The organism is Microbispora siamensis (assembly GCF_016863095.1).
GTDB lineage: Bacteria > Actinomycetota > Actinomycetes > Streptosporangiales > Streptosporangiaceae > Microbispora > Microbispora siamensis.
On the sequence record NZ_BOOF01000019.1, the window covers coordinates 1 to 57671 of the forward strand.

The 57671-nt window shown below is 68.8% G+C and carries 50 protein-coding genes (1 of these 50 running past the window's edge); 27 read left to right on the forward strand and 23 right to left on the reverse strand.

Annotation, left to right across the window (positions count from 1 at the left end; genetic code table 11):
- Position 1 precedes the first annotated feature (1 nt).
- Positions 2-343 carry a hypothetical protein gene (locus Msi02_RS18190; RefSeq protein WP_204049469.1) on the reverse strand — a complete coding sequence of 114 codons (342 nt, stop codon included), beginning with the start codon at positions 341-343 and terminating at the stop codon, positions 2-4.
- A gap of 176 nt (positions 344-519) precedes the next feature.
- Here Msi02_RS18190 and Msi02_RS18195 point away from each other — a divergent pair, with 176 nt between their 5' ends.
- The 3 genes from Msi02_RS18195 (at position 520) to Msi02_RS18205 (ending at position 7541) form a co-directional block, all read left to right on the forward strand.
- Positions 520-1419 carry an NsdA family TPR-like regulatory protein gene (locus Msi02_RS18195; protein WP_204049470.1) on the forward strand — a complete coding sequence of 300 codons (900 nt, stop codon included), beginning with the start codon at positions 520-522 and terminating at the stop codon, positions 1417-1419.
- Entirely contained in the window at positions 1416-5867 is a 4452-nt protein-coding gene (locus Msi02_RS18200; protein WP_204049471.1) for an ATP-binding protein, read from the forward strand. Before Msi02_RS18195 ends, Msi02_RS18200 begins: the two co-directional genes overlap by 4 nt.
- Before the next feature lie 1377 nt (positions 5868-7244).
- On the forward strand, positions 7245-7541 hold the full coding sequence (locus Msi02_RS18205; protein ID WP_204049472.1) for a hypothetical protein: 297 nt from the start codon (positions 7245-7247) through the stop codon (positions 7539-7541).
- A 276-nt stretch (positions 7542-7817) separates the two neighbouring features.
- On the opposite strand, the gene Msi02_RS18210 is transcribed toward Msi02_RS18205, so the two are convergent.
- On the reverse strand, positions 7818-8252 hold the full coding sequence (locus tag Msi02_RS18210; protein WP_204049473.1) for a hypothetical protein: 435 nt from the start codon (positions 8250-8252) through the stop codon (positions 7818-7820).
- A 257-nt stretch (positions 8253-8509) separates the two neighbouring features.
- On the opposite strand from Msi02_RS18210, the gene Msi02_RS18215 reads away from it, so the two are divergent.
- Positions 8510-8800, forward strand: a complete 291-nt coding sequence (locus Msi02_RS18215; protein WP_204049474.1) for a DUF6247 family protein — start codon at positions 8510-8512, stop codon at positions 8798-8800.
- Between the two features lie 8 nt (positions 8801-8808).
- A complete protein-coding gene (locus tag Msi02_RS18220; RefSeq protein ID WP_204049475.1) occupies positions 8809-9042 on the forward strand; it encodes a hypothetical protein in 234 nt (77 codons plus the stop codon).
- 709 nt (positions 9043-9751) lie between these two features.
- On the opposite strand, the gene Msi02_RS18225 is transcribed toward Msi02_RS18220, so the two are convergent.
- The 4 genes from Msi02_RS18225 to Msi02_RS18240 all read right to left on the reverse strand — a co-directional run bounded on the left by Msi02_RS18225 (position 9752) and on the right by Msi02_RS18240 (position 12338).
- Positions 9752-10234, reverse strand: a complete 483-nt coding sequence (locus Msi02_RS18225) for a hypothetical protein (RefSeq protein ID WP_204049476.1) — start codon at positions 10232-10234, stop codon at positions 9752-9754.
- Between the two features lie 196 nt (positions 10235-10430).
- On the reverse strand, positions 10431-11051 hold the full coding sequence (locus Msi02_RS18230) for an isochorismatase family protein (RefSeq protein ID WP_204049477.1): 621 nt from the start codon (positions 11049-11051) through the stop codon (positions 10431-10433).
- A gap of 82 nt (positions 11052-11133) precedes the next feature.
- Positions 11134-11544 (reverse strand): Imm10 family immunity protein, encoded by a 411-nt coding sequence (locus Msi02_RS18235; protein WP_204049478.1) that lies wholly within the window; start codon positions 11542-11544, stop codon positions 11134-11136.
- A 407-nt stretch (positions 11545-11951) separates the two neighbouring features.
- Complete coding sequence (locus Msi02_RS18240) at positions 11952-12338, reverse strand: winged helix-turn-helix transcriptional regulator (RefSeq protein WP_204049479.1); 387 nt, start codon at positions 12336-12338, stop codon at positions 11952-11954.
- A gap of 104 nt (positions 12339-12442) precedes the next feature.
- Here Msi02_RS18240 and Msi02_RS18245 point away from each other — a divergent pair, with 104 nt between their 5' ends.
- The 4 genes from Msi02_RS18245 to Msi02_RS18260 all read left to right on the forward strand — a co-directional run bounded on the left by Msi02_RS18245 (position 12443) and on the right by Msi02_RS18260 (position 20570).
- The gene (locus Msi02_RS18245; protein WP_204049480.1) at positions 12443-13066 is read left to right on the forward strand and encodes an NAD(P)-dependent oxidoreductase; all 624 of its coding nucleotides are present in this window, start codon (positions 12443-12445) and stop codon (positions 13064-13066) included.
- 116 nt (positions 13067-13182) lie between these two features.
- Positions 13183-15444: a catalase gene (locus Msi02_RS18250; protein ID WP_204049481.1), complete on the forward strand. Its 2262-nt coding sequence runs from the start codon at positions 13183-13185 to the stop codon at positions 15442-15444.
- Between the two features lie 235 nt (positions 15445-15679).
- Positions 15680-17029, forward strand: coding sequence for an ammonium transporter (locus tag Msi02_RS18255; RefSeq protein ID WP_204049482.1), 1350 nt, complete (start codon positions 15680-15682; stop codon positions 17027-17029).
- Positions 17030-17231: 202 nt separating this feature from the next.
- On the forward strand, positions 17232-20570 hold the full coding sequence (locus tag Msi02_RS18260; RefSeq protein ID WP_204049483.1) for a glycosyl hydrolase family 95 catalytic domain-containing protein: 3339 nt from the start codon (positions 17232-17234) through the stop codon (positions 20568-20570).
- Positions 20571-20660: 90 nt separating this feature from the next.
- On the opposite strand, the gene Msi02_RS18265 is transcribed toward Msi02_RS18260, so the two are convergent.
- Complete coding sequence (locus Msi02_RS18265; protein WP_204049484.1) at positions 20661-21803, reverse strand: ROK family transcriptional regulator; 1143 nt, start codon at positions 21801-21803, stop codon at positions 20661-20663.
- 105 nt (positions 21804-21908) lie between these two features.
- On the opposite strand from Msi02_RS18265, the gene Msi02_RS18270 reads away from it, so the two are divergent.
- From Msi02_RS18270 to Msi02_RS18290, 5 genes are read left to right on the forward strand one after another with little or no spacing between them, the layout of a single operon-like run.
- Positions 21909-23204 (forward strand): ABC transporter substrate-binding protein, encoded by a 1296-nt coding sequence (locus Msi02_RS18270; protein WP_204049485.1) that lies wholly within the window; start codon positions 21909-21911, stop codon positions 23202-23204.
- A gap of 2 nt (positions 23205-23206) precedes the next feature.
- Complete coding sequence (locus Msi02_RS18275) at positions 23207-24154, forward strand: carbohydrate ABC transporter permease (RefSeq protein WP_204049486.1); 948 nt, start codon at positions 23207-23209, stop codon at positions 24152-24154.
- Positions 24151-24996, forward strand: coding sequence for a carbohydrate ABC transporter permease (locus Msi02_RS18280; RefSeq protein ID WP_204049487.1), 846 nt, complete (start codon positions 24151-24153; stop codon positions 24994-24996). The genes Msi02_RS18275 and Msi02_RS18280 overlap by 4 nt, the downstream gene beginning before the upstream one ends.
- A 24-nt stretch (positions 24997-25020) precedes the next feature.
- Positions 25021-26022, forward strand: coding sequence for an SIS domain-containing protein (locus Msi02_RS18285; protein ID WP_204049488.1), 1002 nt, complete (start codon positions 25021-25023; stop codon positions 26020-26022).
- Positions 26019-26906, forward strand: a complete 888-nt coding sequence (locus tag Msi02_RS18290) for an N-acetylglucosamine kinase (protein ID WP_204049489.1) — start codon at positions 26019-26021, stop codon at positions 26904-26906. Before Msi02_RS18285 ends, Msi02_RS18290 begins: the two co-directional genes overlap by 4 nt.
- 58 nt (positions 26907-26964) lie before the next feature.
- Here the strand turns inward: Msi02_RS18290 and Msi02_RS18295 are convergent, their stop codons facing one another.
- From Msi02_RS18295 to Msi02_RS18310, 4 genes are all read right to left on the reverse strand, one after another.
- Positions 26965-28254, reverse strand: a complete 1290-nt coding sequence (locus Msi02_RS18295; protein ID WP_239108489.1) for a cellulose-binding domain-containing protein — start codon at positions 28252-28254, stop codon at positions 26965-26967.
- Between the two features lie 235 nt (positions 28255-28489).
- Positions 28490-29614 (reverse strand): cellulose-binding domain-containing protein, encoded by a 1125-nt coding sequence (locus Msi02_RS18300; protein ID WP_204049491.1) that lies wholly within the window; start codon positions 29612-29614, stop codon positions 28490-28492.
- Positions 29615-30085: 471 nt separating this feature from the next.
- Positions 30086-31339 (reverse strand): MFS transporter, encoded by a 1254-nt coding sequence (locus Msi02_RS18305; RefSeq protein ID WP_204049492.1) that lies wholly within the window; start codon positions 31337-31339, stop codon positions 30086-30088.
- Between the two features lie 6 nt (positions 31340-31345).
- A complete protein-coding gene (locus Msi02_RS18310; protein ID WP_204049493.1) occupies positions 31346-32014 on the reverse strand; it encodes a TetR/AcrR family transcriptional regulator in 669 nt (222 codons plus the stop codon).
- A gap of 16 nt (positions 32015-32030) precedes the next feature.
- Between Msi02_RS18310 and Msi02_RS18315 the strand changes: the two genes are divergently transcribed.
- Positions 32031-32390 carry a hypothetical protein gene (locus tag Msi02_RS18315; RefSeq protein ID WP_204049494.1) on the forward strand — a complete coding sequence of 120 codons (360 nt, stop codon included), beginning with the start codon at positions 32031-32033 and terminating at the stop codon, positions 32388-32390.
- 394 nt (positions 32391-32784) lie between these two features.
- Here Msi02_RS18315 and Msi02_RS18320 read toward each other — a convergent pair whose 3' ends face one another.
- The 7 genes from Msi02_RS18320 to Msi02_RS18345 form a co-directional block, all read right to left on the reverse strand.
- Positions 32785-33216, reverse strand: a complete 432-nt coding sequence (locus tag Msi02_RS18320) for a PIN domain-containing protein (protein WP_204049495.1) — start codon at positions 33214-33216, stop codon at positions 32785-32787.
- Positions 33209-33478, reverse strand: coding sequence for a hypothetical protein (locus tag Msi02_RS18325; protein WP_079314846.1), 270 nt, complete (start codon positions 33476-33478; stop codon positions 33209-33211). The genes Msi02_RS18320 and Msi02_RS18325 overlap by 8 nt, the downstream gene beginning before the upstream one ends.
- A 231-nt stretch (positions 33479-33709) precedes the next feature.
- Positions 33710-33958 (reverse strand): hypothetical protein, encoded by a 249-nt coding sequence (locus tag Msi02_RS44545; protein ID WP_373308280.1) that lies wholly within the window; start codon positions 33956-33958, stop codon positions 33710-33712.
- Positions 33940-34209 carry an IS3 family transposase gene (locus tag Msi02_RS44550; RefSeq protein WP_204049496.1) on the reverse strand — a complete coding sequence of 90 codons (270 nt, stop codon included), beginning with the start codon at positions 34207-34209 and terminating at the stop codon, positions 33940-33942. The genes Msi02_RS44545 and Msi02_RS44550 overlap by 19 nt, the downstream gene beginning before the upstream one ends.
- Before the next feature lie 79 nt (positions 34210-34288).
- Positions 34289-35470 carry a cytochrome P450 gene (locus Msi02_RS18335; protein WP_239108501.1) on the reverse strand — a complete coding sequence of 394 codons (1182 nt, stop codon included), beginning with the start codon at positions 35468-35470 and terminating at the stop codon, positions 34289-34291.
- Positions 35471-35687: 217 nt separating this feature from the next.
- Positions 35688-36776: a M20 family metallopeptidase gene (locus Msi02_RS18340; protein ID WP_204049497.1), complete on the reverse strand. Its 1089-nt coding sequence runs from the start codon at positions 36774-36776 to the stop codon at positions 35688-35690.
- A gap of 18 nt (positions 36777-36794) precedes the next feature.
- Complete coding sequence (locus tag Msi02_RS18345; RefSeq protein ID WP_079314844.1) at positions 36795-37811, reverse strand: LacI family DNA-binding transcriptional regulator; 1017 nt, start codon at positions 37809-37811, stop codon at positions 36795-36797.
- 206 nt (positions 37812-38017) lie between these two features.
- On the opposite strand from Msi02_RS18345, the gene Msi02_RS18350 reads away from it, so the two are divergent.
- From Msi02_RS18350 to Msi02_RS18400, 11 genes are all read left to right on the forward strand, one after another.
- Positions 38018-38998: a substrate-binding domain-containing protein gene (locus Msi02_RS18350; protein ID WP_079314843.1), complete on the forward strand. Its 981-nt coding sequence runs from the start codon at positions 38018-38020 to the stop codon at positions 38996-38998.
- A gap of 17 nt (positions 38999-39015) precedes the next feature.
- Positions 39016-39795 carry an ATP-binding cassette domain-containing protein gene (locus tag Msi02_RS18355; RefSeq protein WP_079314842.1) on the forward strand — a complete coding sequence of 260 codons (780 nt, stop codon included), beginning with the start codon at positions 39016-39018 and terminating at the stop codon, positions 39793-39795.
- Complete coding sequence (locus Msi02_RS18360; protein ID WP_079314841.1) at positions 39792-40793, forward strand: ABC transporter permease; 1002 nt, start codon at positions 39792-39794, stop codon at positions 40791-40793. The genes Msi02_RS18355 and Msi02_RS18360 overlap by 4 nt, the downstream gene beginning before the upstream one ends.
- Positions 40790-41848: a phosphotriesterase family protein gene (locus Msi02_RS18365; protein WP_239108490.1), complete on the forward strand. Its 1059-nt coding sequence runs from the start codon at positions 40790-40792 to the stop codon at positions 41846-41848. The genes Msi02_RS18360 and Msi02_RS18365 overlap by 4 nt, the downstream gene beginning before the upstream one ends.
- A 29-nt stretch (positions 41849-41877) precedes the next feature.
- Positions 41878-42627, forward strand: coding sequence for a glutamine amidotransferase (locus Msi02_RS18370; protein WP_079314840.1), 750 nt, complete (start codon positions 41878-41880; stop codon positions 42625-42627).
- Between the two features lies 1 nt (position 42628).
- Positions 42629-43570 carry a nucleoside hydrolase gene (locus Msi02_RS18375; RefSeq protein WP_204049498.1) on the forward strand — a complete coding sequence of 314 codons (942 nt, stop codon included), beginning with the start codon at positions 42629-42631 and terminating at the stop codon, positions 43568-43570.
- 41 nt (positions 43571-43611) lie between these two features.
- Entirely contained in the window at positions 43612-44553 is a 942-nt protein-coding gene (locus Msi02_RS18380) for a ribokinase (RefSeq protein WP_204049499.1), read from the forward strand.
- A 50-nt stretch (positions 44554-44603) separates the two neighbouring features.
- Positions 44604-44807 carry a hypothetical protein gene (locus Msi02_RS18385; protein WP_204049500.1) on the forward strand — a complete coding sequence of 68 codons (204 nt, stop codon included), beginning with the start codon at positions 44604-44606 and terminating at the stop codon, positions 44805-44807.
- Positions 44808-45032: 225 nt separating this feature from the next.
- Positions 45033-46226: a YncE family protein gene (locus tag Msi02_RS18390; protein WP_204049501.1), complete on the forward strand. Its 1194-nt coding sequence runs from the start codon at positions 45033-45035 to the stop codon at positions 46224-46226.
- Positions 46227-46350: 124 nt separating this feature from the next.
- Positions 46351-46821, forward strand: coding sequence for a lamin tail domain-containing protein (locus tag Msi02_RS18395; protein WP_239108491.1), 471 nt, complete (start codon positions 46351-46353; stop codon positions 46819-46821).
- 318 nt (positions 46822-47139) lie between these two features.
- Positions 47140-47622: a hypothetical protein gene (locus tag Msi02_RS18400; protein ID WP_079314831.1), complete on the forward strand. Its 483-nt coding sequence runs from the start codon at positions 47140-47142 to the stop codon at positions 47620-47622.
- A gap of 180 nt (positions 47623-47802) precedes the next feature.
- On the opposite strand, the gene Msi02_RS18405 is transcribed toward Msi02_RS18400, so the two are convergent.
- From Msi02_RS18405 to Msi02_RS18420, 4 genes are read right to left on the reverse strand one after another with little or no spacing between them, the layout of a single operon-like run.
- Positions 47803-49599, reverse strand: a complete 1797-nt coding sequence (locus Msi02_RS18405; RefSeq protein ID WP_204049503.1) for an alpha-amylase family glycosyl hydrolase — start codon at positions 49597-49599, stop codon at positions 47803-47805.
- 3 nt (positions 49600-49602) lie between these two features.
- Positions 49603-50436, reverse strand: coding sequence for a sugar ABC transporter permease (locus tag Msi02_RS18410; protein WP_204049504.1), 834 nt, complete (start codon positions 50434-50436; stop codon positions 49603-49605).
- On the reverse strand, positions 50436-52067 hold the full coding sequence (locus Msi02_RS18415) for an ABC transporter permease subunit (protein ID WP_204049505.1): 1632 nt from the start codon (positions 52065-52067) through the stop codon (positions 50436-50438). Before Msi02_RS18415 ends, Msi02_RS18410 begins: the two co-directional genes overlap by 1 nt.
- Positions 52064-53335: a sugar ABC transporter substrate-binding protein gene (locus Msi02_RS18420; protein WP_239108492.1), complete on the reverse strand. Its 1272-nt coding sequence runs from the start codon at positions 53333-53335 to the stop codon at positions 52064-52066. Before Msi02_RS18420 ends, Msi02_RS18415 begins: the two co-directional genes overlap by 4 nt.
- Before the next feature lie 167 nt (positions 53336-53502).
- On the opposite strand from Msi02_RS18420, the gene Msi02_RS18425 reads away from it, so the two are divergent.
- Positions 53503-54510: a LacI family DNA-binding transcriptional regulator gene (locus Msi02_RS18425; protein ID WP_204049506.1), complete on the forward strand. Its 1008-nt coding sequence runs from the start codon at positions 53503-53505 to the stop codon at positions 54508-54510.
- A gap of 69 nt (positions 54511-54579) precedes the next feature.
- On the opposite strand, the gene Msi02_RS18430 is transcribed toward Msi02_RS18425, so the two are convergent.
- Positions 54580-57671, reverse strand: partial view of a carbohydrate binding domain-containing protein gene (locus Msi02_RS18430; RefSeq protein WP_204049507.1) — the 3' portion only. 1249 nt of this gene lie beyond the right edge of the window; the window shows 3092 of its 4341 coding nt (coding positions 1250-4341); the start codon falls outside the window, past its right edge — the gene reads right to left on this strand; it ends in the stop codon at positions 54580-54582.

Below are 57671 nucleotides of genomic sequence, written 5' to 3' on the forward strand. Positions count from 1 at the left end.
GTCACGCCAGCCCTCCGCCGATGTGCCGGACGTGACCGTATGCGGCAGGCGTCATTTCGGCTTCACGCATCAGCTCGCGCAGCTCATCGAGGCTCGTCGCGTCGAGGATCAGCGGGTGGGGCACCGGCCAGGTGGCGATGGCATAGAACCGCCGACTCCCCAGACCGTAGGAGATGGCCCAGGCAGGCTCGACCTCGTCGAGACGGGCGGCGGCCAGCCGCTGCTCGGCGTCCCAGTACCGGCGATGAACCTCATCACTTGGGCGTCCCGTCGCTTGTCGTGCACTGGCATGCCGCCCCGCTTCGCTGCCCGGCTGTCCCGGACTGGTCTTAAGGTGAGCCACAGATCGCACCTCCAGTGTGCGGTTCAGGGACCCGTACGGCGGTGAGATCGCCTGCGGGTCCCGCTGTTCTTGGGCGTCGCTTCCATCACATCGCCGCAGACACACCCGCTGACAGTGCGAGTAAGGGAGACTGAAGGAGACATGCGAGCCCCCGAATCTCCCCCGAGGTGCACGCGATGCGCGATCTACCGGGCTGGGCGGCACGACTTCGCGCCGAACGACGGGAACGGCTGTGGACCCAGCGCGACATGGCCCGGCAACTCGCCGAAGCCGCCGACGCCCACAACCGTCTCCCCGAACGGGAATCCCTGATCGGCATGATCAAAGACTGGGAAGCGGGCAGACACCAGCCCAAGGACCCCTACCGCGTCCTGTACAGCAAAGCATTCGGCATCGAGGAGGCCGAGCTGTTCGGCGAGCCGCAGACGCCGGTGGGTCGCTCACCCGCCGAGATCCTCAACGCTCTGCTGCGCCAGCCCGACCCGCTCAGGCCCGCCACCGGCAGCAGGCGCCGACGGCTAGGGCAAAGCACCATCGAGAATCTGACGGCCCGAGTGCACGGCGTGCGCCTGGCCGACGACGTGATCGCCGGAAAGGACCTCATCCGGCCCGCCTTCCGAGAACTGGACGCCGCCGTGCGCGCCTACCGCCAGAGCACCTACACCGAAGCTGTCGGCCGGGCTCTACTGTCGATCATCGGGGAGACCGCCCAGATCGCGGGATGGGTGGCCAGCGACGCGGGAGAGCACCAGAAGGCGGCCCACACCTACCGGCTCGGCATCAGGGCCGCCCACGAAGCCGGAGACCGCACGCTTGAGTCCAACCTCATCGGTTCGCTCGCCTACCAGGTGGCGAACGTAGGCGACCCCCACGAGGCGACAGAGCTCGCGCGGACAGCCGTAGAGGTGGCCGGGCCCTCCGCACGGGACGAGTCCAGTATCTTCAAGATGGCTACTCGCGTTAGGCAGCACTACATTGACATGCGCCCAAACTGGTTCAATAAAAATCGGAGAAGAATTTTTCAAATGCTGATTCACGGCCTATTCCGGTTGGAGATTGGTGAGGAGGTATCGTGAGTCCACGAGCCGGCGGCGAGGCTGACAAGTTTGGCAACCGCTACGAAGGAGCCTGGACGGTACGGCACCTCCTGTTCGTGCTTGCCGGAAAAGCGGAATCAGTCACCGTCGAGGATTTTGGCGACTTGGCACAAGGCGTTGAGTTCACCTATCGTCGCCAAGACGCTATCGAGGTTCATCAGCTAAAGCGCCAGGACAGTAAAGCGAACAGCTGGACGGTAAAGTCTCTCCAGGATAAAGGAATCTGGAAGAATGCCCAGCATCATGTTGACGCCGGTAGAGACTTTCATTTCGTCTCGATCCTGCCTGCCGTAGCGCTGCAAAGCCTCGCGGATCGAGCAAGGCGGTCCGATAGTACCGGGTCGTTCGTGCGTGATTGGCTGACCAACAGGGAACTCCGAGACGCCTTCACCGACCTATGCTCGCCGGGAATCTTTGGATCGCAGGACGTTAGCTGGAAGGTGCTTCGAGGGTTCTGGATCGACTGGCCGAGCGAGCGAGATGTCGTTCAGACGAATGCCACGCTTGCCGAGTTGCAGTTGGAGGGCGCTACAGGCGTCCTGGCGGCTGCTGGACTGGGTGATTTGGTTGCCAACAACCTCGGCGTGCGGCTTGATGCCACCAAGATTGAAGCAGAACTGGGCAAATATGGCCTCCGGCGGACAGAAGTCAGGCGAGTAACTTCTATTGCCAACCAGGCTCGATCGCTCACCGAGAATTGGGCCGCTGGCGTCGAGCGTGAGTTCCTCCAGCCAGCCATTGAGCGCAGCGAGGCTCAACAACTTGCCGATTCGTTGGACGGCACAGACAGTCTGTTACTACTGACGGGCAAAGCGGGCGGCGGTAAGACTGCCGTGTTACACCAAGTACTTCGGACTCTTCAAACGACAGACACCTCCGTTCTCTGCTTCCGGATCGACCGCCTTGATCCTTTTGCCACAACGACCGAGTTGGGCAGCCGGATTGGTCTGGACGTTTCACCCGTCACAGCACTTGCGGCTATAGCAGGCAACCTCCCCTGCGTCCTCGTTGTCGATCAGTTGGATGCCGTGAGTCTCGCGTCGGGACGGACGCCGCGCAGTTTCGACGCTGTCGCAAGTCTGGTCCGAGAGGCATCGGCATTTCCCAACATGAAGGTATTGCTTGCTTGTCGGAAATTCGACGTGGAGAACGACTACCGCATCCGCGAGTTGCTGAACGACAAGCACTGCAAGCGAATCGAGGTCGCAGATCTTTCCGATACGCAGGTGGAGGAAGCGGTCGGAGCAATAGGATTAGACGTCTCGGCCCTCAGCGCACACCAACGAAACCTCCTCCGTTCCCCGCTGAACCTTGTCCTGCTTAGTAGCGTCGCCGACGACGCCGAGGCGCCTTCGTTTCAGACCACAAATCACCTGTTCGACGCTTTCTGGCGACGTAAACTCACCGATTGCGTCCAGAGGCGGGAGTCCGTCCGGTTCAACGAAGTAATTTCAACTCTCGCTGAAGCCATAAGTGCCCGCCAACACCTATCGGTTCCAGCAACGGTACTCGACAACGGGAATCTGTCGGTTGACGCAGATGTGCTCGTGTCGGAGCATGTGCTGGTTCGCGACGGTCAGCAAATCGCATTCTTCCACGAAGCATTTTTTGACTACGCTTTTGCTCGTGGCTGGATTGAGCGCAACCAGACGCTAGTCGAGTTTTTGACCGACGGTGAGCAGGAACTCTTTAGGCGAGCGCAAGTTCGGCAGATCATGAATCTTTTGCGGGACCTTGAGCCCGGCCGGTTTGCGGGTGAGGTCGAAGGTTTGCTACTGAGCCCGGACGTCCGCTACCACATCAAGGACGTTGCCATCGCCCTACTTGGTGGGTTGCCTAATCCGACGACACGCGAATGGGGAATGATCGCGGCCGTACTGGAGGAGCATCCAGCCTTCGAGAACCAACTGTGGCGCACCCTACGCGGAGTCGAGTGGTTCGAACGCCTTGATGCTGAAGGCTTGATTGAGGACTGGCTGGCTGGGGATGACGCGACCGAGCAATCGCGTGCGCTAGACGTGATGGTTGGCGTGGCCAAGCATGACCCTGATCGGCTGGCTCAGATCTTGCAGCCACACACGGATAGGGCGGCGTATCCGAGCTGGCTTCGCTGGGTTGTGCGGTTTGCTAACGTCTATGAGAGTCGGCCAATTTTTGAGCTACTGCTGGAGGCCGTCCGAAGCGGCGCATACGAGAGCGCGGAACATGAGCTATGGTTGTCAACTCATGATCTTGGCAAGCATCAACCGGCGTGGGCTGTCGAGTTGCTGGCCGCATACCTTGTTGATCGTCCAGGGGCTATGTCGCTCGATGCTGACGGAAAGGTAGCCGCGCTTCTCGATCGGGACCACAGCGTCATCAGCCTTGCTCAACAAGGAGCCCATGGAGCGCCGGAGACGTTCTGCGAAACCATTATCCCGTATATGTTGCGGGTGATGGCCGCCACGCCTCTTGAAAGCAAGCATAACCGCCCGTTGCGCGACAGACACTTCTCCTGGCGTTATCCGAACAATACCCCGCATGAACTAGAGGACGCCCTGCTAGACGGTGCTGCATCCGCCATACGACTTCATGTGGAGCATGATCTTACTGCGGCGCGGGCAATACTTGGCATCCTTGCCGCTGACCCTCACGATTCTGCACAGTGGCTCTTGTACCAGGGACTACAGAGTGCGGGTGAGCCACTTGCGCAATGGGCAGCGGATATTATGCTCGAAGGACCCCAACGGTTTATGAGTGGCTACATTGAGAACTCGGTGTGGGCCGCCCGTCAGGTCATCCATGCTACGAGTCGTTTTATCACCGAAGAATCGTTCCAGCAGGTTGAGGCGGCTATTCTCGCCCTGCGGTTCCCGTGGGAGAAGCAGCGACCGGGTTGGTACATGTTCAACCTGCTATCGGCAATGGATGAGGGCCGCCTCTCGGAGGTTGGCCGACGCCGCCTTGGCGAGTTGCGCAGAATGACCGGCATGGAACAGCCGCCAGAGCCGGAGGGAGTGACCGGTGGTTTCGTAGGTCCGCCGATCTCCCGCGATGCGGCCCAGAAGATGAATGACGACCAGTGGTTGGGCGCGATAGCCAAGCACAATGCAGAAAGAACGGACTGGCGAACTTTTACGGGAGGCGCGCAAGAGCAATCTCACGTGCTCAAAGACGAGGCCATAGGAGACCTTGGCCGATTTACACGTCTCGCGCTGCGATTCTCCGAGAGTACAAATCCTGCATACAGCGGAGCCATCCTTCTTGCGCTGGCTGACGCAGACCCACTCGCCGATCCGGCTCCAGTCTTCGACGCTGTCCGGCATATAGCCTCTCTCGGGCAAGCGGCGAACGACCGGTGGCTGGGCTGGGCGCTCCGGAAGTACCTCAAGGTCGTGCCCCAAGATCTCGTAGAGATGGTCGTTGACCGGGCGGTCAATGCGGCCGACCCAGTTGACGGGAGTCTGTCCGTTTCGCGATCCAACCGCGAATTCGCTGGAGGCGAGGATCTCTACACCTCCGGAATGAACTCGGCACGCGGCAGCTCTGCGGAGATACTGGGAGACCTCCTTGTTTACGATGTGGACGGCTCTCGGGCGGCCTTGATTGTGCCTGTTCTCGACCGTATGGCTGCGGACCCGTCCACCGCTGTACGCTCCTGCGTGGCACATGTCCTCCATGTTGCCATGCGTCATGATCGACCAAGAGCTTTGAGGGCGTTCAGTCAACTTGTCGATGCCGACGATATGCTACTGGCAACCCATACGGTCGGTCGGCTAATCGCCTATCTCGGCTACGAGAACCCTGACCTTGCCAAGCCGGTTATCGAACGCATGGTCAGGTCGTCGGTCTTTGAGACGCGAGAGGTTGGCGGGCAGCTGGCGGCGCTCGCGGCAATGCAGTGGGAGATGCCAGACCTGCTTGACTTCGTACTCGCCTCCGATGATCTCGCTCTTCGCAAAGGGGCTGCGGGTGCCTGCGCTCATCGACTCGCAAATACCTCTGACACGGTGGTCGCAAGGCGGGGGCTTGAGCAATTCATGCAGGATGGTCAAGGTGAGGTACGCAAGGCTGCCGCCGAAGTAGCGGGGGCATTGAGGGGACAGCGCCTACGACCGTATAGAGATGCGCTTAGGAGCCTTATCTCGTCGGCTGCGTTTAGTGACGCTCTCGCTCAGCTACTAATCACCCTGGACCGGGCTCCGGATAGGGTCGACGACCTCGTGTTGCAGTGCTCGCGACGCTTCGTTGAAGTCTTTGGCGTTGACTCCGGAGACATTCGTACTGGTGCCGCTGGGGATGCACGGCACGTCGGCGAGCTGTTGATTCGGGCTTATGCTCAGGCGACATCAAGGAATAGCCGATCGGCAGTTCTGGACTTGTTAGACCGGATGCTTGAGATCGGTGCATATGGCATTGCAGATATCGTGCGTGAGTCAGAGCGGTAAGCGTCCGATAGTCGATCTTAGCGCTTATGCTTGACTAATATTCATCTTCATCCATAATAGCCCGCTGAGAACAGGCGTGATCTTGCAGGTTGTACCTGTAGCGCGACTTTCCTGCCCAGTTGGATGCTGTGGTAATGGGGCGCGCGAATCTCGCATCTCCTTCTATTCCGCTATCATTCGCGGGAGAGGACGGGCCATTATGGTTCGGCACAAGAATGACTATGGATGCTGGGAGAACGTGGACCGTCTCCCGGTGCCGGGCTGCGCGTGCCTGAAGTGCTCGAACGCGGCCGACCGGGATGCGCAACGTTCGCAGCGGCGCCGGCGCGGTGACCGTGGCGGTCGAAGCAATTGGACTCCGGCAGGCTCCCAGCCGCCAGACGTCGGCACCGTCGCCGGCACCGATCACGTTGCGTCGTTTAAGACGGGCGGCCCCAGCGGCGATGACACGCTGATCGCCGACGGCGACTACTCCGATGATCCAGAGGGGTTCGATGGCACTTTGGGTAACCGTGGTCACGACCACCACGGTCCGTGGGGCAGTCAGGGTCGGGGCAGGTACACCGGCCCCGGCAGCTGAACCGGACAACCGCGTGGGCCAAGAACTACTCTTGGCCCACGCGGGCAACAAAACAGGAACGCGCGGTGCCGCGTCGTATTCCGCGACGATCCGCAGTTTGTACTCGGCCGAGAAGCGCCGGCGCTTTGGTCGATCAGCCCGAGGCCCCCGGCCTCCAGGTCGTGCTTCGTCATCGTCACAGCCTGCTACACCTAGTCTCGCCCTACTCATACCACACTGAGTCCTTCGCCCTGTGTGTCCCAGTTGAGCTTGGCACGGAGGGATCTGGCAGGAAGGAAGGTTAACTGCCAGCATGGTCTTGTGTCTGAGGACTGTATCCACGAGATGGCAGTGGAGACATGTGGGCTTTGCCGACCCAGGGCCGGTCAGATAGACCTCCATGCCTCGGGGGTGGGCCGCGGAGCCATCTCTCCCTTCGAGGGCGAGATCGTCAGGGTCGAGCACATCGAGGGTGACGCCTACGGGCTCGTGCCTTCAGACGGCGAGGTCTTCTGCGCAGGTTCTGGCCGCGTTCTTCATCACCGCGCTGACTGTTCTTCGTTGGTCGACACGCCTGCCGAACGTCTCATGCGGTACCCCGACCAGGATGGCATGACCTGGTGGAGGCTCACACAGATTCCCTGGCAACAAGGACATGGGATCGCGCGCCGGCAAGAGCGCGCCCGAGAACTTGGCCTCCTGAACGCAGAGGGTAGGCCGGTCAGTTCTACCTGCGACGAGTGCGCCTTACGTCCTCGTGTTGAGCGGACCCGTTAGCTCTGGATCGGAACTCATCGTTGCTCTGGAGGAGGGGAAGCGTGAATGAGACCGAGCGCCGGTTCCACCGGGCGATGGTCGAGATTTATCAGACTGCGAAGAGGGATCTCGGGTACAACGCGACGCGCTTCATCCAGATGGTCTCGGAACGCGGTGGACTCGCCACCGCAAGGCAACTTCTGTGGAGCGACCAGATCTCGGATGGCTTCGAAACCCTCCGGAGCCACGGGCGCCTTGATCTAACCGTGGAGGCACACGTGCTGAAGCTGGAGTTTGCGGAGCTCTTCACGGGCGAGGACAGGCAACGCGCGCGAGACAGGCTAGACCTATTTCAGTGATCAGCGAGGAGAGCTCTGCCACCACCTGACGAGTCAGCGAGAAGTCAGCAAGACGGCTGACGATGGATCGCGCTACACGTCACCCATGAGAACTGCCAGCCGAGGCAGGACTACTTCATGGCAGCCGCTGGCACCCCTGATGAAGGCCGACGAGTATTCACACCGAAGAGGTTACTGGTTCGATCCCAGTATCGCCCACCACGTTCGTGGCGCTTTCGTCTTGCCTGAGTGACTACCGTTCCGGTGACCCGGCATTCCATGGATTGGTCGCGGCGGTCAGTCCATCCAGTGGAACCAGACGTCGAAGATCGAATAGTGCGGCCCGTCGTCGAGGTTCGTGTCGATCTTCAGGTGGGGCAAGGCCGGCCGGCTGAGGAGGTGAGGGCTGACGAGAGTGATGCGGTGCCGATCCAGGACCTGGGAGATCTGTTGGCAGCCTTCCTCCCATCCGGGGATCGGCATGTCGGTGACGGCATCGAGCATTGGCCTGGAGTGGTACCCGCGACCGTCGGGGTGATGGGAGGGCTCGCCGGGCGACAGGATGCGGGCGATCGGGGCGAGGCGGCACAACGCCACTGGCAATCCTTCAGCCGTCGTACAGCCGTCTGGATCGACTCGACGCGCGGATCCGTCTCGCCGGGTCATGAAGACGTCCACAAATGACGCGTAGCCGGAGCCGTAGTGTCCGAACTCCGCGTGCTCAACCACCAATCCGGGACTCGATTGAGATCGGCCACCACCTGACGCAGGTAGCCCTCCACGGCCTCGGCTCCACCCGCCCAGGCGCCCTCGCCGCATGCCGACTCGTCCTGGGAGGCGCGGATCTGCGAGTTGGGATCGAGGAGGAGGGCCTCGACGTCCCCGGGGTGATCGTCCTTGCGCATGCCGACAGTCTGCCGGGACGACGTGAGTCGATCGAAGTGGCGGAACATTCGGGGTGCCCCAGGCTGCGGCGGTAGCCTGATGGCATGACTGCTGAGCCGGTACATCACGCCGAGGACGACCCTGCGGAGATCTTGCGTGTGCTGCCGGAGCGGTGGCATGAGCAGTTTCTCAGCGAGTATCACAGCGCGTTGGATGCGGCCCACGAGGTATGGCGGTTCCAGCAACTTCGTGAGTTGTTGCGTGTGTGGCGGCTACATGCGGCTGCGGTGTCCAATCCGGACTTCGCTCGGGCCGAGCAAGCGGTTCGTGAGAATCGGCGCGATGAGTTCGTTTCGATGGAGGACGCTTTTCCTGGTTGGGCCGACCACCGATGAGCTACCGCGTGAAGCTTCACGTGGCGGCGTTGTCTCAGATGAAGGGTCTTCCAGAGGAGGCGCTCGATGCTCTGATCTTGCGCACGACGGATCTCGTGGAAGAGCCTTGGGATGCGCGCGCCCTCTACAAGGACGAGCCTGAATTCCGCATGAGCACCTTCGGGGATTTTGGCGTCTTGTACTTCAAGGTGGACGAGGCCGAGGAACTCATCACGATCTTTAATGTGACGTGGGCGGGGTAACTCGAGACGTAGAGCCGCGTTGCGTCCGGTGGTCCGCCTGGGTGACGAACTGAGTGACAACGGCCACGGACGCCCGTAGAACCGTACGGACGTCCGTGGCCGGTCAGCCCAGGTCAACGCCCCTTCAATGGCACGTCGGCGATGTGGCCGATCTGCTTCACACCGAAGAGGTCACTGGTTCGATCCCAGTATCGCCCACACGATCAAGGCCCGTCGGAGTCCACCACTCCAACGGGCCTTTTCGCTGTTCAAAGCTTTGGCGCTAGCTCGGGTCCTCCTCGCCTTGGAGATCAACGACGAGCAGCTGTTCGGTTTCTGGGGCAGAAGTCAGCGAAGACCGCCCGAGCCCTGCCGTAGCGGTCGCGCGAGGAGTGCGTGCAACGGTTGAGCGTCGTGTACATCTGCTCGCGCCCCAGGAGGCGTGCCACGTCGCTCACGGGGACACCGCCGGAGACGAGCACGTGGCGTTGGGTGCCGCAGATCGTGGAACCGCAGCCCCTCGGCCGCGCGCTTGGCGACGTGCGCCACGGCCTCTCGGTGGGTCGGGAACTCCTCGCGGTGTAACCATGACCAGGTTGACGTACATCGCGAGGCCAGCCTTGCCCCTCCGTTCCCGGTCCGCCGCCGCTCCGCGGTGGGGCGACGGCGCACGAGGGGATCAGTCAGGGGTCACGTATCATGACCGCCTGCCTCCCGTAGTTCTCGCTGTTCAGGGGCATGTGGTCGGTCGGCCCTCTGGGGAGGGCTGAACGGCCTCCGAGGGCGACCAGAACTGCAACTTGAACAGGGCGAAGCCGATGATGTCCGCGGTGAAATTCTCGTGGCTGAGGAGCTTGCGGTGGACTCTGACCTGCCACTCGTGATCACGGCGGCCGAGATCGAACTCCTCATACTCAGTGGTGTCTCCCTGATAGCCGCTGAGCGCCAAGACCTTCCCGGAGGTCAGGTGAACACTTCCCGACCAGCTCTCATCCCAGTCCGAGGCAGGTGGCTCGCCGTCCCAGAGTTCGTATTCAATGAGAGCGTGCTCACACCGGGTGGCGCTGAGTGCGATTCCGTCGGGGCCCCTGGAGATCCACATGTCCCGGGGGAGGAGGCCGGCGACGCTCCACGGCGCTTCGACGTCTGCAACCCCCTTCAGGTACCGCTCTATCTTCTGAGGATCGAGAAGCCTCTTGATGATCTCTGCCATGGCACTCCCTGGTACGTACGGTTCCATGCGTACCGATCATGACGAACAGGACTGACACATTCAGGCGGCCCAAGAGGCAAGCAGGGCGCTCCCTGCGTCGGTCGTTGGTAGCTCAGGGTCGTCAGCGAACCTGCTCACACGAGAGCACAGCGGAGATCAGCGGATGCCATCGTCGTAGTATCTGACAGCACTGCTCTCACTCCAGTGCTGCCACGACCTCGGCGGTGGTGCTGACCGTGGCGATGCGCGGGAAGATGTAGTCGAAGGCGAACTCGTGGGCGTGTGCGTCGAGTGCGGTGACCGCGTCCTCGGGCAGGATCACCTTGAAGCCGAACTCGTCGGCGAAGCGCGCGGTCTGCTCGACGCCGAAGTTCGTGGCGATCCCGGTGATGATCAGGGTGTCGATGGCATGCTCACGCAATGCCTCCTCCAGCCCGGTGTTGTGAAATGCGCCCCAGGTGCGCTTCACGATCTCCAGGTCACCGAACACCCCTTCCACCAGCTCGCTGCCCGGTGGCTGCTCCGCGATGCCTGGCCGTTCGACCCGCACGGCGACAACGAGACCCCCTGCCTTTCTCACCGCGTCGGCCAGAGCGAGGGAGCGGGCGACCACGTCGGATCCGGCGTGTGGTGCGGTGGGCTGCTCGACGATGCGCGTCATCAGATCGATGAGGAGCAACGCGGTACGGCGAGGATCCAGTCTCTCCATGATCGGCATGGTAGCGATCCCAGATTCGGTCTCGATCCTGTGGATCCGGATGGCGGTTGCCATCGCCTTGGCGGCCAACCGTGGCGTCGACCGGCGATTCTTGATCACGCGTTCGCCCTGTCCTCAGGATGCGGGGATGCGCCGAAATGTGCTTGTCGATGAGAATGCGGGCGGCGGAGCCGGGTCGATCTCACAGGTCGACAAGCACCGGTCTTGCGTCTGCTCTTCCATAGCTGAATATGCTGCGGAGCACCTCACGCATACGGTTCACGTCGGCCTCGGGGACGTCCAACACCGCTTCGATTACCGGGTCGTCCAAACCGAGATCCTGCAGAGCAGCGGGGTCGAGCACAACGCGCAATGTGTCATCGCGAATAGCGACTTCTCGAACGCAACCGTAGGCGGTGCCCTGATCGGCGGTGACCAGGCAGTAGGTGTCCAGGCCGAGATCCACGTCCTGATCGTCAGCCTCTTCGATGCCGCTCATGAAGACCAGAGTGAAGCCGGTGCCATCCTCGAATTCTGCTACTCCGGCGTCGCGGTAATCCTCATCGAGCTCTTCGTCTCCGCCGGCTGCGCGGGCGGTGAATCGGTAGGTCACGCAGGGGTTATATCAGTCGGCTGGCTCACTGATGCCTGATCGCTGATAAGGATGGAAGATCTACGCATAACCGTCTGGATCGAGCAATCGAAGCTCCGGCGCCGGCGCGGCCAGACGGTCACGACGCACGGGGAGATCAGCTCGTTTCGGCGGGAATGCCGCTGACCATTCCGGCCGGGCGGTCGTCGATCACGGCGATGACATTGTGGGAGCCGGGAATCGCCAGGCGGCCCCCTCGCGGTCGCCTCCCTCTGCCACTCCGACAATGTCGAGCCGAACGCCTGCGGCGCCTCGGCAAGCGCGGCGAGCCGCACCTCGCGCCAGATCGGCCAGTCGTCTTCGTTCAGGACACGTAGTTCGATCACTGTCAGACCGTGCCCGACAGGCGGCCACGGCGCCAACCGGTGTCAGCCGGCGCGGTCGAGGCGGGCGGCGTCGTCGTACGCCTCGCGGGCGTCGAGCAGTTCGTCCCAGTGCTCCGCCACCCAGGCGTAGGCGACCGCCAGCGGTTCGAGCAGGCTGCGGCCGAGCGGGGTCAGTTCGTACTCGACATGCGGGGTGGCCTCGGCGTAGACGGTGCGCAGGACCAGACCGTCCCGTTCGAGGGACCGCAGCGACTGGGTGAGGACCTTGGGCGTGACGCGGTTCAGCGGCACGCGTAGCTCGGAGAACCGGCGCGGCCCGTGCTCCAGGCAGTGGATGATGAGCGGCGCCCACTTGTCACCGAATCGGATCGGATTGAGCGAGGACGGACACAGCTCGTCGAACATGTCGGCGGGCAGGGGTTCCCTCATGGCCTCACGATAACCGGTATCCCGGCGGTAACCGCGGCTCCGGATAGCGTCCGGGCATCGGCCGGGCACACGGGCTCCGGCCATCTGGTGAGAGGTGGTTCGCCATGAACATCGTGATCTTCGGAGCGGGTGGCCGGGCCGGGCGGCAGGCGGTCGCGGAGGCGCGCCGGCGTGGTCACCAGGTCACCGCCGTGGTGCGCGACCCCGCAGGCCACGGCGACCTGGGCGACGTGCGGGTGGTGGCGGGCGACGTCACGGACCCGGTGAGCGTCGAGCGCGCGGCCGCCGGGCATGACGCGGCCATCAGCGCCGCCGCGGACCTGTCCGTGTCACCGCACGACTTCTTCACCGCGTCGGCTCGCGCCCTGTCCACCGGCCTGGAGAAGGCGGGCGTACCCCGCCTGGTGGTGGTCGGTCTCGCATCGGTCCTGCCCGGGGCGTCCGGTGCTCCCCTGATGGACGAGCCCGGCTACCCCAACGAGTACCGCGCCTTCTCCCTCGGCCACGCCGCAGGCCTCGAGGAGCTTCGGACCTGCGACCTGGACTGGGCGTACGTGGCGCCAGCGGGCGACTTCGACCATGACGGCAGGCCCGCCGGCCGGTATCTGCTCGCCGATCACGGCGACATGGCCAGCCGGATCACGTACGCGGACTTCGCGATCGCGCTGCTCGACGAGGTCGAGGCACCCCGCCACCACCGCGCCGCCGTCAGCATCCGGGAGGCATGACGCCCGCGGCGCACGACCACCGGGGCGTCCGGCGACGCGGGCGCATGTTTCGGTCTCCTACCTGCGGGTACTGCGGCGCGGACGTGCCCGTACCGCTCCACGGAGGAACTCGCCGAATGGATGCCAGCAAGCCTGCCAAGGCCGTCAAGGACGTCGTGGAGAACGCCGCCGAGAAGGTGGCCGACTTCCTGACGCCGGACGTTCCCGGCTCGCCGGGCAGCGCCCCGGCGACCGTCGAGGAGCCGACGACGCCACGCGACCCGCTGCCGCCGAAGAAGGAACAGGGCGCTCCCGCGACCGTCACGCCAACCGGAGCGGAGACCGGCGCGCCCGCCACGTCCAAGGGCCAGCAGGGCGCCCACCTCACCACCGCGCAGGGGGCGCGGCTGCGCGACACCGACCACTCGCTGAAGGCGGGCGAGCGCGGCCCGACCCTACTGCAGGACCACCACCTGCGCGAGAAGATCACGCACTTCGACCACGAGCGCATCCCCGAGCGCGTCGTCCACGCCCGAGGCGCCGGCGCGCACGGCGTGTTCGAGGCGTACGGCACCGCCTCGGCGGTGACCAGGGCCGGCTTCCTCAAGAAGGGGAAGAAGACCGACGTCTTCGTGCGGTTCTCCACCGTCCTCGGGTCGCGCGGATCGGCCGACACGGTCCGCGACACCCGCGGCTTCGCCACGAAGTTCTACACCGACGAGGGCACCTTCGACCTCGTCGCCAACAACATCCCGGTGTTCTTCATCCAGGACGGCATCAAGTTCCCCGACGTCATCCACGCGGGCAAGCCGCACCCGGACAGGGAGATCCCCCAGGCGCAGAGCGCGCACGACACGTTCTGGGACTTCGTCTCCCTGCACACCGAGGCGCAGCACCACACCATGTGGAACATGTCCGACCGCGGGATCCCGCGTTCCTTCCGGATGATGGAGGGCTTCGGCGTCCACACCTTCCGGCTGGTCAACGAGGCCGGGGAGACGGTGCTGGTCAAGTTCCACTGGAAGCCCAAGCTCGGGGTGCACTCCCTGACCTGGGAAGAGGCGCAGATGCTCGGCGGGATGGACCCGGACTTCCACCGCCGCGACCTGTACGACGCGATCGAGGCCGGCGCCTACCCCGAGTGGGAACTCGGCATCCAGGTGTTCCCCGACACCGCCGACCAGACCTTCGAGGGCATCGACCTGCTCGACCCGACCAAGATCGTGCCCGAGGAGCTCGCGCCGGTGCAGCCCATCGGGAGGATGACGCTCAACCGGACGCCCACGAACTTCTTCGCCGAGGTCGAGCAGGTCGCCTTCCACCCCGGCCACCTGCCGCCGGGCATCGACGTCACCAACGACCCGTTGCTGCAGGCACGGCTGTTCTCCTATCTCGACACGCAGATCACCCGGCTGGGCGGCCCGAACTTCGCGCAGATCCCGGTCAACCGGCCGCACTGCCCGGTCAACGACATGTTCCGGGACGGCTTCCACCAGCACGCCGTGCACGCCGGGGTCGCGCCGTACCGGCCGAACTCCCTGGACGGCGGCAACCCGTTCGTCGCCGGCGACGCCGAGAACGCGTTCGTCGACACACCGGTCGAGGTCGCCCGGGCGAGGAAGGTCCGCGCGAACCCGGTGTCCTTCGACGACCACTTCAGCCAGGCCCGCCTGTTCTGGCTGAGCATGTCACCGGTGGAGAAGGAGCACATCATCCGCGCATACACCTTCGAGCTGGGCAAGTGCTACGAGCAGGCGATCAAGGAGCGTCAGCTCCAGTGCCTGGCGAACATCGACCCGGTCCTCTGCCGGGAGGTCGCCACCGGGCTGGGCCTTCCCGCGCCCGAGCCGGCCCTGCCGCTCGCCGACCCGGCGCCGAGCCCCGCGCTCTCGCAGGTGGGCAAGGAGTGGCCGTCCGACGGCCGCATCGTCGGCATCGTCGTGGACGACGGCGCCGACCTCGACGGCGTACGCGACCTGCGCAGGGCCGTGTTCGCCGCCGGCATGGTGCCGCTGCTGATCGCACCGCACGGCGGCATGCTGGGCGACATGCCCGTGCAGCGGACCTTCGCCACCGCCCGGTCGATCGAGTTCGACGCCCTGCTGGTGGCGGCCGCGCCGGCGCCGGCCCCCGACGCGCTGCCCGCGCGCGACGCAAAGGCGGGCGCCGGCGACACCGCCGCGGTCGACCCGCGGGTGACGCTCATGATCGAGGAGTGCTGGTGGCACGCCAAGGCGATCGGCGCCTGGGGCGCGGGCGCGAAGCTGCTCGCACAGGCCGGAGTCTCCGGCACACCGGGCGTGGTCTCCGGTGACTCCGCGACGGAGGTCTTCACCGCCGTGCAGCGGCTGATGGCCGCCCACCGCGTCTGGGAGCGGTTCCCCACCTCGGTGGCCTGACGGACGCTCCACATCGGACGTCGGAAGGGCCTCCTCCCTCGATCCACGACCGGGGGAGGAGGCCCTGGCGAAACCGACGGTCCGGCAGACGTGGTGAGGGGCCGGTAACGCCCTCGCAATAAGAAACATCGCAGTAACACTCCCGAATACGCCATGAAACGGCCAACGGTGAGTCTCATGGTGCGCCCGTGGCGGAACCTGCCGACGGCCATCCTGAGGAGTGTGAGGCGATGACATGCCGGTGAAGATCGATGGCGGCGCCACCGCCTGGCTCCTGGCCTGCACCGCGCTCGTTCTGCTGATGACGCCGGGCCTGGCCTTCTTCTACGGAGGGATGGTCCGGGCCAAGAGCGTGCTCAACATGATCATGATGAGCTTCGTCTCGATCGCCCTGGTCACCCTCGTCTGGCTGGCCGCCGGTTACAGCCTGGCGTTCGGCCCCGACATCGGCGGACTGATCGGCGGCCTGGCCCACGTGGGGCTGCACGACATCACCACCCGATCGGTCACCGGGCAGGTGCCGACGCTGCTGTTCGCGACGTTCCAGCTCACCTTCGCCGTCATCACCGCGGCACTGATCAGCGGCGCCATCGCCGACCGGGCCCGCTTCTCGGCCTGGATGGTCTTCGTCCCGGTGTGGGCGCTCGTGGTCTACGCGCCCATCGCCCACTGGGTGTGGGGCCCCGGCGGCTGGATCCACGACATGGGCACTCTCGACTACGCGGGCGGCCTGGTCGTGGAGATCACCTCGGGGGCCTCCGGCCTCGCCCTGGCGCTGGTGCTCGGGCCGCGGATCGGGTTCAAGGCCGAGGCCATGCGGCCGCACAACCTGCCCCTGGTGCTGCTCGGCGCCGGGCTGCTGTGGTTCGGCTGGTTCGGGTTCAACGCCGGCTCCGCGCTGGCCGCGGACGGCACCGCCGCCGCCGTCTTCCTCAACACCCTGGCCGCGGGATGCACCGGCCTGCTGGGCTGGCTGCTGGTGGAGCAGCGCCGCGACGGCCACCCCACCACGTTCGGGGTCGCCTCGGGCGTCGTGGCCGGGCTGGTCGCCATCACACCGTCGTGCGGCTCGGTCGACGTGCTGGGCGCCCTGGTGATCGGCCTGGCCGCGGGCATGATCTGCTCGCAGGCGGTCGGCTGGAAGTTCCGGCACGGCTACGACGACTCCCTCGACGTGGTGGGCGTGCATCTGGTCGGGGGCATCGTCGGCACCCTGCTCATCGGGCTGCTGGCGACCCGCGCGCTCACCGGCGCCGACGGTCCGCGAGGTCTGCTGTACGGCGGCGGCCTGGGCCAGCTTGGCAAGCAGGCGATCGCGGTCCCCGTGGTCGCGCTGTACGCCTTCGCGGTCACCTACGGGATCGGCAAGCTGATCCACCGGCTGATGGGTTTCCGCGTGAGCGAGGAGGACGAGGTGACCGGTGTCGATCTGGCGCTGCACGCCGAGACCGCCTACGACCACGGCGTGCTCGACCACGCCGTCCGGCTGAGCGTGTCGACCGCGGTCCGGGACCGCACCCGTGACCACATCGGGGGCCAGACCCGGGACCGCGCCGGTGACCCCACCCATGACCAGGGCCGATGACGTGCGGGGGATCGGCGCCCCGGCCATCGGTGGGTGAGCCGGTCCCCGTGCCGGACCGCGGCATCCCAGGGTGTCCGGCCGGGTGAGATCCGCCTCTTGTGCGAGGCCGCAAAGAGGTGACTCTTGCAGTCAAACGTTTGATCGACAATCATGCTCCCATGACGCTCACTAGTCAAACGATTGACTTCAAGGATGGTGCCTCATGGGCAAGGCGCTGACCACGATGGCGGTCGCGGTCGCCGTGACGGCGGCCGTCGCGGCCGGCCCTCCCGCCCTGGGCGCCGCGCCGGCGGCCTCGACCGCGGATCAGAAGACCACTTCAGCGTGGCGAGACGGGGCGTTCCAGGTGGACACCGCCGCCGTGGTGTCGCGCTCCGACCTGGTGATCGAGGGCCCGGCCTGGCGCGACTACCAGAGCATGCCCCTGGGGAACGGCCATCTCGGTGCGGCGGTGTGGTCGCAGGACGGCTTCACCGCCCAGCTCAACCGCAACGACACGTTCCCGGACCTGAAGTCGGCCGGCCGGCTCGTCGTTCCCGGGCTCTTCGAACTCGCCGCCGCGCCCGACTATCGGGGGCGGTTGAACCTGGCCGACGCCGTGCTCGAGCAGAGCGGGAGGGGCATGACGGCGCGCACGTTCGTCCGCGCCGACCGCGATCAGCTCGTGCTGGAGGTCACCGGCGCCGAGCCCGGAAAGGAGCAGACCGCCGACCTCGACCTCTGGGACGGGCGCAACCCCGCCACCTATGCCGAGGGCGGGATCGGCGCGCTCGCGGAGACCTTCACCGATTCCGCATCCGGTAAGAAGAGCGGAGCCGTGGCCGCCATCACCGCCGACGCTCGTGACGTGAGCGCGGCGGTGGTCGACGCGAACACGGTCCGGCTGACCTTCACGCCACGCGCCGACGGCAGTTATCGCATCGTCGTGGGGGTCCCCTCGTACACCGGCGGCGACGTCGGCGAGGCGGGCCGCCAGGCGGTGGAGGGCGCGACCCGGGACCGGGTCGACGCGGCACACCTGGACTGGTGGCACGGCTTCTGGAAGCAGGCCGCGCCGATGAAGATCACATCCTCGGACGGCACCGGCGAGTACTTCGAGGCTCTTCGCGCCCAGCAGCTCTACACGACGGCGGCCACCCAGCGAGGCGACCTGCCGACGGGCCAGGCGGGCGCCGCCAACATGCTCTACCCCTGGCAGGACACGCCGGTCTCGCCCTCGACCTGGTTCCACTTCAACCTGCGCCAGCAGGTCAACGCCAACTACGGAGCGGGGACCGCCGGCTTCAACGCGCCCTACCTCAACCTCTACACCTCGCATCTGGCGCAGATGAAGGCGTGGACCGAGAGCCACTGGCCGGGCGCCGACGGCGTGTGCGTGCCCGAGCTGCTGCGCTTCGACGGCACACCGGACGGGTGCGTCGGCGGGGCCGCGCCCACGTGGACGAACAGGATCCTCACCGGCGGCCTCGAAGTGGCGCACGACCTGTGGCGCCAGTATCGGTTCACGGGCGACGCCTCCGTCCTGGACCGGGGTTACCCCCTGATGAGCGAGGTCGCGAAGTTCTACCTCTCCCTGCTGAAGGAAGGTGACGACGGGCTCCTGCACCTCGAACACGCCAACTCGTTCGAGACCCAGTGGGACGCCACGGACCCCATGCCCGACCTCGCGGGCATGAAGGTCATGTTCCCGGTCATCGCCGGCCTCGCCGACACCCGCGGGGACTCTGGCCTGGCCGGCCGGCTGCGCGCGGCGGTGCGGAAGCTGCCCGAGTTGCCCACCACCACACGCGACGGCAAGAAGGTCTACGCCTGGTCCGCCACGAACGAGCCGGCGAAGAACACCCAGAACACCGACATGGAGCCGCTCAGTCCCTGGGGACTGGCCGGCCCCGACTCCACCGTCATGCAGGACACCTTCGCGGAGCGCGTCTTCCCGCTCACCCGGGAGTGGGACGAGTCGCCGGTCTGGGCCGCCGACCTCGGTCGCGCCGCCGACATGAAGCGGCTGCTCGTCCAGGGCACCGCGGACCTGCAGAAGTTCCCGAACGGCTTCTCCGGGCACGGCCGCAACGACGACCCCGCCTCGATCCACAACATGTACAGCTCGTGGAACGCGGTGGTGGCCAACGCCCTGCAGGACGCCCTCGTCCAGGCCGGCGACGGGACGGTGCGGATCGCGACCGCGCTGCCGGACGACTGGACCGTCGACGGGACGGTCGTGATCGACGGGGGCCACCGGGTCAGCACCCAGGTGAGCCGGGGCACGCCGACCCTGGTCGGCATCCAGGCCGGATCGACGGACACCCTGAAGATCAAGAACCCCTGGCCGGGGACGCCGGTGCGGTTGGTCGAGGACGGCGGGTCCGGAGGCAGGCCCGTGGTGACTCCCACCCGTGACGCCGTCGTCTCGGCGCGCGTCGAGGCCGGGAAGTCGTACGTGCTGGAGCGGGTCGACCGGCCGCACGGCTCCTTCCGGTTCGAGCAGGTCCAGGGCCGGCAGGCGAGCTCGGTCAAGCGGCTGGGCGTCCAGACGCTCGGTGTCCCGCGGACCACGCCGCAGATCCGCAGCGACGACGTGTCCGTCGTCGCGCCAGAGAAGCTCCACCCGCTCGTGACGGCGAAGGAGGGCGTCGCGGCGTACGTCGACCGCAGCGACCAGATCACGTCGCTTCCCTCCGAGCTCGCCGGATCGACCCTGGTCAGGGGAGCCAACGGCGACGCGTCCCGGAACGCCCCGGCCGACTACCTGACGCTCGACCTGACCAGGCCCGCGCCCGTGTACGTCGCTTTCGACGGGCGGGGCGAGGGCACCTGGTGGCCGTCCTGGCTGCGCGACCAGGGCTTCACGCGGACCGGCATGACCGTCGGCAAGCGCGAGTTCCTGCGCAGGGCCGAGATCGTCGACGGCGGCCGGCTGCGGGTCTCGGGCGGCGGAGCGACCCTCTCGCGTGCCGGGGCGGACTGGGGTGACCAGATCATCGAGGTGAAGGTCCGCCAGATCCAGGTGGGCGCGAGCGTGATGTTCCGGGCTCCGGACCGTAGCAACGGCTACGTGTGGAACATCGGGGGCCCGCTCGGAAGCGCGGGCGGCCTCGGGCAGCTGCGCATGAGCACGGTGGTCAACGGCCGCTCCACGCTCATCGGCTCGGTCGTCCCGATCGAGCCCGCGGCCGGGAACGAGTACACGCTGCGGATCGAGGCGATCGGCGACCGCCTGCGCACCTTCGTCGACGGCAAGCTGGTCGACGACCGGACCGACGGCACCTTCGCCCGCGGACGGGTCGGCTTCAACCTCGGCGGCAGCGACGTCGGCGAGTACGACAGCGTCAAGGTCAGCTCGCCCCAGGGCGCCGTGCTCTTCGACGACGACTTCTCGGGCGATCTGTCGAAGTGGGAGATCCCCGCCGACCGCCAGGACGTGCCGCTCGTCGTCTTCGAGAAGCGGATGCCGGCGGGTCGCGTGGTCCTCGGGCCCAATTCGGGCATTTCGGGCCGGGGCGACTCCAGCTACCTGACCTTCGTCGGCGAACCCGGCAAGTAGCCCGCCACTCGCGGCCGGCCGGCCTCCCGGCCGGCCGCACCTCACGCGTCCCGGCGCAGCCGCCGCGATAGCGGAGGCATGGGCGGGAGGTCAGGCGTGGATCAGCCGATGCAGGGCCTGCTCGCGGGCGAGCACGGCGGCGCCCTCGACGGTGGCCGTCGCTCCCAGGCCGCTCCGGCGGATCTCGACGGGGATGGACAGGGTGCTCAGTGTCTCCTGGACGCCCTGCACGAGGAGCGGGTTGGAGCCCACCCCGCCACCGAGCACCACCAGGCCGGGATCGAGTAGCGCGACGACCGCGACGACCAGCCGCCCGACCTGCGTGGCGTGCTCGGTCACGGCGCGCTGCGCCGGCGGGCAGCCCTCGCCGGCGCGCCGGAACAGCTCCTCGGCGCTCGTGGGCGGCTCTCCCTCCGACGCCGGCCACGCGGCCGCCGTACGCAGCAGCAGATCCTCGGCGCCGAGGAAGCGTTCGAGGCCCTCGGGGACGGGCTCCCGGCCGGCGTCCCAGGGGAAGGGCAGGTGGGCGACCTCACCGGCCCAGCCGGACGCTCCCCGCAGCAGCCGCCCGCCGAGCACCAGCGCCGCTCCTATCCGCACACCCGCCTGCACGTACGCGAACTGCGCGGCGCCCTGCGCCACACCGAGGTTGCCCTCGGCGACGGCCGCGCAGTTGACGTTGTTCTCCAGGAGCAGCGGGGCCTGGGGGAGGGACAGCGCCTTAAGCATGTCGTGCACCTCGGGCGACTGCGAGGCGGCGGCGGGATCCCTGTCGGTCACGACGGTCGGCAGCGCGATCACGATCTGCCGCAGCGGCCCGCTGTCGCCGAGCCGCGGCAGCGTCTCGCGCAGGAGCGCGCCCGCGGCGTCGGCGCTGGCCGTGAGGTCCGCCGTGCCGGACCGGGACGCCGGGGACGTGACGTCGCGGCTGACGCCCAGCAGCCGCTCGCCGCTCAGCGCGTGCGCGTGGATGCGTGTGCGGGTGACGCCGACGTCGACGCCCAGCACGTGACCGGCCCCCTCGCCGATGCGCCACAGCAGCGCCGACCGGCCGGTGTGCCCCTGGACGGAGCCGTCCTCCCGCACGAGCCCGAGCTCCTCGAGCTCGGACATCGCCGTGGAGACGGTGGGTTTGGACAGGCCGAGGGCCTGGCTGATCTGGGGCCGGGTGGCCCGGCCGCGCCGCGTGAGCTCCGCCAGCACCGCGCGTGCGCTCGTGCTCAGTGATGTCATCCGGCTCCCCGCAGCTCCCGTCTCCACTTGATCCTTTCGTACCTGCCCTTGACATATCCTAGCCCACTTCGTTAGGTAAATGACCTAACTAACTGGAGGCTGGTTATGCACTCGATCTCACGCCGGAGGCTCCTGAGCCTGCCGCTGGTCCTCGGCGCGGCCGCGGTCCTGCCCGGTTGCGCCGTGTCCGGACCTTCCCGCGGCAGCGGCGGCTCCTCGGGCCCCGTCACGCTGAACGCCCTGTTCATGAAGCAGGCCAGCTACAGCGAAGACGACATCCGCGGCATGCTCGCGGCATTCCGGAAGGCCCACCCGGACATCACGGTCCAGCCGACCTTCGTCGCGTACGAGGCCCTGCACGACAAGATCGTCATCTCGGCGCCGGCCGGCACGTACGACGTCGTGCTGATCGACTGCATCTGGCCGGCGGAGCTGGCCAGCAAGAACATGCTGCTCGACGTCACCGACCGCTACCAGCAGGCCTGGCTGGACGACATCCTGCCCGGCACGCTCGGCTCCGTCACGTACAAGGACCGCAAGTACGGGATGCCGTGGATCCCCGGCGGGAAGCTCTTCTTCTACAACACCCGCATGCTGAAGGACGCCGGAGTCGACGAGTCGGCCATGGCGACCTGGGACGGCGTGCTCGAGGCCGCCAGGACGCTGAAGGCCAAGAAGGTCGTCGAGCATCCGCTCGTCTGGAGCTGGGCGCACGCCGAGGCGATGATCTGCGACTACGCGCAGCTCCTCGGCGCGTTCGGCGGCCGTTTCCTCGACGACGCGGGCAAGGCGGCCTTCCACCAGGGGGGCGGGCTGCAGGCGCTGGAGTGGATGAAGCGCACGCTCGACGAGGGGCTCAGCGCGCCCTCCTCGACCAAGCTCCTGGAGGACGACGTCAAGAAGGTCGTCGTCCAGGGCGACGCGGCGATCGCGCTGAACTGGGACTACATGTACAGCGAGTCCAACGACCCGAAGCAGTCGAAGATCGTCGGAGAGCTGAAGCCCGCGGTCAGCCCCAAGGGGCCGGGCGGTCAGGGGCCCGCGGTCGACGGGTCGATGGGCCTGTCGGTCACCGCGACTTCCAAGCACCCCGACGCCGCGTGGCAGCTCGTCGCCTTCCTGTGCGGGAAGGAGAACCAGCTCCAGTACGTCGAGAGGTCGCTGCCGGTGTGGGACAGCGCCTACGAGGACCCGAAGCTCACGGGCGGGGCGCAGGCGCCGCTGGTGGCGGCCGACAAGGCCCAGTACGGCTCGCTGATCGAGCGCCCCCAGGTCGTGCAGTACAACGCGGTGAGCCAGGAGATCCAGGCCGGGCTGCAGTCCTGCCTGGTCGGCGGCACACCCGCGGCCCAGGCGCTGTCCGACGCCGCGGCCAAGGTCAACCACATCATCGGGGGCTGACCGTGTCCCTCACAGCGCGACGCCCCACAGCCGCGGCGCCGCCTGCGGCCGGGCCCGGACGGGGGAAAGTCGAACGCCAGTGGCCGCTCGCCCTGGCGCTGCTGGCCCCGGCGATGATCGTCGTGTTCGGCGTCGTCCTGTATCCCATGGGCCGCACGCTGGTGCTCAGCCTCGTCGACGCCACCTCGGCGCTGCAGACCGAGTTCACGTTCTCCGGGCTGTCGAACTACACGGCGCTGCTGTCGAACTCGGAGTTCTGGGCCACGGTGTGGCGCACCGCGGTGTTCACCGTCTTCTCCACGGCGGTGGAACTCGTGGTCGGCCTGCTGCTCGCGCAGTTCCTCAACCAGCGCATCCGCGGTCAGTGGTTCTTCCGCAGCCTGGTGGTCCTGGCCTGGGCGCTGCCCACCATCGTCAGCGCCAACATGTGGCGGTGGATCCTCCACCCCGAGTACGGCGCGCTCAACGGCCTCCTCATGCACCTCGGCCTGCTCGACTCCTACAAGGACTGGATCGGCGGCCCGACGCAGGCGCTGTTCGTGGTCGCGCTGGTCGACGCCTGGAAGACCACGCCCCTGGTGGCGATCCTGCTGCTCGCCTCGATGCAGACCATCGGCGACGACGTGTACGAGGCGGCGGCCATGGACGGCGCCGGGGCGGTGCGCCGGTTCCTGTCCATCACGATCCCGATGCTCAAACCGGCGATCGCGGTCGTCCTGGTGCTGCGCACCATCGAGGCGTTCAAGGTCTTCGACATCATCTACATCATGACCAGGGGCGGCCCCGACTCCGGGACCACCACGATCGCCTTCTACACCTACCTGCAGGCGTTCTCCAACCAGGAGTTCAGCCTCGGCTCCGCGGCCGCCTACCTCACCGTGCTGTTCATCTTCGTGCTGTCGCTGGTGTATCTGCGCATGCTCCGTACCGACTCGGGGGGAACGGCGTGAGACCCTCTCGCTTCTACCGCCCCGCGATGTACCTGTGCGGCGCGCTGCTGGCCGTCGTCGTCCTCGGGCCGTTCGCCCTGCTGCTGCTCGCCAGCGTGTCGCCGCAGGCCGGCCTGCTCGGCAAGCCGCCCGACCTGTGGCCGGACTCGCCCACGCTGGACCGCTACGCGGCGATCTTCACCCAGGCGGCCGGCGGGGTCGCCGGCGACTTCCGGGTGGCCCTGGTCAACTCGCTGGTCGTCGCCGGGTGCAGCGTCGCGGTGAGCCTGGTGACCGGCGTGCTCGGCGCCTACGCGTTCGCGCGGCTGCGGTTCCCCGGGCGCAGGCTGGTGCTGTTCGTCTTCATGTTGACGTACATGATGCCGCCGCTGGCCCTCGTGGTGCCCATGTACATGACCGGCGCCGCGCTCGGCCTGCTCGACACGCGGACCTCGCTCGTCGTGGTCTACTGCTCCTTCACCACGCCCTTCGTCCTGTGGCTGCTGTCCGGCTACTTCCGCGCCCTGCCGGCGGAACTCGAGGAGGCCGCCCGCATCGACGGGTGCGGCCGGGTCGGCGCGCTGATTCGGGTGGTGCTGCCGGTGGCGCGTCCGGGCCTGATCTCGGCCGGGCTCCTGGCGTTCCTCATGGCGTGGGACGAGTTCTTCTACGCGCTCATCTTCACCTCGTCCCCGGCGTCGAAGACGGTTCCCGTGGCGCTGGCCGAGTTCACCGGCCGCTACAGCCTCGACTTCGGCCTGATGGCCGCGGGCGGCCTGCTCGCCGCCGTGCCGCCGGTGCTCATCGCGCTCATCTTCCAGAAGCACATCACCCGCGGGCTGGCCGCGGGTGCCGTCAAGTAACCCTCGCTTGTGAGAGAAGGTTCGATGTCCCACGACATCTCCATGTCCGACGCGCTCGACCGGCAGCCCGAGGCGCTGGCCTCCGCGGTGCGCACCCTGCGCGAGCAGCTCACCGGCTCCTGGCCCGCGCCGCGCCGCCCGCTGTTCGTGGCCATGGGCGCCAGCCACGCCGCGCTCGCGGCCTGCGTTCACCAACTGCGCGCGTACGGCATCTGGGCGAGCAGGGCCGGATACGGGGAGATCCCGGCGTCCGTCCCGGCCGCCGACGTCGACCTGGTGGCGGGGGTGTCCCAGTCGGGACGCAGCGCGGAGACGATCGACGCCCTGCGCGGGGTGGAGGCGGCGCGGCGGCTGGCCGTGGTCAACATCGCCGAGTCTCCGCTGGCCGAACTGGCGGGCACCGTGCTGAGCTGCGGGACGGTTCCCGATTCCAAGGTGTCCACCTCCGGTTTCACCGTCACGCTCGCCGCGCTCGGGATGCTGGCCGACACGTGGGCGCTCGGCGGGCCGGCCGACGTCTGGCGGTCGCTGGCGGACCACCTGGACGAGACCGCCGGGCGGGCCGAGGACACCGTGGACGCCCTCGTCGAGGGTGTCGCGGAGAGCGTCGCCGCCGACGTCGTCGGAGCCGGGGCGTCGCTGACCGCCGCCGAGGAGGGCGCGCTGATGCTGCGCGAGGCCTGCCGGCTTCCCGCCACCGCGTACGAGACCCGGCAGTATCTCCACGGGCCGATGGAGTCGGCCGGCCGCACCGCGCACATCGTCGTCGGGGACGAGCGCGAGGCGGCGCTGGCCCTGCAACTGGCCGAGGCCGGCCACCGGGTTCTCTACGTGGGCCCGTGCGCGGCGCAGGTCCCGCACGTGGAGATCCCGCGCCTCGCCCCGGTGGCCCGCGCGATCGTCGAGAACGCCGTGCTCCAGCGGCTCGTCGTCAAGGTGGCCGCCGCGCGGAAGGTTCCGGTGGGCGAGTTCCTGTTCTCGATGGACGACACGAAGGTGGACACCCTCGCCGCGGAGACCGCATGAGCCGCATCGCCGTCGGCGTCGACGTGGGCGGGACGAAGACCCACTGGCGTGCGGCCGGGGAGGAGGGCCACGTCGCGGACCGCGTCGTGCCCAGCGACCTGGGCTCGGACATGGACGACCTGGCCGAATGGCTGGTGTCGGACCTGCGCGAGTGGGGAGTGCCGTTCGACGCCCTGGGCGTGGGCGCGCACGGGTGCGACAGCGCGTCCCTGTGCCGGAGGTTGCGCGACCTGCTGAGCGCGCGGCTCGCGGTCCCGGTGCGGGTGGTCAACGACGCCCACCTGCTGCCGTACGCGGCCGGCGTCCCGGGGGCGATCGGCGTGATCGCCGGCACGGGATCGGTCGCCGCGGGCACGGGTCCCGACGGCGAGCCGCTTCTCGCCGGGGGCTGGGGATGGGCGCTCGGCGACGAGGGATCGGCCGCCGGGCTCGTCCGCGAGGCCGTGCGCGCCACCTGCCTGCGGCACGACGCCGGCCTCCCGCCGGACGAGCTGGCGCGGGGCCTGCTCGCGGCCTTCCACACCGACGAGGTGCCGGGGCTGTCGCACGCGCTGACCCGCTCGCCCAGTGCGGAGGAGTGGGGCCGTCACGCTCCCGTCGTCTTTCGGGCGGCGCAGGAGGGGTCGGGCGTCGCGCTGCAGGTCATCGAGGAGGGGGGACGGGCGCTGGCGAAGCTGGTCGAGACGCTGGTCTCCCGTGGGGCGTCCGCCACGGCGGTGGTCGCGGCGGGTGGGGTGCTCACCACGCAACCCCGGCTGTTCACCGCCCTGGCCGACGCGCTGGGCAAGAGCCACCCGGACCTCCCCCTCATGCTGCTCGACGCCGACCCGGTGGACGGCGCGGTGCGGCTGGCTCGGGAACTCCTCGCCACCCCGCGGGCCTGACCGGCCCCCGGCCCGAGGGACGGGAGGGCCGCTTCCGTCCCTCGGCACACGGGCGGCGTCAGTAGCCGTAGCGGCTCTTGAGGTGACGCCACCAGTCGCGCAGCATCCACTTGTCGAACTCGGTGATCTGCGTCGCGGAGCCGGCGTTCATGATGAAGCAGCACACGCCGGTCGGCGTCCAGTCGTAGAAGTCGTCGAGCCCGAACCCGTGGCCTATCTCGTGCAGGAGGATGTGGATGTTCTCGCTGTCGAGCGCGCCCACGTAATACTCGCTGCCGATCCGCTGGCCCCAGTCGCCGCCCGCGCCGCCGGTCATGCCCGCGGTGAGCCACAGGGACATGTCGTAGTGGTGCGCCGCGCCGCCCGGGCAGCCGGAGTAGTCGCCGTTCTGGTGGAAGAACCGGCCGCAGGGCGGGCTGCACTGCGGCGCGCCCTCGTTGTTCTCACCCACGTAGACGTCGACCGAGTTGTCGGTCCACTGCAACTGGCTCCGGTCCCGTACGGCCCAGCCGACGACCTTCACGTTCACGTCCGGATACGGCCAGCCGTTCCAGCCTTCGAGCTGGTCGATCCACTTGTTGAACGAGCGGGCGAGGCTCGCCTGGATGCGGTCGCGCAGGGAGGCCGACACGGTGGCGGAGGAGTCCCACCGGACGCAGTAGTTGATGCTTCCGCGGCCCGCCATGATCTGGTCCCAGATGTAGTTCTTGAACCCGTAGAGGTCGGTGTACGTCGTCTCCTCGTGCCGCCACACCTCGTTGAGCGGGGTGACGAGGTTGGCCGGCGGATTCCAGGCGTTCCCGCCCGGACTCGGCGTGGGCGACGGGCTGGGCGAGCGGGTCGGCGTGGGGGACGGGGACGGCGAGGGGGTGCGGCTCGGCGTGACGGACGGGCTGGGCGTGCCGCTGGGGGTGGGGGACTGCGCGACGCCGGTGCAGGCCGCGCCGTTGAGGGTGAACGCCGACGGCTTCGGGTTGCTCCCCGACCACATGCCGTTGAAGCCGAGGCTCACCGACGAGCCCCTGGCCAGGGCGGCGTTCCAGTCCAGGCTCTTGGCGGTGACGTTCTGCCCGCTCTGCGACCAGGTCGCCGACCAGCCCTCGGTCACCTTCTGACCGCTGCTCGGGAAGGTGAAGCCGAGCGTCCAGCCGTTCACCGGGTCGCCCAGGTTCTGGATGGTGACGGAGGCGGTGAAGCCGCCCCCGCCGGAGCCGGCCGCCCAGTCGTTGGTGCCGTACGTCACCGTGCAGGCGACGGCGGCCCCGGCGGGGGTCGCCGTTCCGAACGCGAGCGTGGTACCCAGGACGAGGACGGACACCATTCCCAGGAAGAGCCGAGTCGGTCGCATCACCATGTCCTTTTTGGTCGAGGGGAAAGGGGCACGCAACAATAGGCATCGCACGGGATTCCTGGAAAGAGTGCGACCACAGCAGCCGGGAAAACGTGGAACCCGTGTTGTAAATTTCATTTTCCACAGGGACCGGATTTTGTTTCGGCCTCCCGAAAGGAAACGCGGCCGGTGCCGCTAATCGAACGCCGTCGCGGGCGGCGCGACCGCCCGGTCGCGCCGCCCGCTGGGAGCCTCAGGACAGGAAGCTTCCGTACGGGCCGTTGAGAATCGCGTTCTTCTGCGCCTGACTGAAGTGACAGTTCGGGTAGTCGTAGAGGGACGCCGACATGCACGTTCCGTCGGTGGACGTGGCGTCGGGAAGGCCGAACGCGTGGCCCAGTTCGTGCACCATGCCGCCGTACCACCGGTTCATCGGGCCGTTGAGGCCGGCCGCGCCGTCGGCGTCGTGGCCGCTGAGGATCACCCAGCCGTTGCCGCCGCCACCACCCGCGCCGTCGCCTTCGGCACTGACCTCGCCGACGTTGATCCACCGGCTGTCGGGCGCGCCGAGGCCGAACTTGCGGCGCAGTTCCTCCTGCATGTTGCACACCGCCCACCAGTACTTGTCACCGCACTTGGGGGTGTTCTCGTACCAGCTGCGCGGCTGGTCGCCGTTGACGACCTCGGCGACCGGGCTGTTCAGCGTGAACGTCTTGCCCAGCTCCTGCTTGAAGAAGCGCTGCGCCTCCTGGAGGACCTTGGCCATGCCGTCCGGGTATCGCTGGTCGTACGCCACGTCGGAGGGCTTGAGCCAGAAGACCCGCACCGTACGCGCCGGGGGAGTGACGGGGGAGGGCGACGCGGACGGCGACGGCGACGGCGGCCTGGAGGGTGACGCCGACGGAGACGGTGACTTGGAAGGCGACGCCGACGGGCTCGCGCTGGGGGAGGCGGTCGTCCCGCCCGTGCAGGCGACGCCGTTGAGCGTGAACCCGGCCGGCACCGGGTTGCTGGTGTTGTTCCAGCTGCCGTTGAACCCGAACGAGGTGCTCGCGCCCGTCGCCAGGGAGCCGTTCCAGCCCACGTTGGCGGCGGTCACGGCACTGCCGCTCTGGGTCACGTTCGCGTTCCACGCCTGCCCGACGGTCTGCCCCGCGCCGAAGGTCCAGCGCAGGGTCCAGGCCGAGACCGGATCACCGAGGTTCGTGATCGCGACATTGGCGCTGAAGCCGCCGTTCCACTGCGAACCGACGGTGTAGGTGACCTGGCAGGCGGCTGAGGCGGCGTGTGCCGCGACCGTGGTCCCCGCGGCGGCGCCGGTCAGGCAGGCGGCCAGGGCCAGGGGAGTCAGGACTGCGCGTAATCGCCGTTGCTGCATCTGATGCCTCCGTTGCGGACGCCGTTGTTCACGACTTCGCGGTTCGACCGCGACCGCCCGGAAACAACCACGAATGCGCTCCCGGGCGTGTGAACCACGATGTTGTGAACGCTAACAACCGCGTACGGTGATGAATGCGACCGGCTCTGTCAATGGCTCGCACCGAAATTCGCGGAGAACGTGGAAAAACGCGGCTCGCGCATGGAAAGTTTCAGACAGAGGTGCCCGGAATTTCCACAGGTCCGAAAAGTTTTCGGCGCTGCGAATACCGGATTCGAGCGACCACGTGTCAGGGGACGAGCGCCGCCGGGGACGACGCGCCGACCGAGCGCCCAATGGATCGGTTCGGCGATGATTCATGGCCACCGTAAGCGCTCGGCGATTGATTTAGCTGGCCCCCGTGAGAAACCGCCAAGACCTGTGGATCGACGCGCGACGCGGGTTGGGGCTCATCCAGTGTCCGGCGCCCGGTCACGTCAGGGGTCGCCGTTCTCGAGCCCGTGGCTGTGCGCCCTGCCGGGTGGCGCGATGGAATTGACGCCAGGCCAGGGTTGTGCCTAGGGCGAGACTGCCGCCGCTGATCAGGAAGACGGTCCGTATGCCCACTGCGGCACACAGTGAACCGACGAAGGTCATGGCGAGCACGGATACGGCGCCAGGGGTGATCGACATCAGCCCGATGAACCGGCCCATCAGAGCGTTGTCCACCTCTGTCTGGGTCAGGGCGCCGATCCCCGTTTGGATCGTGACGGTGAGCAGGCCGAACACGACGTAGGCGATAAGGAGGGCGGCCACTGTGGTAGCCCATGTCAGCGACGCGATCAAGGCCGCGAGCGTCATCATTCCTGCGATGATCAGGCCGCGTGGCTTGAGGTGTCTGGCGGTTACAGCGGCGAGTGCTCCGCCGACGATGTTGCCTGCGGTGTCGCCGGCTTGGATCACGCCGATCCATCCGGTGGAGACGTGCAGGGTGTCGACGATGTAGGGGGCAAGCAGCACGGCCATCGGGCTGAGCGCGAAGGTGAGTGCACCGAACACCAGGAGTAGCGCGCGGAGAGCGGGCGAGGAGCGGACGGCGCGCATACCGTCGACGATCGCTGTCCAGGTCGTCTGTTGCTGTCCGGGAGGCGTGCTGTGGATGCCTCGGATCGTCGCGATGAGGACGCCTGACAGCGCGAAGGTCGCCGCGTCGATCGTGAAGGCGATCCAGTAGGTGTGCGAAGTGGCCACCAGGACGCCGGCGAGGGTCGTGCCGACCAGTTCGCCGATCACCGTGGTGGTCTGGATGAGCGAGTTGGCGCGCACCTGCTCGTCGGCGGGCACGATCATCTGCATCAGGCCGGCGCGTGCGGGGTTGAAGAAGGTGCCCACGCTCGCTTGGAGTAATGCGATGAGATAGAGCGCGGGCAGGGCGGGTGAGACGAGAGTGAGTATCGCGAGGGCGGCCAGCAGGACCGCTCGGGAGGCGTCGGCGACGATCATGGTCCGGCGGCGGTTGTGACGATCGACATAGGCCCCGGAGACCAGGCCGATCACGATGCTGGGCACGGCGATGATGACGGTTAGCCCGCCGACGGCAGCGACCGAGTGGGTCCGTTCGGTGATCAGCAGGATCAGGGTCAGTGTGGTCAGGGCGTCGCCGAGGGTCGAGACGCTGTGCGCTGTCCATAGGGCGAGGAAATGTCGATCCCGGGCGATGGCGGGCACCCGGACGGCAGTGATCATGATGTGCTAGTCCCCCGGTGAGGGGGCGGCGGACGGCGGGTGGTGTGTTGTGATGCCGTGGAGGATGAGGTCGGCCAGCCCGTCGGTGGTGATACTTGCGATCCCGGTGTCCCAGCTGCCGCCTCGGCCCAGGGCCATCACGATGGCCAGCACGAGCGTGGCCACGTCCTCGACCGGCAGGCGCAACGCGTCCGCGTCGGGTTCGAAGACGGCAGCAACTGCGGCGTGCAGGCTGGCGTAGGAGGAGTTCCGACTCTCGGACAGCCGGTCCCGTTCCTCCTCCGACATGGACTCGTGGGTTCGTGGTCGGGCCGCCCCGGCCAGGCGGACCGCGTTCGCGACCGCCCCGGTCCGCTCTCCTTGTGCGCGAATGGTCTCGATGACCGCGACCAGACGCTCCGGCAGGGGCATCGTCGGCTCGATCGCCTCCAACGCCTGCACGACGTGGCCCGGATCGGAGACGTGGGCAAGGCAGGCCGTCAGCAATTCGTTCTTGTCCGTGAACGCTCGGAAGATCGTCGGCTCACTGATCCCTGCGGCGCGCGCGATCTGCAGCGTCGTCACGGATGGCCCGATCTCCACCAGCAGCGGGATGGCTGCCTGAACCACCATCGCTCGCCGTTCCTCGACACTGCGCCGTGGCGCCCGTTTCCGCGATGCCTCATCTGAACTCACACCGCGATGTTATGTAGTGAGGACTCACTACGCAACTGTGCTCGCGCTCCCGGCGGGCTATCGGGAGGAGGTCCGCGCCTGGCTGCTTGTCCTGCCGGAGGGCGACGAGCGCGCCCGGCCACGGTCACACGCGACGCTGTATGCCGGGCGCGTCCGACCGCATCTGCTCGCCTGGGCCCCTACCGGCGCCCGCCTCCGCGAGGTGTCCGCCGTGTTGCACGCTCTGACCGGGCACCTGCTGGCCGGCACCTTCACCTCGCTACGGTCACTGTTCCAGTTCGCCAAACGCCGCCGCCTGATCTTCGCCGACCCGACCCGCCGGCTCAGCGCCGGACAAGCACCACGGCGCGCGTTCCTGCCGATGACCGACGAATAGATCACCGCGGTCAAGCACGTCGCGGTGACACCAGGCCAGCGGCTGGTCATCGCCCTGGCCGGCCGCCCGCGCCAAGGCGATCCGCGAGCTCACCCTCGACGACATCGACCCGGCCCGCCAGCGCCTCAGGATCGGCGGACACCGGCAGCATCTGACGGAGTTCGTGCACAGCACGCTGGTCGCCTGGCTCAGATACCGCCACCGCAGGTGGCCCCACGCACTGTCGATCAGAAGCGAAAGACCGGTGGGTTCCCCGTGAAGACCTTTCAGCGTCGCTGAACACGAGGCGTTCAGCAAAGCAAGATATGCATAAACCATGCTTACGACTCTCCTGGGCTGCGGGAGTCGTACGACCGGGCGCGGTCGTGCAATAGGTAGTCGAGCAGGTCGGCTGCTATTCGTCGGGGTCGGCGATCTCGATGACGTGCAGAGGGTTGTCCAGAGCGTGGGACGGCTGCTGCCATTTGTCGCTGTCCAGGGTGAGGATCGGGCAGACTGACACGTCCGCGATGGCGGCGGCGTGGGCGTCATAGATGTCGAGCCCGGTGATGGACATCATGTCGACAACCTTGGCGGATTGGGCGATGCCGTCCAGCGGGGCGACGATGGCGTGCTCGAACGCGACCAGGCCGGCGAGCAGTGCCTGGGCGTCCGGCGTGCCGCGGCCGTCGAGGAGCGCCCCGGAGGCGGCCAGCGCGGGGACGATGAGCGGTTGCCTTGCCCGGTCGAAGTCCTGCAGGAGGCCGATCAGGTCGGCGTCTCCGCGGGCGACGTCGGCGAGAACGCTGGTGTCGAGGATGTAGGGAGTGGCAGTGAAATCACTCACCTGGTGCCGCCGGGAACCCGTGTTCGGCGAGCTGGCGGTTGACGTGTCGCATCATGCGAGCCACCCGCGCTGGGTCGGCCTGCCGGGCGCGTTCGCGCAGCAGGGCAAGTGCACGCTGGTCAGTGATGCGCTTTTCCGCGATGGCGTCGTTGAAGACGGCGGCCACGCTGGTGGCCTTGCCGGTGGCGACGAGATGCTCGGCATATTCGAGGACGTCGGGGTCCACGGTGATGGTTATCCGCGCCTTCCGGTCTCCGCTCATACCCGGAATCATACTCATGCTCTTTCGAGTGCTGCATGGCAACGACCATGAGGTTGGCCGCGTAAGGCAGGCGGAGGGACAGGGCCTGAGCGTGCGCCGGTGTGTCGCGCGTGTACCGGTCGGCGAGGATCCAGCCGATGAACAGGTCCCAGTCGCCTGGCGGCGGACATCGGATGGTCTTGCCGCGGCGGCCCGGTCCGAACTACGAGCAGAACCGCGCGTTCACCTCCGTCATCTACGGCTGGCGGCTTTGACGGCGCTGCAGTCAGGCACGCTACCTGCAAGCAGGTGAACCGCGCCGAGTTTCGTGGAGGCCGGGTTGCGTCGCCGCGTTGTCAGATGGCCATCTCCAGGGCGTCCAGTACGCAGGTGATCGGCCAGCCGCCAGCCGACGATCATGCGCGAGTACGCGTTGATAACCAGCGCCGGGTAGACGAACCCCGCCGCGGTGGGAATGTAGGTCAGGTCGGCGACCCACAGCCGGTTCGGGGCGGAGCGGTGAAGTCGCGTTTGACCAGGTCGGCGGGCCGGTCGGCGAGTACTTCGGCGATCGTGGTGGGCCGCTTGTGGTCGCCGCGGACCGCACCGTGCAACCCCAGGCGCAGCATCAGCCGGGCCACGGTGCACCGGGCCACGGCGATGCCCTGCCGGTTGAGTTCCTTCCGGGCATCGCGCACCGCCCGCGCGGAGGGCGGGCGGGACCTGGCCGCGTAGTACGTCGACGTGGCCACCTGCAACACCTGGCAGATCGGCTCGACACCGAAGGCGTCGCGATGAGCGTCGATGAAGGCGACTACCTGGGCGGGACGCCTACCAGGTGACCGGCATCGTGGTCAGGCCGTGCACGACGGTGAAGGAGCGGAACAGGGGCTCGCCCGCCGGCCGCAGGCCCGGGAACCGGTGCAGCAGGGCGGGGAACGCGATCCGCATCTCCATGCGGGCCAGGGGAGCGCCGAGACAGTGATGGATGCCGTGTCCGAATGCGACGTGCCCGCTGACATCCCGGCGGATGTCAAGGTCGTCCGGGTTCGAGACCAGCCCCGGGTCGCGGTTGGCGGCGGGAAGGGAGCAGATCACGGTCTCGCCGGGGCCGAGGGTCCGACCGCCCAGCCGGACCTCGGTCGTGGTCATCTTGACCGTGCCGGAATGCACGATGCTCAGCCACCGCAGCAGTTCCTCGACGGCGGCGTCCACGCGGTCCGGCTCGTCGCGCAGCAGCGTGAGCTGACCGGGGTGCCGCAGCAGGGCGAGTGTGCCCAGAGACAGCATGTTGGCCGTGGTCTCGTGCCCGGCGAGCAGCAGCAGGCTGCCGATGCCGGAGAGTTCGGCGTCGCTCAACTCGTCGCCGTGGTCGCGTACGAGCATCCCGAGCAGGTCCTCACCGGGATCCTTCCGGATCGTCTTGATCAGGCCTGCGATGTACGCCCGGGCCTCCGACGCCGCGGCCGCGCGTTCGTCCGGAGACAGGGACACGTCCAGGATCCGCTTGGACGTGTCCTGGAAGCCGGCCCGGTCGGCGTACGGCACGCCCAGCAGCTCGCAGATCACCAGGGAGGGAACCGGGAGGGCGAAATCCGTCACCAGATCGGCGGGCGGTCCGCCGCGCTCCATGGCGTCCAGATGGTCGTCGACGATCTGCTGGACTCTGGGCTCCAGCCGGCGCATCCGGCGGACGGTGAACTGGGGCGTGAGCATCCGGCGCAGCCGGGTGTGCTCGGGCGGGTCGGAGCCGAGCAGGTTGCCGGCGCGCATCTCGGCGACCTCCTCCGCGCTGGGCGGCGGTGCGCCGGGCGGCCGGAGCGGAGGCACGAGCGCGTTGCTGTACAGCTCGGGATGGCTCAGCACCGTACGGACTTCCTCGAACCTGGTGACCAGCCAGGCGTCGGTGCCGAACACGGTGCGGATCCGGGAGACCCCCTCGTCGTTCCGCAGTGCGGAGAGCTCGGGGGCGGGATGGAATCCGTCCCGTCGCATGTGCAGGGGTGGGGACATGTCGCGCACGCGACCTCCTCGGGTCACCGGCAGTCTGATGATCGCCTTGCCACAATCCGACGATAACCGTCCAATGCCCGCCGTGGACGGTCGTGAGGCGACTCTGGCGGTGACGTACGCGGCCGGACCGCGGGATGCCGCTCTCGACGACGACGGATCCGTGCGGCGTCAGGCCCGGCCAGGCGGCGGCGTCCGATGCCGTCTGGCCGTCACCCGGTCAAGCGAAGTGCCCGAGGGCGGCGGTGTAGATCTCGACGGCCTCCTCGATCCGGTGGACGAGGCAGTACTCGTCGGTGACGTGCGCCTGCTCGGGCTCACCCGGGCCGCAGATGACCGTGGGCGCCCCGCCGCAGGCGGCGGCGAGGATCGAGGCGTCGGTGAAGTAGCTGGCCGCCGGGCGGTCGCCGGGCGCGCCCGCCCCCGCCTCGACCAGGGCCCGTACGAAGGGGTCGTCCGGGTCCGTCCAGATCGCGGGCAGGTCCACGAGCACGTCGAGGGTCGCCTCGTCACCGAGCACGGCCTGCAACCGCTCGCGGAGCCGTCCGTGGTCCTGGCCGGCGACGGTGCGCAGGTCGATGGTCGCGGCGGCCAGGTCGGGCACGGAGTTCACGTTGATCCCGCCGCGCACCGTTCCCACGTTCACCGTGGACGGGCCGAGCCAGGGGTGGTCCGGCACCCCGGTGTCGAACGTCTCGACGGCGCCGATCACGCGGGCGAGCTTGTAGATCGCGTTGTCGCCCAGATGCGGCATTGAACCGTGCGCCGTCGTGCCTCGCGTGGTGGCCTCCAGCCAGAGCGCGCCCTTGTGCCCGAGCAGCACCCGGTTGGCGGTCGGCTCGGCCACCAGCAGGGCGCGCGACCTGCCCACCAGGCCCTCGGCCACCATGCCGGCCGCGCCCTCGCAGCCGGTCTCCTCGCCCACGGTGAAGACCATCTCCAGGGCGACCTTCGGCCCGGTGCGGCGCACGTGCCGCTCGGCGGCGATCACCAGCGCGGCGACGCCGGCCTTCATGTCGCTCGAACCACGCCCGTACAGGCGGTCGCCGTCGATCTCCGCGCCGTGCGGCGCGTGCCGCCACGCCTGCCCGCCCAGCGGCACCGTGTCGAGGTGCCCGGTCAGCGTCACCGGCTCGCCCGTCCCCCAGCGGGCGACCAGCCCGGTGCGGCCGGGCGCGTGCTCGTGCGCGCGCACCGCGAAACCGGCGTCCGACAGCCGCCTCGCGAGCGGGCCGGCCACCGCGGCCTCGCCCCCGCCCACCGAGTCGATCCTGATGAGCTCGCGTGCCAGTTCGACCGCCTCGTTCACGCGGCCTCCTTCCCTCACCTACTCTGCGACGCCGGCCGCCACCGGTCGGCTGGTCTGCCGTACGACGAGCCGGGGAGCGATGGCGATGCGCTGTGCGGGCCGAGGGTCGCCGGCCTTGACCTGTCCGAGCAGGCGTACGGCCTCCGCCGCCATCTCCTCCACCGGCTGGCGCACGGTGCTGAGCGGCGGGTCGCACATCGTCGCGTGTCCCACGTCGTCGAACCCGACCACCGCCACGTCCTCGGGGACGCGCGCCCCGCCGAACCGCAGCGACCGCACCAGGCCCACCGCGATCTCGTCGTTCGCGCAGACGACCGCGTCCGGCAGCCGGCCGGCGTCGAGCAGCCTGCGCCCGGCCTCGACGCCCCATTCGAGGGTGAACTCGCCGAGCAGCGGCGGCAGGACCTCCACGCCGGCCCGCGCGGCGGTGCGTTCGAACCCGCTGAGCCGCAACCGGGCGGAGGAGCTCTCCAGGCGGCTGCCCGCGAAGACCACGGAGCGGGCCCCGCCCGCGATCACGTGCTCGACCGCGAGGGCCAGCCCGGCCTCGTCGTCCACGCCCACCCAGTCGGCCCCGCCGCCCTCGATGTAGCGGTCGACCTGCACCAGCGGCACCCGGCGGGCCGCGTCCAGCACCGCGGGGACGCTGGCCTCGATGTCGCACGGGCTGATGATCAGCCCGTCCACACGCCGGGCCAGCAGGGTCTCCAGCCTCCGGGCCTCGACCTGGGGACTGTACTGTGACGCGCACAGCAGCAGGTCGGTGCCGGAGTTCTGCAGCTCACGCTCCACGGCCTCGACGATCGTGGTGAAGAACGGGTTGCCGATGCCCGGGACGACCATGCCGATGGTGCCGGTGGTCTGGTCGCGCAGCGCCTTGGCGACCGCGTTCGGCTGGTAACCGAGCTCGGCGGCGGCGCGCGCCACCCGCTCGGCGATCTCGGGCGTGACCTTGCGCCGCCCCGAGAGGGCACGGGAGGCCGAGGCCACGGAGACGCCGGCCGCTCGTGCCACGTCGTGAATCGTCACGCCCATCGTGTAATCGATTTCCCTTGATCTTTGCCAACGATCGACCTTCTCGACCATCGCGACACCAGGATCACACGGAACGATAGAGGTTCTGTGAGGAAAACGCACCCTTGACGGTGCTTTTTTAGGCCCACTAGCATGCCCGAAACTCGGGTAATCGATTACCCAATCGATCTCACTCCTTCCCGGCCCCCCCGAAAGGCTCATCTCTCATGGCGCGATCCACGAGGCTCATCCGCCTGACAGCGGCGACGACGATCCTGGCCACCGGCCTGCTGGCGGCGGCCTGTGGCGGTTCGGACGACTCCGGCTCTTCCGGAGGCTCCGGCGGAGACCGGCCGCGGGTCGGGCTCGTCCAGATCAACCAGCAGGCGATCTTCTTCAACGAGATGAACGCCGGCGCCCAGCAGGCGGCGAAGGAGGCGAACGTCGATCTCACGATCTTCAACGCCAACGACGACCCGGCCAAGCAGAACGAGGCCATCGACAACTTCGTCCAGCAGCAGTTCGACGCGGTCATCGTGGTCGCCATCGACGTCGAGGGCATCAAGCCCGCCGTGAAGATCGCCAAGGACGCCGGGCTGAAGGTCGTCGCCGTGGACGCGATCGTCGACTCGCCCGCCGTGGACACCCAGGTGGGCGTGGACAACGCGGCGGCGGCGAAGCAGGCGGGCGACTTCGTCAACAAGTGGGCCCAGGCGCAGGGCGTGACCGCGCCGAAGATCGGCGTGGTGGGCGCCCTGAACTCCTTCATCCAGAACATCCGCAAGGACGACTTCAACAAGACCGTCGAGGCCGCGGGCGCCAAGATCGTGCAGACCGTCGACGGGCAGAACAAGCAGGAGGCCGCGATGACGGCCGCGGAGAACCTGCTCACCTCCCGCTCCGACATGAACATCGTGTACGCCACGGGCGAGCCGGCCCTGCTCGGCACGGTCGCCGCGGTGAAGTCGCAGAACGCGGCCGACCGGGTCAAGGTCTTCGGCTGGGACCTGACCAAGGAGGCCATCAACGGCATCGACGAGGGGTTCGTCGCCGGTGTGGTCCAGCAGGACCCGAAGACCGAGGGCTACGAGGCCGTCAAGGAGGCCAAGGCCCTGGTCGGCGGCGCCCAGGCGAAGAAGAAGATCGACGTGCCCGTGACGATCGTGACCAAGGACAACGTCGACCCGTACCGCGCCACGTTCAAGTGAGCGGCGAAGGGACTCGCATGACGGACCAAGAGGCGGGTCGCGTTGACCGGGTGGTCATGCGCGACATCCGCAAGCGCTACGGAATGGTCGACGCGCTGCGCGGCGTGACGCTGCGCGTCGGCCCTGGAGAGGTGGTGGGGCTCGTCGGCGACAACGCGGCCGGCAAGTCCACCCTCATGAAGGTGCTGGCCGGCGCCGTCGTGCCGGACTCCGGCGAGATCGTCTTCGACGGCCGGCCGGTCGCCTTCGCCAGCCCCAGGGACGCCCGCGAACTGGGCATCGAGATGGTCTACCAGGACCTCGCGCTCTGCGACGACATCGACGTCGCCGGGAACCTGTTCCTCGGCAGGGAGCCGCGCAAGGCCGGCGGGATGATGCTCGACGTCCGCAAGATGCACGCGGACGCCCGTCGGCACTTGGACGCCCTGAACATCCGGATCCCGCTGACGGACATCCCCGTCGGAGGGCTGTCCGGCGGCCAGCGGCAGGCGGTCGCCATCGCCCGGGCGGTGACCTTCGGGCCCAAGCTGCTCATCCTCGACGAGCCGACGGCGGCGCTCGCCGTCGCCGAGGTCGAGACCGTCCTCGAACTGATCAAGACCGTCTCGGCCCAGGGCGTCTCGGTGATCCTCATCACGCACCGTCTGCAGGACCTCTTCCGGGTCTGCGACCGGCTGTGCGTCATGTACGAGGGCACGCTCAGGGCCGACCTGGACGCCCAGAACACGAGCCTCGAACGGCTCGTGTCCGAGATCGTCGCCCACGACGAGGGAGAGAAGGAGGGGAGGCGACGGTGACCGTCACCAGCCAGCGGGTCGTCACCACCAGGTCGGCCCGGGCCAACGCCCACATCGGCCGGCACGCGCAGACGATCGCGATCGCGGTCGTGCTGGTGGTCCTGCTGATCTTCTTCGCGTTCTCCGCCGACCGGTTCGCCACGACGGGCAACCTGCTCAACCTGTTGCGGCAGATCGCCCCCACACTGGTCGTCGCGACCGCGATGACCTTCGTGATCAGCACGTCCGGCATCGACCTGTCGGTCGGTTCCACCGTCGCGCTGTCCGGGTCGCTGCTCGCGATCGTGCTGCAGCACGGGTGGAACCCCACCCTCGCCCTGGTCGCGATCCTCGCGCTCGGCGCGCTGATCGGGTTCGTGAACGGATGGTTCTCCTCCTACCAGAACATCCCGCCGTTCATCGTCACGCTCGCGATGCTGTCGATCATGCGGGGTACGGCGCTGCGCGCCACCGAGGGCTACTCGACCCCCATCGACGGCGACCTCTGGATCGTCCAGATCGGCCAGGGCCGCATCGCCGGGGTGCCCGTCCCGGCCATCCTCGCCGTGGTCGTCGCGCTCGTCGGCTGGCTCGTCCTCACCCGGACGCCGTTCGGCCGCTACGTCATCGGCCTCGGCTCCAACGGCGAGTCGCTGCGCCGCACCGGTGTGAACACGCGCAAGGTCGGGCTGACCGTCTACGTGCTCACCGGCCTGGCGGCGGCGGTCGCCGGCGTGCTGATCGCCACCCGCCTCAGCTCCGGCTCGTCCAACGCCGGCAGCGGCTTCGAGCTGGAGGTCATCACGGCCGTCGTGCTCGGCGGCACCAGTCTCTTCGGCGGCCGGGCGAGCATGCTCGGCACGATCCTCGGCGCGCTCACGCTGGGCGTGATCGCCAACGGCCTGGTGCTGCTGCACGTCTCGCCGTTCTACGTGCAGATCGTCCAGGGCGGCATCCTGCTGCTGGCCATCTTCGCCAACAGCAAGGTGTGGGCGAAGTTCGGAGCGATACGGAAATGACGTCCTCAGCCCGGCCCGCGGCCGTGACGACCGTGCTCGGCCCGGTGTCCGCCGACGACCTCGGGATCACGCTCTGCCACGAGCACCTGCGCAACGACGGCGCCCGCGCCTGGCACCCCGCGCCCGAGGGCGACGCCGAGGGCGAGCTGATCGCCCGCGACCCCGTGCGGACGGAGTTCCTCGGCAGGCTCCGCAACGACCCGTACCTCTCCCGCGACAACGTGTCGCTGGACGACACGGGGACCGCGATCGAGGAGGTGCGCAGGTTCGCCGAGCGCGGCGGGCGCACCCTGCTCGAGGTGACCCCCGAGGGGATCGGGCGGGCGCCCGCCGAGCTGGTCGCGATCGCCCGCGCCACCGGGCTGAACATCGTCATGGGCTGCGGTTTCTACCTGGAGAAGACCCATCCGGCCCGGGTCCGCTCGATGACCGCGGCGGACGTCGCCGACGAGATCGAGCGTGACCTGACCGAGGGTGTGGACGGCGTGCGGGCCGGAGTGATCGGCGAGATCGGCGTCTCGCCGGACTTCACGGCCGAGGAGGAGAAGGTGCTGCGCGGCGCGGCCCGGGCGCAGGCCCGCACCGGCGTGCCGCTCTCGGTCCACCTCCCCGGCTGGGTGCGGCACGGCCATCGCGTGCTCGACGTCATCGCCGAGGAGGGCGGCCTGCTCGCCGGGACCGTGCTCTCGCACCTCAACCCCAGCGGGGCGGACCGCGACTACCAGGTCTCCCTCGCCCTGCGCGGGGCCTACCTCGGCTACGACATGTGCGGCATGGACTACCTCTACCCGGGCGAGGGCCAGTCCCCGTGCGACGAGGAGAACGCCGCCGCGGTGGCGTGGCTGGTCCGCGCCGGGCTCGGACCCCGGGTGCTGCTCTCCCAGGACGTGTTCCTGAAGACCATGCTCGTCCGCTACGGCGGCAACGGCTACGCCCACATCCTCACGCACTTCGTCCCGCGCCTGCACCGGCACGGGCTGACCGCCGACGACACCACCCGGCTGCTCGCGGACAACCCGCGCGAACTCTTCCTCGCCGCCGCGCGCGGCCACTGATCACACACAGACAGAAGGAGACGATTTCCATGACCCGCGTGCTGGTCGCCGGCGAATCGTGGGTGAGCCAGTCGACCCACTACAAGGGCTTCGACGCGTTCACCACGACCACCTACCACACCGGAATCGATCCGCTGCGGGACGTCCTGGTGGCCGACGGCATCGAGGTCGACCACCTGCCCGCGCACGACGTGCCCGCGCTGTTCCCCGGCACGCCCGAGGCGCTGGCCGCCTACGACGTGATCGTGCTCTCCGACATCGGGGCCAACAGCATCCTGCTGCACCCGGCCACCTGGCTGGCCAGCGAGAAGACCGTCAACCGGATCGACCTGCTGGCCGACTGGGTGGAGCAGGGCGGCGGCCTCGCCATGGCCGGCGGCTACCTGAGCTTCCAGGGCTTCGAGGCGAAGGCGGCGTTCGCCGGCACGGCGGTCGAACGGGTGCTCCCCGCCCGGATCTCCCGCTACGACGACCGCGTCGAGACCCCGCAGGGCGTGCCCGGCCTGCTCGCCGACGACGCGCACCCCATCGTGGCCGGACTTCCCGCCCAGTGGCCCGACCTGCTCGGTTACAACCGGTTCGCGCTGCCCGAGGACGCGACGCTGCTCGCGACCGTCGGCGGCGACCCCCTGCTCGCCGTACGGCAGGCCGGGGCGGGCCGCACGCTCGCCTGGGCCTCCGACATCGCGCCGCACTGGTGCCCGGACGAGTTCGTCTCCTGGGACGGCTACCGCACGCTGTTCACGCGGGCGGTCCGCTGGCTCGCGAAGGAGATCTGACATGCCGATCCCGGTGATCCTCGACTGCGACCCCGGGCACGACGACGCCATGGCCATCCTGCTCGCGGTGGCCCATCCGGCGATCGACCTGCGCGCGGTCGCGACGGTCGCGGGGAACCAGACGGTGGAGAAGACCGCGCTCAACGCGCGGCGGATGCTGAGCCTGGCCGGCGTCACCGACGTGCCGGTCGCCGCCGGCTGCGACCGCCCTCTCACGGCGCCGCTGGAGATCGGCGACTACGTGCACGGGGAGAGCGGCCTGGACGGCCCGGCGTTCGGGGAGCCGAGCGTCCCGCTCGACCCCCGCCACGGCGTGGACCTCATCCACGACACGCTGGCGGCCGCCGCGGAGCCGGTGACCGTGGTGGCCATCGGCCCGCTGACGAACATCGCCACGCTGCTCCGCCGTCACCCGGAGGACCGCGAGCGGATCAGGGAAGTCGTGATCATGGGTGGCTCCACGGATCGCGGCAACCACACGCCATACGCGGAGTTCAACGTGTACGCCGATCCGGAGGCGGCGGCGGAGGTGCTGGGCAGCGGCGTGCCGACGACGTGGGTCGGGCTCAACGTCAGCCACCAGGCGCTGGTGACCGCCGACGTGCTCGCCAGGATCGAGGCGCTCGGCACCCCGCTCGCCCGCGTCTGCGTGGAACTGCTCACGTTCTTCGGGTCCACCTACCACGAGACGTGGGGGTTCCCCGCGCCGCCGCTCCACGACCCGATCACGGTGGCGTACCTGATCGATCCCACGGTCCTGGCGTACGAGCGGGTGGGCCTGCGGATCGAGCTGGACGGCCGGCACACCCGGGGGGCGACCGTGGCCGACCTGCACCGTCGCATGGACTGGGAGCCCAACGCGAACGTCGGCATCGGGCTGGACCGCGACCGGTTCTGGGACCTCATGATCGGCGCGATCGAGACGCTCGGCCGGCCCTCCTGAGCGTCGTCGTAGCACCAACAGCCTGAAACAGGAGGAACGTGATGGAACCGAAAGGTGTCGTCGTCGTCGGGAGCATCTCCGCGGATGTCACCGCCTTCACCCGCCGCCTCCCGCGCCGGGGAGAGACCGTTCTCGGCGACGACGTCACCTTGGTCCTCGGCGGGAAGGGCGCGAACCAGGCGGTCGCCGCCGCCCGTGCGGGAGCGCCCACCTGGCTGGTCGGCTGCGTCGGCAGGGATCCGTTCGGTGAGATCGTCTCGTCGGCACTGCGCTCCCACGGCGTGGCGCTGACGGAGGTCCGCTCCGTCGGCGACCGTACGGGCGTCGCGCACATCAGGGTGGACGCGTCGGGCGAGAACGACATCGTCATGACCCCTCTCGCCAACGCCGACCTCAGCGCCGAAATGGTGGACGAGAGCATCCGGGCCGTGCGCGACAGGGCGAGCGTGCTTCTCCTCCAGCTCGAGATCCCCGTCGAGGTCGCCTGCCACGCGGTCGAGGCGGGCGCGCGGGCCGGGCTGACCGTGGTGCTCGACCCCGCGCCCGCGCAGCCGCTGCCCGACCGGGTGTGGCCGCACGTCGCCGTCGTCACCCCGAACGAGAGCGAGGCCGCCGCCCTGACCGGAGTGGAGGTTGTCGACGTCGCGTCCGCCGAGCGGGCCGCGGCCTGGTTCCTCGACCGCGGGGTGGGGCACGCGCTCATCACGCTCGGATCGGCCGGCGCCCTGTCGGTCACCCGGGAGCGCACCCGGCACTTCCCGGCCTACCCGGTCACCCCCGTGGACACCACCGCCGCGGGAGACGCCTTCACCGGCTCCCTGGGCGCGGCCCTCGCGGCGGGCCTCGACACCGCCACGGCCATCCGCCGGGGGATGGCCGCCGGAGCCCTGGCGACCACGCTGCCCGGCGCCAGCCCCTCGCTGCCCGACCGGAAGGCGGTGGACGAACTGCTCGACGCCGTGGCTGAGGGAGCCGCCCGCTGAGGCGCCCCGGTCGCGAGACCCGGCGGCGGCTGTCGGTGGCGGCCGTTACCGTGTCGCCACGCCCGCGCGTCGGCACGGTCGTCGCGCGGGTCCAGGCGGCGCTCATGCTGGTCGTCTACGGCATCGCCCCGCTCGCCTTCGCGGTGGACATGGGCATCGACCGGGCCCCCGCGCCGCCGCCGACGTGCAGGCGAAGCTGGACGCCGAAGACGCGGCCTATTACGACGCCTGGACACCTCAGCACATCAGCCTGATGGTCTACCCCGGCAGAGCCCGGACGCTCCTGGAGCACCTCTGCTTCCTCGACGAGGGGGAAGGAGTCGTGCAAGAGCAGGCAAAGCCGCCTTCGGGCCGCACGCGGCGGGCGTTAGCGTCTCGCCGACCCGTCGCGCCGCGCCGCTCCCGCGCGCGTACGCGGCCGGTCGTCGTGATCGTACGGGGGCTGGCCGGGCGAAGCCCGCCGCGACGAAGGGGCAGGCGTGAGACGAGCGCGTGGAACCGGTGCCGTGACCGTGGCGCTGGCGATCATCGGGGGTTCCGCCCTCGCCGGTTGTGCGGCGGAGCCGCCCGCGCCGCGTGCCGCGTCACCCGGGGCCGTGCGGTCGCGGGTCGCGAGCGCCCCACCGGCGTCCGTTTCGCCGTCACCGTCCGCCTCGATCGAGGCGAAGGGCCGGGACCAGGTCGACATCTATGCGGCCGACCGGCCGGGGATGCTCAGCCCCGTCGTCAAGGGCTTCCGCTCTCTCGTGTACGTGCCCAACAGCGAGAGCGGCACGGTGGACGTCATCGACCCGGAGACGTACCGGATCGTGCGGCACTTCACGGTCGGGGCGCTGCCCCAGCACGTGGTGCCGTCCTGGGACCTCAAGACGCTGTGGGTGAACAACAACCGGGGCAATTCGCTGACCCCCATCGACCCCCGCACCGGCAAGCCCGGCCGTCCGGTGCCGGTGGAGGACCCCTACAACCTGTACTTCTCGCCCGACGGCAAGTACGCGCTGGTCATGGCGGAGCGGAACAACCAGCTCGACCTGCGCGACCCGCACAGCATGAAGCTGCTGCGCTCGCTGTCGCTGCCCTGCCGGGGCATCAACCACGGCGACTTCAGCGCCGACGGCTCGGTGTTCCTCGCGAGCTGCGAGTTCAGCGGTGACCTGGTCGTGCTCGACTGGCGTACGCCGAGCGTGATCCGGCACATCCACCTGGGCCACATGAGCATGCCGCAGGACGTGAAGCTGTCGCCCGACGGCACCGTCTTCTACGTCGCCGACATGGAACGGCACGGGGTGTGGCTGGTGGACGCGGCGACGTACAAGGTCATGCGCTTCCTGCCGACCGGCCGGGGCGCGCACGGCCTGTACGTGAGCCGCGACTCGCGCCGTCTGTACGTGTCCAACCGGGGCGAGGGATCGGTGTCGGTCGTGTCGTTCCGGAAGCGGAAGGTGGTGGACGTCTGGCGGATCCCCGGCGGCGGCTCGCCCGACATGGGCGGCGTGTCGGCCGACGGCACCAAGCTGTGGCTCAGCGGCCGCTACCACGGCGTCGTCTACGTCTTCGACACCCGGGACGGCAAGGTCGTCCGCACCATCCCCGTCGGCGCCGGGCCGCACGGGCTGTGCGTGTATCCCCAGCCGGGCCGCTACTCACTCGGCCACACGGGCATCTTCCGGTGACGCGCTGATCTCGTTCGCAGGACGCTCTATCGGATGCCGAACCGATACGGGAATGGCGAATCGGTGCCAAAGGTCATCAATATGATCGATACCGATCATGTCCCCCCGTTCCAGGAGCATCCCTGTGCGTACCCGATCTCTGCTGGCGGCCGCAGCGGTGACCGCCGGCGTGGTCGCCGCGTCCCAGCCCGCCTACGCGGCGGGCCCGGCCGTACGAATCACCAAGATCTACTACGACTCGCCCGGCTCGCCGGACTTCGGCGCGAACAGCAGCCTGAACGGCGAGTACGTGCAGATCAAGAACACGACGAAGAAGGCCGTCAGCCTCAAGGGCTGGACCGTGCGCGACGACACGAAGCGATCGGACCACGTCTACACGTTCGGCCCGTTCACTCTCGGAGCCGGGAAGACGGTCACCCTGCGGACCGGCAGGGGGAAGGACACCGCCACCACCCTCTACTGGGGCAGGAGCGGGGGGACGCTCGCCTACATCTGGAACCAGACCAAGGACAAGGCGTACCTGCGGAACGCCTCCGGCGTGCTGGTCGACTCCTGCGCGTACAACTCCTCGCGGCAGGACTACAAGATCTGCTGACCGCGACCGGACACGTGACCGGCCCCCGGCGAGGCAGCCGCCGGGGCCGGTTCCGTCCGCCATCCGGGCGAGGAGGCGGACCGGTCGACACCGCAGGGGCTCGCGCGGGATGAAACATTCAGCGGTCACGCCGGGATTTAGACCGGCTTCGCCGCCCTCTCTGTCCTGGTTGTGACGGACCGCCGTTCCCAAGGTCCCCGGGGGCGCGGTGTTTAACGCCCGACCGGATCGAGCCCTCCGATCGCCGTGCTGGATCGGTCCGCGCCTGTGGCAATAACCTCCGGGCACTCGGCACTCCTGCAACGGATGAGGTGTGAATTGACCGCACGCTCGCGAGGACGTCGCCTGTCGACGTCGATCGCCGCCGCCATCGCGGCGATGGCCGCCGCGCTCCTGCCGCTCAGCCCCGCGCACGCGGCGTACGGCGCGGACCAGCCGGTCTACCTGCAGTTGGTGAGCAACGACGGCAACGCGACGCAGCTCGCCCTCCTGGACGGCACGGTGGCGTTCGACGACGGCAACACGAAGTACCGCTACTCGCTGCGCCTGTGCTGGCAGCACGCCTACCCCGCGCCCTATTTCCTGATCAACGTCAACGGCACGAGCTCGTCCTGGCCGACCCAGACCGGCACGACGTCCGTCGCCGGGTGCTCGCAGACCTTCCTGTACAGCGGCGAGGTGAACTTCGGCAGTACCGTCCGCAACGTCCGGTTCGACGTGACCGGAGGGTGGTTCGGCAGCAACGGCCAGTACCAGACGCGCACCAAGAGCACCGGCACTTACGACAACCCCTACAACTGAGCGCGCACTCCGCCCGCGAGGGCGGGGACGGTTGAACGGCGAGGTCTCCGGCAGGCGGTTCACGAAGGACCGCCGATGCCGGAGACCTCGTCGCCGTTCCGGCGACGCGGCACGCCGCACGGTGCTACTCAGCCGTGCCACTCAGCCGCGCCCGGCCGTGCCGCCGATGGGCGACGATTCCTATCCGAGCCGCCACACGTGGAAGGCGGGGCCGTCGGCGGGCAGGACGACCGTGTCGTCCGGGCCGGGGACGATCGCGGTCCCTCCGTACAACGGCGTCCCGGCCGCCCCGAGCGGCAGCCGTACGGGCTCGTGGGCCGTGCGGGCGGCGAACACGAGCAGCCGTTCCCCCGCCCGTTCCCGGACGAAGGCCAGCGCGTCGCCGGAGGCGTGCAGCCAGCGCAGCCCGCCGTGCCGCAGGGCGGGCTCGTCCCGGCGCAGCGCCGCGAGCCGCCGGTAGGCGTCCAGGGTCGCGGTCCGCCACCGATCCGGCCGGTCCCAGGGCATGGGACGGCGGCCGTCCTCACCCCAGGCGCCCTCCAGCCCGAGCTCGTCCCCGGCGAGGACCATCGGGGCGCCCGGCAGGGTGAACATCAGGCCTGCGGCGATCTCCACGAGCGCCTCGTCCCCTCCGCACACCGTACGGATCCGGGCCGTGTCGTGCGAGCTGAGGATCGACCACGAGTGGACGAGGGAGCGCCAGGACGTGCGGGCGGCGAAGGCGCGCATCGTCCGCACGATCCGGTCCGCCCCGAGCCGCGGGATGGGCGCCGGCACGCCGAGGAACGGCAGGCGGACGTCCGGCCCGCGCAGCCAGGACCATACGGGCCGGGTGAAACCGGCGTAGTTCATCGTGCCGTGCCAGCCGTCGCCGTCCAGGTCGCCCGACGCGTCGTGAGCATGCTCGGCGACGAGCAGAGCCTCCGGGTTCTCCTCCGCCGCGGCCCGCCTGACCAGGGCCGCGACCTCCCGGGTGAGGTCGATCTCCCGCAGCCGCCCGGTCATGTTGGCGACGTCGATGCGCCACCCGTCCAGCCCGAAGCGCAGCCACCTGCGGACGACGGAGTCGGCGTCGCCGGCCATCAGGCGGCGCAGGCGCTCGCCGGTCCAGTTCAGCTTCGGCAGGGAGGCCACGCCCATCCACGCCTCGTAGCCGAGGGCGTCGTCGCCGAAGTGGAACATCTCCCGCTCCGCGGCGTCCTTGTCGCGCGCCGCCGCGACGAACCACGGATGGGTGGAGCCGCAGTGGTTCGTCGTGAGGTCGCCGAGGATCCGGATGCCGCGCCGGTGCGCCTCGTCGACCAGCGTCCGGTAGGCGGCGTCGCCGCCCAGCAGCGGGTCGACCTCGGTGAACGAGGACGCGTTGTAGCGGTGGTTGGACGGCGCGGGAAAGACCGGAGTCAGATAGAGGGTGTTCATCCCGAGGCCGGTGACGTGGTCGAGCCGCGCCGTCACGCCGTCCAGATCGCCGCCGAAGACCTGCACGCTCGTGTCCGGGCCCGCGCCGGTGACCGCGTCGTCCCAGCCCGCCGGCACCGCCCACGACGGGTACGTCCGGTCCGCCCCGGAACGGGCGAAGCGGTCGGGGAAGATCTCGTACACCATCGAGTCGGCCGCCCACGCCGGCGGGGCCGCGTACGAGACCAGGCGGAAGTCGGCGGAGTCGGGAACGTCGTGGTGGTGCAGCCCGGCGGCGTTGAGCCAGCGGTAACCGCCGTCGCCGGTCAGCAGGAAGCGGTAGCGGGTCACCGGGTTGCGGACGGTCACGTCGGCCCGCCACCAGATCTCGTCCGGTGTCTCCCGGTCGACCACCGCCTCGGTGTAGTGCGCCTCACCGTCCGGCGTCGACCGCACGTGGACCCCCGTGCGGTGGTCCTTCGGGGTGCGGAGGAACACGGTCACGGTCTCGCCGGGCTCCGGCGCGAGCGTGCTGACGTGGTCGGAGGAGCCGTCGTGGTGGAATCCCCGATCGAGCAACTGTCATCCCTTCACTGCGCCCGCGGTGAGCCCGTGGACGATGTAACGCTGGAGAAACTGGAAGACGGCGACCGTCGGTATCGCGGTGAGCAGCGTGCCGACGGCGAACATGCCGAAGTTGGCGTTGCGCTGGTCGGCGAGCAGGCCGAACAGCCCGACGGCCAGAGTGCGCGCGTCGTCCCCGGTCAGGAAGACGCTCGCGATGAGGAACTCGTTGATGGTGGCGATGAAGACCAGCAGTCCGCTGATCGCCAGCACCGGGGCGGCCAGGGGCAGCACCACCCGGCGGAACGCCTGGGTGTGGCTGCACCCGTCGATGAGCATGGCGTCGTCCAGCTCCTTCGGGATCGAGTCGAAGAAGCCCTTGATGAGCCAGGTGTTCACCCCGACCTGTCCGCCGATGTAGAGCAGGACGACGCCCCACACGCTGTCGAGCCCGAACTCCGGCCAGTTGTCGCTGATCGCGCTGAAGATCACATACAGCGGCACGATAGCCAGGAACTGCGGGAACGCCTGGATGACGAGGAGGCTCACCAGTCCCGCCCGCCGCCCGGCGAAGCGGAACCTGCTGAAGGCGTACGCCGCCAGCGCGGAGACCGCGACGGACAGGGCGGCGGTCAGCCCGGAGACGACCAGCGAGTTGCGGTACCACGTCCAGAAGGGCGTGGTGGTGAACAGCTTCACGGCGTTGCCGAACCCGGCCCCGCGCGGGACGAGGGTGGCCGAGTTCAGCGTCCCGATCGGGTCGAGCGCCGCCGAGACCACGAACACGATGGGCAGCACGGCGAACGCCGTGACGGCGACCGCGGCGGCGTGCCGCGCGGCGAGACCGCGCATCAGCGCACCTCCTTGAAGGCCCGGGTGCGCCGGAACCCGGCGACCGAGATCACGGCGACGATCAGGTAGACGTAGATGGAGATCGCAGAGGCCAGGCCGTACTGCGCGCCCTGCTGGCCGAAGGCGAGCCGGAACGTGTACGTGATGAGCAGGTCGGTCGCCCCGACCGTCGGGTTGTCCGACGGGAACGGGCCTCCGGCGGTCACCAGGAACACGCCGTTGAAGTTGTTGAAGTTGAACGCGAAGGACGACACCAGCAGCGGCGCGAGCGCGAGGAGCAGCAGCGGCAGGGTGATCGTGCGGAACCGCTGCCAGGCGCTCGCTCCGTCGACCTGCGCGGCCTCCAGGTATTCGGCCGGGATCGTCTGCAGCGCGCCGGTGGCCACCAGGAACATGTACGGGAAGCCCAGCCACAGCTGCACGAGCAGCACCGACGCCCGCGCGGTGAGCGGCGTGCCGAGCCAGTCCACGTCCAGGCCGAGCAGCCGGTTGACCAGGCCGAAGTCGGTGTTGAACATGTCCCGCCAGACCAGCAGCATCGCGAAGGCCGGCATGGCGTAGGGCAGCACGATCAGGGTCCGGTAGATCCGGACGCCGCGCATCCGGGGGTGGTGCAGCACGAGGGCCGCGGCCACCCCGAGCGCGGCGGTCAGCCCGACGACCGCGACCGCGTAGAAGAGGTTCCACGCGAACACGCCGAGGAAGTGCGTGTTGATCTTCGGGTTGGTCACCGCGGCGGTGAGGTTGGCCCAGCCGACGCCGACCTTCCAGCCCTGCGGCAGCGCGCCGCCGTCCGGGGCGGTGAACCTGCCGTGCTCGTCGTCGGCCCGCCAGACGCGGTTCCCGCCCTTCACGCAGTCGCAGTCCGCGTCGTAGGCGAGCGTCGCCCTGCCCTCGTACGCCCGGGTCAGGCCCTGGGCGCGGATCGCCCCGCCGTCCACCGGCACAGAGAGGGAGCCGATCTCCTCGCCCCGGGCGGCGGCCTGGGCCGGGGTCAGCACCGTGTACCCGTCCGCCGCCGTGACGCGCCCTCCGGGGCCGAAGGTCGCGCCGCCGATCTCGCGCAGCCCGTCCGCGGTCCCTGCGTACGCTCTGCGCCTGGCCGGGTCGGCCAGCAGGAAGACGAGCGCGCCGCCCTGCTCCGCCACCGTCAGCCGATACTCGGCCGACCCGGCCTCCCGGCGTACGGACGACGCCTCGATGGCGGCGATCGCCTCCTGCTTGGTGCCGAGGTGCCCGTCGCCGACGTTGGTCAGCGCCAGCGACATCGTGTAGAGGACCGGGAACACCTGGAACGCGAGCAGCAACAGCGTCGTGGGCAGCAGATACTTGGCGGGAAGCCGGCGCGGCGACAGGTAGACGTACAGGGCCGCCGCGGTCACCACCGCGACGATCCCGACGCCCAACCGGTTCCCGGCGGAGACCAGCGGCGCGGCGGCCCACAGCGCCACGCCGACGATCAGGCCGAGGGCCAGCACCCGGCCCAGCGTCGCGGCCGTGGAGCCCGGACCGGTGGTCCGGGACCGTCCGGCCCCGGACCTGGCGCCTCCGCCCCCGGAGGCGGCGCCGCCGGAGCCGGAGGGGGAGCCGTGCCGGCCGGGCCGCAGCCCCGAGCCGTGCGTCACGGTCATCCCGCCTGCCCGAGCTGCTCGGCGATGGCCTTGCCCGCGGCCTTGACCGCCGGCTCGACCGGGTCGCCCTTGACGACGGAGTGGATCAGCGCGTTGAACGGCTGCCACACCGCGACCATCTGCGGGATCGCGGGCAGCGGGACGCCGTCCTTGGCCGCGGCCTCGAACTTGGCGACGTCGGGGTCCTTCGCGGCGGCGTACTCCAGCGCGGTCCTGAGCGCGGGCATGCGCGGCTCGGCGTCGAACAGCGCCTTGGCGACCTCGTCGGAGGCGAGCGTGTTGGTGACGAACTCCTGCGCGAGGGCCTTGTTCCTGCCCTTGCTCGCCACGAAGAAGGCCTGGACGCCCACGAAGCTGCGGGCCGGGCCGCCGCCCTTGAACGGCGGCACGGGAGTGACGTCGTACTTCACCCCCGCCGTACGGACGTCGGCCAGGCGCCACGGCCCGGACACCAGGAACGCGGTCTTGCCCTCGGCGAACATGGCGGCCGAGTTGTCGGAGGTGAACGAGCGCTTCAGCGCGCCCGCGCCCTTCTCGCCGAGCGCGGCGATCTTCTCGAACGCGGCGACCGAGGCCGGGGTGCCGACGCCGAGGTCGGCGGGGTCGGGGTCGCCGTTGGGCTTGGTGCCGAACAGGTGGCCGCCGCCGGAGGTGTAGAGCGGGTACAGGTGGTAGGTGTCGCCGGACTGACCGTTCTGCTGGCTGACCGGGTAGCCCACGATCTCCTTGACCTTGCCCTGCTCCTTCAGTTCGCGCCCGGTGGCGACGAGGTCGTCGAACGTCTTGGGAGCCTCGGGGGCGAGGTCGGTGTTGCGGTAGAGCGCCAGGTTCTCCACGGCGTACGGCACGCCGTAGACCTGGCCGTCGTAGGTCACGGCCTTGCGGGCCACGTCCACGTAGCCGGACAGCCGGTCCTCGGTCATCTGGATCGGCTCGATGAGCCCGTTCTGGACCAGGTTGCCGATCCAGTCGTGCGCGCCGACGAGGACGTCGGGGCCCTTGCCCGCCTGTGAGGCGGTGACGAAGGTCTGCTGCTGGTTCTGCGCGACCACGACGACCTCGGCCTTGATCCCGTTCTCCTTGGCGAACGCCTCGGCGAAGGGCTTGAGGGTCGCCGACCGCATCTGGTCGGCCCAGATGGTGAGGGTGGCCGACGAGGCGGCTTGCCCGGCCGGTGACGCGTCTCCGGACGTCTCGCCGCCCGCGGTGCCGCCGCCGCAGGCCGTCAGCGTGAGGCAGGCGGTCAGCGCGACAAATGATCTGCGCACAGGATCGCTCCAGGTGAGAGGGGCCGTAGCCCGGAAAGAGGGGGGTAACCGCGCGGCGTGGCCCGAAGTTAACAGCGGGTTTCCGCACCTGGAAGACGTTGCAGAAAATTGCTGCTTTGTTTCAAGATGCCTTGCGGCGTTCCAGCGACTGATCGGAAACAGCGACGATGGCAGCACGGCTCGACGAGATCGCCAGGCAGGCGGGAGTGAGCAAGGCGACGGTCTCGCGGGTGCTCAACGAGCGCCCGGGGGTCAGCGTGCGAGCCCGCACGGCCGTCATGGCGGCGATAGAGGCGCTCGGCTACGAGCGGCCGAGCACCATGCGCCCGCGCAGCTTCGGGCTCGTCGGGCTCATCGTCCCCGAGCTGCAGAATCCGATCTTCGCCCTGTACGCCGAGGTCATCGAGACCAACCTCGCCAGGCACGGGTTCACGGCCATGCTCGGCACGATGACGCCGGAGGGCTCGGGGGAGGACGAATACGTCGGCATGCTGCTCGACCGCAAGGTCTCCGGCATCGTCTTCGTCTCCGGCCTGCACGCCGACACTCGGATCGACCGCTCCCGCTACGACGACCTGGCCCGGCAGCGGGTGCCCTTCGTGCTGGTCAACGGGCAGGTGCCCGGTCTCGGTGTGCCGTCCTTGTCGTCCGACGACGCCCTGGCCGCGCGGCTTGCCGTACGGCACCTGGCGGGGCTGGGGCACCGCCGCATCGGGTTCCTGAGCGGGCCGGAGCGCTACTCCACCGTGCAGCGGCGGCTGGCGGGCTTCCGCCTCGCCATGCGGCGGCTCGCCGGGCCCGGCGCGGGCGACCTGGTCGAGCTGGCCTCCTTCGACGTCGGGGGCGGCCAGTCCGGCGCGGCCCGCCTGCTGGATCAGGGCGCCACCGCGCTGGTGTGCGGCAGCGACCTGATGGCCCTCGGCGCGATCCGGGCGGCCCGCCGCCGGGGCCTGCGCGTCCCCGAGGACGTCTCGGTCGTGGGTGCCGACGACTCGCTGCTGATGGCGTTCACCGACCCCGCCCTGACCACGGTGCGCCAGCCGGTGCTCGCCATCGGCGCGGCCGCCGCCCGGGCGCTGGCCGACCAGGTGAAGGGACGCGGCGACGACGGCGGCGAGCGGCTCTTCGACCCCGAGCTGGTCATCCGCGACTCCACCGGGCCCTGCCCTCCGTAGTTCACGGATCGTCGTGCGCGGCGGGGCGGGGAGAGCTCCCGCGCTCCCCGCCCCGACTTGTCGAAGGGACTACTTGAGGTACGGGCCGTCGGCGCCGATCTTGCCCGGGGCCGGGTTGCCGGGCAGGTCGAGCACGTAGGCGCGCATGTCGCCCTTGCCGTTCAGGTCGATCGACAGGGTTCCGCCGGTGACGGTCTTCCTGTCTCCGGTGACCGCGTCCACGTACGTCCCGTTGGGGATGCCGGTGAACGTGGCGCCGGAGGAGACGGTGACCAGGACGAAGCTGTCGATGGACCCGCTGGTGTAGCGGCGCTTGTAGGCGATCGAGCCGGATACGCCGTCGGTGGAGTACTGCCCCATCTGCAGCGCCGGGATGGCCCGGCGGATCTGGTTGAGCCGCTGCAGGTGCCTGACCAGCGGCTGGCTCAGTGTCGTCGCGACCGGGCCGGACGCGCCGGAGACCACGCCGTAGTCACCGGCGGTGACGGTGCCCTCGATCTTGTCTCCGTAATAGGCGCGGCCGGTCGTGGCGAGCGGGCAGGTGGGGCCGCAGTCGATCTGCTTGCCCTTCTGGAACTCGATCTCCGACCCGTAGTAGAGGGTGGGGATGCCGCGGAAGGTCCACATCAGGCTCATGTTCTCGGCCCAGGCGTCGGTGCCGCCGGCGTAGCGGAAGCCGGACTTGTTGGGTCCGTAGTCGTGCGAGTCGACGTAGACGGCGTTGTAGGTGGCGTCGTTGACGCTGTCGTCGGAGTCCTTGCCGTTGTTGAAGGCGTTCTGCGCGTCGGAGAAGTTCATGTGCATGCGCATGTCGATGATGTTCATGCCGGAGAACTTCGAGCGGTCGGGCGCGTGGTAGCTGTTGCCGCTCAGGAAGGCGTTGGTGCTGGTGGGCTGGTTGCCCGTGCCGAGCTGCTCCTCGTAGTCGTACTGCTCGATCGCGGCCTTCTCGTCGGTGCTGTAGTCCTTGCGCTCCTTCCAGGTGTAGAACTGCGCGGAGTGGTTGACCGAGCCGCGGTTCCACTTGTCGTTCACGAACGCGGCGACCTCGCCGAAGACGTAGAAGTCCCTGGCCTTGTCCTCGCCGAACTTCTCCTTGACGTGGTCGTAGATCGCCGGAAGGAAGCGGCGGTTCCAGGTGACGCGGGGGATGTGGATGGCCGTGTCGATGCGGAAACCGTCGACGCCCATGTCGATGAACCGGTTGTAGGCGTCGATGAGGTACTTCTGCACCTCGGCGTTCTCGGTGTCGAAGTCGGCCAGGTCCTCGTGCAGCCAGCAGCTACGCGAGTCCTCGCCCTCCCAGTTGCCGATCCAGCACTGGTGGTAGTACTTCGCCGGGAACATCCCGGAGGTCGGGCTCGGCCACTGGCAGTTGTAGATGCGGTATCCCTCGGGGCTGTAGTACTGGGTCGGCGTTCCCCAGTTCCGGCAGGTGTTGCCCGCCGGCTCCTCGGTGGACCACAGGTCGCCGTTGTACGGCCTCCCCTTGGCCATCTGATTCTGCGCGGCGGTCATGCCGGGGTCGTCGCCCTGATGCTCGACCATCGGGTCGTACTCCCGGCCCGCCTCCTTGGCGCTGTACATCCACTTCCACTGCTCGTCACGCACGCCGTACACCGTGGGGACGAACAGTCCCTTGGCGCCCCAGCGCGAGCTGTGGTTGTAGACGACGTCCTGGTAGATCTTCAGGCCCTTGGCGTGCGCCTTGTTGATCAGGTCCTGGTAGGTGGAGCCGGGCGTCTCCAGCCGGGTGTCCACACGATAGAAGTCCCAGCCGTGGTAGCCGTGGTAGTCGTAGTCGGACCGGTTGAGCACGACCGGGGTGATCCAGATCGCCGAGAAGCCGAGGGCCTTGATGTAGTCGAGCTTCTCGATGAGGCCCTTGAAGTCGCCGCGGAACATCGGGTCGTTGTTCGCCGCGTTTCCGGAGCGGATGTTCTGGCTCCCGCCCCTGTCGTTGGAGGTGTCGCCGTCGTAGAACCGCGCCGTCATGACGAAGTAGATGGAGTCCTTGCGCGGATCGCCGCCGAGCGGAGTGCCCTGAGTGACCGGTGGCGGCCCATCGCCCGTCGTGACCGAGACGGCATCGGTGTAGGCGGATTTGTTGCCTGCGGCGTCAAGCGCCCGCACCTTGTAGGTGTAGGTCGTCTTGGCGTCCAGCCCGGACTCCTTGTACGACGTGCCGGAGGCGGAGCGGATGACGGGGGTCTCCTCGCCCTTGGCCCGGCTGATCTCGTAACCGCTGACGCCCACGTTGTCGGCCGACGCCGTCCAGGTGAGCGTGACGGTCGTGCCCGACGCTGTCGCGGCCAGGCCCGTGGGCACGCTGGGCGCGGTCGTGTCCGGCGGCTCGGGCGCGCAGGGCTCCGGGGCGTTCGCGCGTACGACGCCGTCCTTGACCGTGGTGGTGCCGAGGCCGATGGCGTAGTCGGCGCCGTTGTTGTTGTCCCAGGTGCCGGAGCCGTTGTTGAAGGCGGCCTTGAGCCCGGCCGCGCTGCCGAGGTCGATCGTCTTCTTCGCCCAGTCGGCGCAGGTCTCCTCGTCCATCACGACGCCGGGCACCGTCGTCCACGAGCCGCCCGTGGGCTGGTAGTGGATCCGCACCGAGCTCCAGCCCCTGGTCTTCTTGTAGTAGAAGACGGTCGCCTTGCCTCCACCCGAAGGTGAGGGGGAAGGGGACGGCGTGGCCGTCACGCAGGGGTCGGTGGCGTCGGCGGTCACCACGCCGTTCTTCACGGTGCTGGTGCCGGTGCCGATGGTGTAGTTCCTGCCCTGGTTGTTGTCCCAGGTGCCGGAGCCGTTGTTGAAGGTGACCTGGAAGGTGGTGGCCGTGCCGAGGTCGACGGTCTTCTTCTTCCAGCCGGTGCAGGCGGTGTCCATGGCCACGCCGGGGACGGTGGTCCAGGTGCCGTTGATTCCGTAGTGGATGTTGGCCGGGTTCCAGCTCGTGAAGTAGTAAACGGTGGCGCTGTTGCCCGTGGGCGTCACCGTGGGCGACGGCGAGGCCGTCGTGCCGACGCGGATGGCGACGGCGCTCTTGGCCGGGATGGTGACCGACGCCGTTCCACCCGGGTTCACCGTCACCGAGCCGCCGCCCGCGACGTTCGGGTACGTCCCGGCGGGCAGGCCGGTGGTGAAGGTGCGGGTGACGCTGCCGT

What these genes read in the sequence shown, in the direction of transcription:
- Msi02_RS18195 (WP_204049470.1), top strand. Translation starts at nt 520, where the DNA reads ATGCGCGATCTACCGGGCTGGGCGGCACGACTTCGCGCCGAACGACGG.
- Msi02_RS18215 (WP_204049474.1), top strand. Translation starts at nt 8,510, where the DNA reads ATGACTGCTGAGCCGGTACATCACGCCGAGGACGACCCTGCGGAGATC.
- Msi02_RS18225 (WP_204049476.1), bottom strand. Translation starts at nt 10,234, where the DNA reads ATGGCAGAGATCATCAAGAGGCTTCTCGATCCTCAGAAGATAGAGCGG.
- Msi02_RS18240 (WP_204049479.1), bottom strand. Translation starts at nt 12,338, where the DNA reads ATGAGGGAACCCCTGCCCGCCGACATGTTCGACGAGCTGTGTCCGTCC.
- Msi02_RS18245 (WP_204049480.1), top strand. Translation starts at nt 12,443, where the DNA reads ATGAACATCGTGATCTTCGGAGCGGGTGGCCGGGCCGGGCGGCAGGCG.
- Msi02_RS18250 (WP_204049481.1), top strand. Translation starts at nt 13,183, where the DNA reads ATGGATGCCAGCAAGCCTGCCAAGGCCGTCAAGGACGTCGTGGAGAAC.
- Msi02_RS18255 (WP_204049482.1), top strand. Translation starts at nt 15,680, where the DNA reads ATGCCGGTGAAGATCGATGGCGGCGCCACCGCCTGGCTCCTGGCCTGC.
- Msi02_RS18260 (WP_204049483.1), top strand. Translation starts at nt 17,232, where the DNA reads ATGGGCAAGGCGCTGACCACGATGGCGGTCGCGGTCGCCGTGACGGCG.
- Msi02_RS18265 (WP_204049484.1), bottom strand. Translation starts at nt 21,803, where the DNA reads ATGACATCACTGAGCACGAGCGCACGCGCGGTGCTGGCGGAGCTCACG.
- Msi02_RS18270 (WP_204049485.1), top strand. Translation starts at nt 21,909, where the DNA reads ATGCACTCGATCTCACGCCGGAGGCTCCTGAGCCTGCCGCTGGTCCTC.
- Msi02_RS18285 (WP_204049488.1), top strand. Translation starts at nt 25,021, where the DNA reads ATGTCCCACGACATCTCCATGTCCGACGCGCTCGACCGGCAGCCCGAG.
- Msi02_RS18290 (WP_204049489.1), top strand. Translation starts at nt 26,019, where the DNA reads ATGAGCCGCATCGCCGTCGGCGTCGACGTGGGCGGGACGAAGACCCAC.
- Msi02_RS18295 (WP_239108489.1), bottom strand. Translation starts at nt 28,254, where the DNA reads ATGCGACCGACTCGGCTCTTCCTGGGAATGGTGTCCGTCCTCGTCCTG.
- Msi02_RS18300 (WP_204049491.1), bottom strand. Translation starts at nt 29,614, where the DNA reads ATGCAGCAACGGCGATTACGCGCAGTCCTGACTCCCCTGGCCCTGGCC.
- Msi02_RS18305 (WP_204049492.1), bottom strand. Translation starts at nt 31,339, where the DNA reads ATGATCACTGCCGTCCGGGTGCCCGCCATCGCCCGGGATCGACATTTC.
- Msi02_RS18325 (WP_079314846.1), bottom strand. Translation starts at nt 33,478, where the DNA reads ATGAGCGGAGACCGGAAGGCGCGGATAACCATCACCGTGGACCCCGAC.
- Msi02_RS18335 (WP_239108501.1), bottom strand. Translation starts at nt 35,470, where the DNA reads ATGTCCCCACCCCTGCACATGCGACGGGACGGATTCCATCCCGCCCCC.
- Msi02_RS18345 (WP_079314844.1), bottom strand. Translation starts at nt 37,811, where the DNA reads ATGGGCGTGACGATTCACGACGTGGCACGAGCGGCCGGCGTCTCCGTG.
- Msi02_RS18350 (WP_079314843.1), top strand. Translation starts at nt 38,018, where the DNA reads ATGGCGCGATCCACGAGGCTCATCCGCCTGACAGCGGCGACGACGATC.
- Msi02_RS18355 (WP_079314842.1), top strand. Translation starts at nt 39,016, where the DNA reads ATGACGGACCAAGAGGCGGGTCGCGTTGACCGGGTGGTCATGCGCGAC.
- Msi02_RS18365 (WP_239108490.1), top strand. Translation starts at nt 40,790, where the DNA reads ATGACGTCCTCAGCCCGGCCCGCGGCCGTGACGACCGTGCTCGGCCCG.
- Msi02_RS18370 (WP_079314840.1), top strand. Translation starts at nt 41,878, where the DNA reads ATGACCCGCGTGCTGGTCGCCGGCGAATCGTGGGTGAGCCAGTCGACC.
- Msi02_RS18375 (WP_204049498.1), top strand. Translation starts at nt 42,629, where the DNA reads ATGCCGATCCCGGTGATCCTCGACTGCGACCCCGGGCACGACGACGCC.
- Msi02_RS18380 (WP_204049499.1), top strand. Translation starts at nt 43,612, where the DNA reads ATGGAACCGAAAGGTGTCGTCGTCGTCGGGAGCATCTCCGCGGATGTC.
- Msi02_RS18410 (WP_204049504.1), bottom strand. Translation starts at nt 50,436, where the DNA reads ATGCGCGGTCTCGCCGCGCGGCACGCCGCCGCGGTCGCCGTCACGGCG.
- Msi02_RS18415 (WP_204049505.1), bottom strand. Translation starts at nt 52,067, where the DNA reads ATGACCGTGACGCACGGCTCGGGGCTGCGGCCCGGCCGGCACGGCTCC.
- Msi02_RS18425 (WP_204049506.1), top strand. Translation starts at nt 53,503, where the DNA reads ATGGCAGCACGGCTCGACGAGATCGCCAGGCAGGCGGGAGTGAGCAAG.